Origin of the sequence: Ruegeria alba (genome assembly GCF_022321465.1) — a bacterium.
GTDB lineage: Bacteria > Pseudomonadota > Alphaproteobacteria > Rhodobacterales > Rhodobacteraceae > Ruegeria_B > Ruegeria_B alba.
In genome coordinates this window covers 111,610-167,234 of sequence record NZ_JAKOEM010000004.1, presented here as the reverse complement: position 1 = coordinate 167,234, position 55,625 = coordinate 111,610, and the positions used below count along the sequence as shown (strand labels likewise).

General features: G+C 64.2%; 57 protein-coding genes (2 of these 57 only partly in view). 33 read left to right on the top strand and 24 right to left on the bottom strand.

All coding sequences use genetic code 11. The features are described 5' to 3' along the window. Nucleotides 1–749, bottom strand: partial view of a TldD/PmbA family protein gene (locus tag MB818_RS07595; protein ID WP_234163171.1) — the 5' portion only. 598 nt of this gene lie to the left of the window's left edge; only the first 749 of its 1,347 coding nucleotides appear in the window; it begins with the start codon at nt 747–749; its stop codon lies off the left edge, out of view. Between the two features lie 129 nt (nt 750–878). Then, nucleotides 879–2,405 carry a DUF2125 domain-containing protein gene (locus tag MB818_RS07590; RefSeq protein ID WP_234216425.1) on the bottom strand — a complete coding sequence of 509 codons (1,527 nt, stop codon included), beginning with the start codon at nt 2,403–2,405 and terminating at the stop codon, nt 879–881. A 131-nt stretch (nt 2,406–2,536) separates the two neighbouring features. On the opposite strand from MB818_RS07590, the gene MB818_RS07585 reads away from it, so the two are divergent. Both MB818_RS07585 and MB818_RS07580 read left to right on the top strand, forming a co-directional pair. Beyond that, nucleotides 2,537–3,289, top strand: coding sequence for an SDR family oxidoreductase (locus tag MB818_RS07585; RefSeq protein WP_234176829.1), 753 nt, complete (start codon nt 2,537–2,539; stop codon nt 3,287–3,289). Next, on the top strand, nt 3,286–3,894 hold the full coding sequence (locus MB818_RS07580) for an enoyl-CoA hydratase/isomerase family protein (RefSeq protein ID WP_234176828.1): 609 nt from the start codon (nt 3,286–3,288) through the stop codon (nt 3,892–3,894). The genes MB818_RS07585 and MB818_RS07580 overlap by 4 nt, the downstream gene beginning before the upstream one ends. 95 nt (nt 3,895–3,989) lie before the next feature. Here MB818_RS07580 and MB818_RS07575 read toward each other — a convergent pair whose 3' ends face one another. Then, a complete protein-coding gene (locus MB818_RS07575) occupies nt 3,990–4,316 on the bottom strand; it encodes an HNH endonuclease (protein WP_238904657.1) in 327 nt (108 codons plus the stop codon). Between the two features lie 47 nt (nt 4,317–4,363). On the opposite strand from MB818_RS07575, the gene MB818_RS07570 reads away from it, so the two are divergent. Both MB818_RS07570 and MB818_RS07565 read left to right on the top strand, forming a co-directional pair. Then, the gene (locus MB818_RS07570) at nt 4,364–5,698 is read left to right on the top strand and encodes a mechanosensitive ion channel family protein (RefSeq protein WP_238904655.1); all 1,335 of its coding nucleotides are present in this window, start codon (nt 4,364–4,366) and stop codon (nt 5,696–5,698) included. Then, nucleotides 5,695–6,894 carry a TIGR03862 family flavoprotein gene (locus MB818_RS07565; RefSeq protein WP_234176826.1) on the top strand — a complete coding sequence of 400 codons (1,200 nt, stop codon included), beginning with the start codon at nt 5,695–5,697 and terminating at the stop codon, nt 6,892–6,894. The genes MB818_RS07570 and MB818_RS07565 overlap by 4 nt, the downstream gene beginning before the upstream one ends. On the opposite strand, the gene MB818_RS07560 is transcribed toward MB818_RS07565, so the two are convergent. The 5 genes from MB818_RS07560 to MB818_RS07540 all read right to left on the bottom strand — a co-directional run bounded on the left by MB818_RS07560 (nt 6,864) and on the right by MB818_RS07540 (nt 12,183). After that, nucleotides 6,864–7,457, bottom strand: coding sequence for a glutathione S-transferase family protein (locus tag MB818_RS07560; protein ID WP_234144425.1), 594 nt, complete (start codon nt 7,455–7,457; stop codon nt 6,864–6,866). The genes MB818_RS07565 and MB818_RS07560 overlap by 31 nt on opposite strands. 81 nt (nt 7,458–7,538) lie before the next feature. After that, nucleotides 7,539–8,567, bottom strand: a complete 1,029-nt coding sequence (gene holA / locus MB818_RS07555) for a DNA polymerase III subunit delta (RefSeq protein WP_234144424.1) — start codon at nt 8,565–8,567, stop codon at nt 7,539–7,541. Next, a complete protein-coding gene (gene lptE, locus MB818_RS07550; protein WP_234176824.1) occupies nt 8,564–9,055 on the bottom strand; it encodes an LPS assembly lipoprotein LptE in 492 nt (163 codons plus the stop codon). Before lptE ends, holA begins: the two co-directional genes overlap by 4 nt. Next, nucleotides 9,042–11,600 (bottom strand): leucine--tRNA ligase, encoded by a 2,559-nt coding sequence (gene leuS / locus MB818_RS07545; protein ID WP_238904653.1) that lies wholly within the window; start codon nt 11,598–11,600, stop codon nt 9,042–9,044. The genes lptE and leuS overlap by 14 nt, the downstream gene beginning before the upstream one ends. 76 nt (nt 11,601–11,676) lie before the next feature. Further along, nucleotides 11,677–12,183 (bottom strand): DUF3576 domain-containing protein, encoded by a 507-nt coding sequence (locus MB818_RS07540; RefSeq protein ID WP_234138395.1) that lies wholly within the window; start codon nt 12,181–12,183, stop codon nt 11,677–11,679. Between the two features lie 297 nt (nt 12,184–12,480). Between MB818_RS07540 and MB818_RS07535 the strand changes: the two genes are divergently transcribed. Continuing rightward, nucleotides 12,481–13,473, top strand: coding sequence for a porin (locus tag MB818_RS07535; RefSeq protein WP_234138397.1), 993 nt, complete (start codon nt 12,481–12,483; stop codon nt 13,471–13,473). A 106-nt stretch (nt 13,474–13,579) separates the two neighbouring features. Continuing rightward, complete coding sequence (locus tag MB818_RS07530) at nt 13,580–14,239, top strand: YggS family pyridoxal phosphate-dependent enzyme (RefSeq protein ID WP_234138400.1); 660 nt, start codon at nt 13,580–13,582, stop codon at nt 14,237–14,239. Here MB818_RS07530 and MB818_RS07525 read toward each other — a convergent pair. Further along, the gene (locus MB818_RS07525; protein ID WP_234138402.1) at nt 14,223–14,723 is read right to left on the bottom strand and encodes a L,D-transpeptidase family protein; all 501 of its coding nucleotides are present in this window, start codon (nt 14,721–14,723) and stop codon (nt 14,223–14,225) included. The genes MB818_RS07530 and MB818_RS07525 overlap by 17 nt on opposite strands. Next, nucleotides 14,720–15,811, bottom strand: a complete 1,092-nt coding sequence (ribA, locus tag MB818_RS07520; protein WP_234167555.1) for a GTP cyclohydrolase II — start codon at nt 15,809–15,811, stop codon at nt 14,720–14,722. The genes MB818_RS07525 and ribA overlap by 4 nt, the downstream gene beginning before the upstream one ends. A 166-nt stretch (nt 15,812–15,977) precedes the next feature. On the opposite strand from ribA, the gene MB818_RS07515 reads away from it, so the two are divergent. From MB818_RS07515 to MB818_RS07490, 6 genes are all read left to right on the top strand, one after another. Beyond that, a complete protein-coding gene (locus tag MB818_RS07515; RefSeq protein WP_234138406.1) occupies nt 15,978–16,664 on the top strand; it encodes a response regulator transcription factor in 687 nt (228 codons plus the stop codon). Between the two features lie 199 nt (nt 16,665–16,863). Continuing rightward, nucleotides 16,864–17,652 carry an exodeoxyribonuclease III gene (locus MB818_RS07510; protein WP_234163167.1) on the top strand — a complete coding sequence of 263 codons (789 nt, stop codon included), beginning with the start codon at nt 16,864–16,866 and terminating at the stop codon, nt 17,650–17,652. Nucleotides 17,653–17,748: 96 nt separating this feature from the next. Beyond that, nucleotides 17,749–18,666, top strand: coding sequence for a thioredoxin (gene trxA, locus MB818_RS07505; RefSeq protein ID WP_238904650.1), 918 nt, complete (start codon nt 17,749–17,751; stop codon nt 18,664–18,666). A gap of 27 nt (nt 18,667–18,693) precedes the next feature. After that, nucleotides 18,694–19,338 (top strand): LON peptidase substrate-binding domain-containing protein, encoded by a 645-nt coding sequence (locus tag MB818_RS07500; RefSeq protein ID WP_234138413.1) that lies wholly within the window; start codon nt 18,694–18,696, stop codon nt 19,336–19,338. After that, nucleotides 19,335–19,523 (top strand): Trm112 family protein, encoded by a 189-nt coding sequence (locus MB818_RS07495; protein WP_234138416.1) that lies wholly within the window; start codon nt 19,335–19,337, stop codon nt 19,521–19,523. Before MB818_RS07500 ends, MB818_RS07495 begins: the two co-directional genes overlap by 4 nt. Continuing rightward, nucleotides 19,516–20,283, top strand: a complete 768-nt coding sequence (locus tag MB818_RS07490; protein ID WP_238904648.1) for a Stf0 sulfotransferase family protein — start codon at nt 19,516–19,518, stop codon at nt 20,281–20,283. The genes MB818_RS07495 and MB818_RS07490 overlap by 8 nt, the downstream gene beginning before the upstream one ends. 33 nt (nt 20,284–20,316) lie before the next feature. Here MB818_RS07490 and MB818_RS07485 read toward each other — a convergent pair whose 3' ends face one another. Next, nucleotides 20,317–21,579 carry an FAD-dependent monooxygenase gene (locus MB818_RS07485; protein WP_439653278.1) on the bottom strand — a complete coding sequence of 421 codons (1,263 nt, stop codon included), beginning with the start codon at nt 21,577–21,579 and terminating at the stop codon, nt 20,317–20,319. A gap of 48 nt (nt 21,580–21,627) precedes the next feature. On the opposite strand from MB818_RS07485, the gene MB818_RS07480 reads away from it, so the two are divergent. The 4 genes from MB818_RS07480 (at nt 21,628) to MB818_RS07465 (ending at nt 27,868) form a co-directional block, all read left to right on the top strand. After that, nucleotides 21,628–22,956: an amidase gene (locus MB818_RS07480; protein ID WP_238904644.1), complete on the top strand. Its 1,329-nt coding sequence runs from the start codon at nt 21,628–21,630 to the stop codon at nt 22,954–22,956. A 108-nt stretch (nt 22,957–23,064) separates the two neighbouring features. Next, nucleotides 23,065–24,246, top strand: a complete 1,182-nt coding sequence (locus MB818_RS07475; RefSeq protein ID WP_238904642.1) for an aminotransferase class I/II-fold pyridoxal phosphate-dependent enzyme — start codon at nt 23,065–23,067, stop codon at nt 24,244–24,246. 14 nt (nt 24,247–24,260) lie between these two features. Next, nucleotides 24,261–27,233 carry a DNA translocase FtsK gene (locus MB818_RS07470; RefSeq protein WP_234138431.1) on the top strand — a complete coding sequence of 991 codons (2,973 nt, stop codon included), beginning with the start codon at nt 24,261–24,263 and terminating at the stop codon, nt 27,231–27,233. Nucleotides 27,234–27,271: 38 nt separating this feature from the next. Continuing rightward, the gene (locus MB818_RS07465; RefSeq protein ID WP_234144407.1) at nt 27,272–27,868 is read left to right on the top strand and encodes a LolA family protein; all 597 of its coding nucleotides are present in this window, start codon (nt 27,272–27,274) and stop codon (nt 27,866–27,868) included. Nucleotides 27,869–27,889: 21 nt separating this feature from the next. On the opposite strand, the gene MB818_RS07460 is transcribed toward MB818_RS07465, so the two are convergent. Then, nucleotides 27,890–28,480: a transglycosylase SLT domain-containing protein gene (locus tag MB818_RS07460; RefSeq protein WP_234138436.1), complete on the bottom strand. Its 591-nt coding sequence runs from the start codon at nt 28,478–28,480 to the stop codon at nt 27,890–27,892. A gap of 61 nt (nt 28,481–28,541) precedes the next feature. Then, nucleotides 28,542–29,423 (bottom strand): AEC family transporter, encoded by an 882-nt coding sequence (locus MB818_RS07455; RefSeq protein ID WP_238904640.1) that lies wholly within the window; start codon nt 29,421–29,423, stop codon nt 28,542–28,544. A gap of 84 nt (nt 29,424–29,507) precedes the next feature. Here MB818_RS07455 and hspQ point away from each other — a divergent pair, with 84 nt between their 5' ends. Continuing rightward, nucleotides 29,508–29,834 (top strand): heat shock protein HspQ, encoded by a 327-nt coding sequence (gene hspQ, locus MB818_RS07450; protein ID WP_234138440.1) that lies wholly within the window; start codon nt 29,508–29,510, stop codon nt 29,832–29,834. 21 nt (nt 29,835–29,855) lie between these two features. On the opposite strand, the gene MB818_RS07445 is transcribed toward hspQ, so the two are convergent. The 3 genes from MB818_RS07445 to MB818_RS07435 all read right to left on the bottom strand — a co-directional run bounded on the left by MB818_RS07445 (nt 29,856) and on the right by MB818_RS07435 (nt 32,496). Beyond that, nucleotides 29,856–31,439, bottom strand: a complete 1,584-nt coding sequence (locus MB818_RS07445) for a gamma-glutamyltransferase family protein (protein WP_234138443.1) — start codon at nt 31,437–31,439, stop codon at nt 29,856–29,858. Between the two features lie 247 nt (nt 31,440–31,686). Then, nucleotides 31,687–32,136: an ATP-binding protein gene (locus MB818_RS07440; RefSeq protein WP_234138444.1), complete on the bottom strand. Its 450-nt coding sequence runs from the start codon at nt 32,134–32,136 to the stop codon at nt 31,687–31,689. A 21-nt stretch (nt 32,137–32,157) separates the two neighbouring features. Continuing rightward, complete coding sequence (locus tag MB818_RS07435) at nt 32,158–32,496, bottom strand: STAS domain-containing protein (protein ID WP_234138446.1); 339 nt, start codon at nt 32,494–32,496, stop codon at nt 32,158–32,160. A 98-nt stretch (nt 32,497–32,594) separates the two neighbouring features. On the opposite strand from MB818_RS07435, the gene MB818_RS07430 reads away from it, so the two are divergent. After that, the gene (locus MB818_RS07430) at nt 32,595–33,767 is read left to right on the top strand and encodes an acetyl-CoA C-acyltransferase (RefSeq protein ID WP_234182630.1); all 1,173 of its coding nucleotides are present in this window, start codon (nt 32,595–32,597) and stop codon (nt 33,765–33,767) included. Between the two features lie 42 nt (nt 33,768–33,809). Here MB818_RS07430 and MB818_RS07425 read toward each other — a convergent pair whose 3' ends face one another. Further along, nucleotides 33,810–34,430 carry a LysE family translocator gene (locus tag MB818_RS07425; protein ID WP_234216408.1) on the bottom strand — a complete coding sequence of 207 codons (621 nt, stop codon included), beginning with the start codon at nt 34,428–34,430 and terminating at the stop codon, nt 33,810–33,812. Nucleotides 34,431–34,434: 4 nt separating this feature from the next. Next, nucleotides 34,435–34,800, bottom strand: a complete 366-nt coding sequence (locus MB818_RS07420; protein ID WP_234163161.1) for a hypothetical protein — start codon at nt 34,798–34,800, stop codon at nt 34,435–34,437. Between the two features lie 101 nt (nt 34,801–34,901). Between MB818_RS07420 and MB818_RS07415 the strand changes: the two genes are divergently transcribed. Both MB818_RS07415 and MB818_RS07410 read left to right on the top strand, forming a co-directional pair. Further along, complete coding sequence (locus MB818_RS07415) at nt 34,902–35,498, top strand: TetR/AcrR family transcriptional regulator (RefSeq protein ID WP_238904637.1); 597 nt, start codon at nt 34,902–34,904, stop codon at nt 35,496–35,498. Nucleotides 35,499–35,568: 70 nt separating this feature from the next. Further along, nucleotides 35,569–36,021, top strand: coding sequence for a free L-methionine (R)-S-oxide reductase MsrC (locus MB818_RS07410; RefSeq protein WP_234138456.1), 453 nt, complete (start codon nt 35,569–35,571; stop codon nt 36,019–36,021). On the opposite strand, the gene MB818_RS07405 is transcribed toward MB818_RS07410, so the two are convergent. Next, complete coding sequence (locus tag MB818_RS07405) at nt 35,998–36,270, bottom strand: DUF1294 domain-containing protein (protein ID WP_164130478.1); 273 nt, start codon at nt 36,268–36,270, stop codon at nt 35,998–36,000. The genes MB818_RS07410 and MB818_RS07405 overlap by 24 nt on opposite strands. Nucleotides 36,271–36,457: 187 nt before the next feature. Here MB818_RS07405 and MB818_RS07400 point away from each other — a divergent pair, with 187 nt between their 5' ends. The 8 genes from MB818_RS07400 to rarD all read left to right on the top strand — a co-directional run bounded on the left by MB818_RS07400 (nt 36,458) and on the right by rarD (nt 46,490). After that, nucleotides 36,458–37,057: a helix-turn-helix domain-containing protein gene (locus MB818_RS07400; RefSeq protein ID WP_255699984.1), complete on the top strand. Its 600-nt coding sequence runs from the start codon at nt 36,458–36,460 to the stop codon at nt 37,055–37,057. Between the two features lie 10 nt (nt 37,058–37,067). Next, a complete protein-coding gene (locus MB818_RS07395; RefSeq protein ID WP_234216406.1) occupies nt 37,068–37,439 on the top strand; it encodes a GFA family protein in 372 nt (123 codons plus the stop codon). A 9-nt stretch (nt 37,440–37,448) separates the two neighbouring features. Next, the gene (locus tag MB818_RS07390; RefSeq protein ID WP_238904635.1) at nt 37,449–39,896 is read left to right on the top strand and encodes a GcvT family protein; all 2,448 of its coding nucleotides are present in this window, start codon (nt 37,449–37,451) and stop codon (nt 39,894–39,896) included. Beyond that, nucleotides 39,893–40,960: an alcohol dehydrogenase family protein gene (locus tag MB818_RS07385; RefSeq protein ID WP_238904633.1), complete on the top strand. Its 1,068-nt coding sequence runs from the start codon at nt 39,893–39,895 to the stop codon at nt 40,958–40,960. Before MB818_RS07390 ends, MB818_RS07385 begins: the two co-directional genes overlap by 4 nt. Further along, entirely contained in the window at nt 40,957–41,853 is an 897-nt protein-coding gene (locus MB818_RS07380) for a homocysteine S-methyltransferase family protein (protein WP_238904631.1), read from the top strand. Before MB818_RS07385 ends, MB818_RS07380 begins: the two co-directional genes overlap by 4 nt. Before the next feature lie 12 nt (nt 41,854–41,865). Next, nucleotides 41,866–42,849 (top strand): GlxA family transcriptional regulator, encoded by a 984-nt coding sequence (locus MB818_RS07375; protein WP_234144391.1) that lies wholly within the window; start codon nt 41,866–41,868, stop codon nt 42,847–42,849. A gap of 87 nt (nt 42,850–42,936) precedes the next feature. Beyond that, nucleotides 42,937–45,387: a GcvT family protein gene (locus MB818_RS07370; RefSeq protein WP_238904629.1), complete on the top strand. Its 2,451-nt coding sequence runs from the start codon at nt 42,937–42,939 to the stop codon at nt 45,385–45,387. A gap of 203 nt (nt 45,388–45,590) precedes the next feature. After that, nucleotides 45,591–46,490: an EamA family transporter RarD gene (gene rarD, locus MB818_RS07365; protein ID WP_234138474.1), complete on the top strand. Its 900-nt coding sequence runs from the start codon at nt 45,591–45,593 to the stop codon at nt 46,488–46,490. Here the strand turns inward: rarD and MB818_RS07360 are convergent. Together MB818_RS07360 and MB818_RS07355 are read right to left on the bottom strand one after the other, a co-directional pair. After that, nucleotides 46,448–47,149 (bottom strand): SGNH/GDSL hydrolase family protein, encoded by a 702-nt coding sequence (locus MB818_RS07360; RefSeq protein ID WP_238904627.1) that lies wholly within the window; start codon nt 47,147–47,149, stop codon nt 46,448–46,450. The genes rarD and MB818_RS07360 overlap by 43 nt on opposite strands. 32 nt (nt 47,150–47,181) lie before the next feature. Continuing rightward, the gene (locus tag MB818_RS07355; protein WP_234138478.1) at nt 47,182–47,592 is read right to left on the bottom strand and encodes a nuclear transport factor 2 family protein; all 411 of its coding nucleotides are present in this window, start codon (nt 47,590–47,592) and stop codon (nt 47,182–47,184) included. Between the two features lie 103 nt (nt 47,593–47,695). On the opposite strand from MB818_RS07355, the gene MB818_RS07350 reads away from it, so the two are divergent. After that, nucleotides 47,696–48,343, top strand: a complete 648-nt coding sequence (locus MB818_RS07350; RefSeq protein ID WP_234138479.1) for an RluA family pseudouridine synthase — start codon at nt 47,696–47,698, stop codon at nt 48,341–48,343. 85 nt (nt 48,344–48,428) lie between these two features. Here MB818_RS07350 and MB818_RS07345 read toward each other — a convergent pair whose 3' ends face one another. After that, complete coding sequence (locus tag MB818_RS07345; RefSeq protein WP_238904625.1) at nt 48,429–49,274, bottom strand: alpha-1,2-fucosyltransferase; 846 nt, start codon at nt 49,272–49,274, stop codon at nt 48,429–48,431. Between the two features lie 253 nt (nt 49,275–49,527). On the opposite strand from MB818_RS07345, the gene MB818_RS07340 reads away from it, so the two are divergent. The 3 genes from MB818_RS07340 (at nt 49,528) to MB818_RS07330 (ending at nt 53,131) form a co-directional block, all read left to right on the top strand. Next, nucleotides 49,528–49,965, top strand: a complete 438-nt coding sequence (locus MB818_RS07340) for a glyoxalase superfamily protein (protein WP_238904623.1) — start codon at nt 49,528–49,530, stop codon at nt 49,963–49,965. Between the two features lie 213 nt (nt 49,966–50,178). Then, nucleotides 50,179–52,323, top strand: a complete 2,145-nt coding sequence (gene pnp / locus MB818_RS07335; protein ID WP_238904620.1) for a polyribonucleotide nucleotidyltransferase — start codon at nt 50,179–50,181, stop codon at nt 52,321–52,323. Nucleotides 52,324–52,420: 97 nt separating this feature from the next. Further along, on the top strand, nt 52,421–53,131 hold the full coding sequence (locus MB818_RS07330; RefSeq protein ID WP_238904618.1) for a glycosyltransferase family 25 protein: 711 nt from the start codon (nt 52,421–52,423) through the stop codon (nt 53,129–53,131). Between the two features lie 7 nt (nt 53,132–53,138). Here MB818_RS07330 and MB818_RS07325 read toward each other — a convergent pair whose 3' ends face one another. Beyond that, nucleotides 53,139–53,795 carry an FkbM family methyltransferase gene (locus MB818_RS07325; protein ID WP_238904616.1) on the bottom strand — a complete coding sequence of 219 codons (657 nt, stop codon included), beginning with the start codon at nt 53,793–53,795 and terminating at the stop codon, nt 53,139–53,141. Nucleotides 53,796–53,850: 55 nt separating this feature from the next. Next, complete coding sequence (locus tag MB818_RS07320; protein ID WP_234163152.1) at nt 53,851–54,504, bottom strand: peroxiredoxin; 654 nt, start codon at nt 54,502–54,504, stop codon at nt 53,851–53,853. Between the two features lie 222 nt (nt 54,505–54,726). Between MB818_RS07320 and MB818_RS07315 the strand changes: the two genes are divergently transcribed. Further along, nucleotides 54,727–55,625, top strand: partial view of an aldehyde dehydrogenase family protein gene (locus MB818_RS07315; RefSeq protein WP_234176792.1) — the 5' portion only. 541 nt of this gene lie beyond the right edge of the window; only the first 899 of its 1,440 coding nucleotides appear in the window; its start codon is at nt 54,727–54,729; its stop codon lies off the right edge, out of view.

The window sequence follows — 55,625 nt, the reverse complement described above, 5'->3', positions numbered from 1 at the left end:
AGATGCCCGATCAGCGAAGAGGAGATGCGTTCATCGAACAGTACCGGATAGCTGCCGGTTGCCGGTTTGCGCGCGCCTTGCAGGGCAACCGCCCGTTCGCCGGCGCTGCGGCCGATGTCTTCGGGGCTGCGCAGGTCGGATTGATATGTGCGGCTGTCGCCATCGGCGTCCCGCTCCATCCCTGTTCCGCTGCCCGATATGGCAACACAGGAAAGCGAGCGCACGCTGCGCCCGTATCCGCCGGAAAACCCGTTGCTGGCGGCCAGATGCACATGATGCTGTCCATAAGACGCGGCGGCGTCCGACACCTGGGTAACACCGGTTACCGCCGCGGCGGCGGCCTCGGTGGCCAGCGCGTCCTGCATCAGCGCCTCGGGCTCCGGTTCGGCGGCGGGGTCGCGCAGATCAAGCGCGGCAAGGTCCCAGTTCCGCGCCAGCTGATCGGGGTCGGCCAGCCCGGCGTAAGGGTCCTCGGGCGCTTCACGCGCCATCGCCACCGCGCGTTCGGCCATCGCGGCCATCGCCTCGGGGCGGCTGTCCGAACTGGACACGATCGCCTGCCGTTTGCCGACAAACACCCGCAGGCCCAGATCGGTCCCTTCGGAACGTTCGGCATGTTCCAGGGCACCGCCGCGCACCTCGACCGAGACCGAGGTACCCTCGACCACCAACGCATCGGCGGCTTCGGCGCCAGCCTGACGGGCGGCGTGCAAGAGAGCGTGGCTGAGGTCTTCGGCCTTGTGCGGCATGGGCTGTCCTTTGGCTGTTGTCAGGGAGGTAGCCCCCGCCGCCGCCCGCTGCAAGCCCCGCAGGGCGCGGTTCGGGTGACCAAGGTGTTAGCAGGGCGCGCAGCCGATGCGCGCACCCCGCTGGAGCCGTTACTTGATACGCTGACCGTTTGCGAGGATATGGCCCTGTTCGTTGATCTCGATCTTCGAGTTCAGCGTGTCGGGCGCATCGCCGGGTACGGCCAGCATGCCCATCATCATCCGTGCGCCCATGGCGTCATCCTCGGACACGAAACCCATGGCGATCAGCTTGTCGAGCAGCGCATTTGCCCCGGACAGGGTCAGGTTGGCCACGCCCGAAGGCGCCGGAATGCCGTCAAAGGATTCGTAGTCGGAATTGTCAAAGGTGAAGGCGCCAGTACCAGTCAGCTTGGCCCCCACCAGCGAGACCAGCAGCTGGTTGATGGTCAACTCGTTCAGCTCGCCCGGCGCACCGCCGGTCGCCTCGAGCGTTTCGGCCACGGTCGGATCGAGGAAATCGACCAGAACCGTCGCCAGGCCCGACAGGTCAAGCGCCACGGTCGCCGGATCGCGCGGCAGGGCACCGGCGGGGTCGAACATGCCCCAGATCATGTCCGACATGGTGAAATCGGTCAGGTTCATGCCAAAGCTGAAGGGTTGCGGATCGTCGCCCGCCTGGGTGGGGATATCCAGCTTGAACCCCGATTCCGCCATCGCCAGATCGATCGGAAAGGGCAGGTCCTGTGTCGTCATGGAAATCTGCGACTGGCGGCCCTTGAGGTCGTAGACCACATGGCTGGCATCCATGGCGATCCGGAAATCACCACCCTGTGACGAGGATGTCATGGCAAAATCGTCGCCATCACCCTTGGCCGCCATATTGCCGCTGCCAGCGCCATAGCTCATCAGCGCGTCAAAGGCGAAACCCGATTTCAGCATGTCCGAGAAGTTGGTCGCGTCAAAACTGGTCGGCAGGCTGCCGGTGCCGGAATAGTGTACATCCGAAAGCGTGCCCGAGAAGTTCCCCGCATCGTCCGAGTCGGGATCGTCGAAAGACAGCGCATATGTCAGGCCGGAGGCGGTGAAGCTTTGCACCAGATCGCGCATCTCGCCCAGTTTCATTTCCGAGGTGCCGGAGATGGCCGTCATCTCCAGCAGGAAACTCAGCGCATCGGCGGGCATCGTCTCGCCATCGGCCTCCAGCGAGGCGAGCCGCAGGCTGACCTGATCGGCGCTATAATCATAGGTCATGTCATCCGGGTCGCCGGTCGCGACCATGGACATGTTGCGGTTGGTATAGGTGAGAGTACCGGTTACCGGTGCCTCGTCCTCGACAGAGAAAACGAAGGTCAGCGGGAATTCTTCGGGCAGGCCGATCCGCACCGATCCGTCGCCCTGATCGGTCATGGTGATCTGTGGCATCGAGAACGACATCGCGCTGTCCTGCTCGGGAATGCCCATGGACATGCTGAAATCGGTGATCGTCAGCGTGTTGCCCGATCGGCTTTCCGTGCCTGCGACGTCATAGCCCATGCCGCCCAGATAGGCGCTCCAGTCGGCCCAGACCTGCTCGGCGGTCAGATCGGCCCAGGCGCCCTGGGTTGCAATGGCATAGGCGAGTACGGCGCCGGACGTGCGGCGGAGGAAAACGGGCATCACAAGAACCTCTCTGGATCAATTTCGTCCCTATCGTGTTTCGGTGGGCAACGGGCGTCAAGGGGGGTGGTACTGGACCCTTCCCGCGTCACGGCGTAGGACTTGGCAGAGCAGACACGGGAGGAAGGTGGATGACCGGAATGCAGGGAAAAACCGTTATGATCACTGGCGCAAGCCGGGGGATCGGGGCCGAGGCCGGGCGCGTCTTTGCCGCGGCCGGGGCCAATGTCGTCTTGTTGGCACGCAGCGCCGAGGCGCTGGCCGAGCAGGCATCCGAGATCGGCGAGACCGCGCTGGCACTGGCTTGCGACGTGGCCGACGCGGCGCAGGTGGCGGGTGCGGTGAACGCGGCGGTGTCGCGGTTCGGCGGGCTCGACGTGCTGATCAATAACGCAGGTGTGATCGAGCCGATCTCGCATCTGGCCAGCTCGGACCCGGCTGGATGGGGCCACGCCATCGATATCAACCTCAAGGGTGTCTATTACGGCATGCGCGCGGCACTGCCGGTGATGCGCAAGTCGGGCGGCGGAACCATCCTGACAGTCAGTTCAGGCGCCGCCCATAACCCGGTCGAGGCCTGGAGCCACTATTGCGCCTCCAAGGCCGGGGCAGCGATGCTGACCGCCTGCCTGCATCTGGAAGAGGGCCATCACGGCATCCGCGCCATGGGCCTGTCGCCGGGTACGGTTGCCACCCAGATGCAGCGCGAGATCAAGGGGTCGGGCATCAACCCGGTCAGCCAGCTCGATTGGTCGGCGCATATCCCGGCCGACTGGCCGGCGCGGGCGCTGTTGTGGATGTGCGGGCCCGAGTCAGACGCGTTTCTGGGCACCGAGATCTCGCTCAGGGACGAAGAAATTCGCAAGCGTGTGGGGCTGGCATGATCGAACTCGAAAAGGAGGGGGGTCTGTGGACCGTCACCCTGAACCGCCCCGACAAGGCCAATTCGCTGACGGTGGCCATGCTGGAACGGCTGGTCGAGATCGCCGAGACGGCGGGCGAGGCGCGGGCGTTGATCCTGACCGGGCGTGGCAAGGTGTTCAGCGCCGGCGCCGATCTCGAGGCCGCGCGGGCGGGGCTGGCGACCTCGGACCTGTGGGAGCGGCTGTCAGGCGCGATCGCGGCGCTGCCTTGCCTGACGGTCGCGGCCCTGAACGGCACACTGGCGGGTGGCGCCAACGGCATGGCACTGGCCTGCGACCTGCGTATCGCGGTGCCCGAGGCCAAGGTGTTCTATCCGGTGATGAAGCTTGGCTTTCTGCCGCAACCTTCCGATCCGGCCCGCATGGCGGCGCTGATCGGCCCGGCGCGGACCCGGCTGATCCTGATGGCGGGGCAAAAAATCTCCGCGCAGGAGGCCTATGACTTCGGCCTGATCGACCGGATCGTACCCGCCGAACAGCTGATGGAGACCGCCCGCGCGCTGGTGGCCGATTCCCTGGCCGCCGATCCGGCGGTTGCGGCAGGTATTTCCCGGCTCTGTTCCTGACCAGCCCTTCAGGACAGCGCCGGTTTCGTGCAACGAAACCGGGCCGGAAACCTTGCAGGTTTCCGGTCGCCGTCGCGCGTCAAGGCTCTGAGTCGCTAGCGTTTGCGCCGCCCGCCCGGCACTTTCGAGCGAAACCCGGGGGGTCGTTTGCGCACCCAGGCGAGGAACTTCGCCAACCGGGGATGGGCGCGCAGAGCCTCTACCGTGTGAAAGCTGCGCGCCAGTTCCGCCTCGGTCAGGGTGGCATGGATCTCCTTGTGGCAGATGACATGCAACAGGACCGTCGGTCCTCCCTTGCCACCCTTCAGCCGGGGGATCAGGTGGTGCTGGCTGCCGTCGCCTTCGGGTATCGGCCGTTCGCATAACGGGCAGACCCTTTCGGGTGGGGGGAGATCCGGGCACTTGTTTTCCTTGTCTGTCATGGGCAAGAGGATGCACCACCGTGCAAACGGCGCAAGTGGAGAGACCCATGGAATTCGGAACACAGGCCCAGACCGAGCTGCTGAACAGCCTGATCGAACAGGGCGAGCGTCTCTGGACAATTGCGCTGGGCTGGCTGTCGAGCCCGGCCGCCTGGTCGCAATTCGCCCTGTTGATGGTGGCCTATCTGGTGGCGCTCTATGCCGCGCGCCGGTTGCGTGAGCCACTGTCGCGCCTGCTGACCCCAGCCTCGGGACAGATGGATCCGCTGTCGCGGACCCGCCGTTTCGTGTTGATCTTCGTGCCGCTGCTGCTGCCGCTCCTGGCCTATGTCTTTACCGGCATCGGCGAGAGTGTCACCCGCTCGCTGTTCGGCTCGGGCGCGGTGATTGCCTTTGGCAAGCGGGTGTTCCTGTTCCTGGCCGCCCGCATTCTGGTGCGCGAAATCCTCGACGATCCGCTGATGAAGCTGCTGGGCCGTTACGTGTTGATCCCGGTGGCGGCGCTCTATGCGCTGGGCCTTCTGGAACCGGCCATGGCCAAGCTGGACCAGACCGTGGTGCCGCTGGGCAACCTGTCCTTTTCGCTGCTCTTCGCGTTGCGTTTCCTTGTCGTGGGCGGCGCCATTTTCTGGCTCGGGCGCTGGTCCAACGACCAGTCGGCGCAATTCATCAAGCAACAGCGTGAAATGCGCCCGGCGATGCGCGAACTGACCGTCAAGGCGGTCGAGATCGGTATCTTCGGCATCGCCTTCCTGCTGGTGATGAACATCATGGGGATCAGCCTGACCTCGCTGGCGGTTCTGGGCGGGGTCATCGGCGTCGGCCTCGGCTTTGGCCTGCAAAAGATCGCCTCGAACTTCATCTCGGGCGTCATCCTGCTGCTCGAAGGGCAGGCAACCGTCGGCGATTACGTTGAACTCGACGGGGGAGAGGCCGGCACCATCGTCAAGATGACCGCGCGCGCAACCATCCTCGAGACATTCGACGGGCGCTGGATCGTGGTCCCGAACGAGGATTTCATCACCACGCGGGTGGTGAACTTCTCGGATCAGGGAAGCGCCAACCGATACGAGGCACCGTTTTCGGTGAGCTATGACACCGATATCAACCGGGTGCCCGCGATCATCGAGGCGGCGGTGGCGGCACATCCCGGCGTGCTGGCAAACCCCTTCCCGCCCGATTGCGAGCTGCGCGGTTTCGGCGAGAGCGGGGTCGATTTCGCGGTCGAATTCTGGGTCGAGGGGATCGATGACGGCAAGAACAAGTTCATGTCAGATGTGCTTTTCCTGATCTGGAACGCGCTCAAGGAGAACGGCATCGAAATCCCCTATCCGCATCGGGTGGTGGAACTTTCCGGCAGTATCGAGACGCGGCAGGCATGAAACCGGCGGTCGTGATAGGGGCAGGACCGGCGGGTCTGATGGCCGCGGGCGAGTTGGCCCGCGCCGGCCTGCCGGTGCTGGTGGCCGAGGCCAAGCCCTCGGTTGCGCGCAAGTTCCTGATGGCGGGCAAGTCGGGTCTGAACCTGACCAAGGACGAGCCTCTTGAGCGGCTGCTTGCCGCCTATGGCGATGCGGCCGAGTGGCTGCGCCCGATGCTGGCGGCCTTTGATGCCCATGCGGTTCAGGATTGGGCGCGCGACCTGGGGCAGGACCTGTTTACCGGTTCGACGGGGCGGGTGTTTCCGACCGCGATGAAGGCCTCTCCGCTGTTGCGGTCCTGGTTGGCGGAACTGGCGGGGCTAGGGGTCGAGATTCGCACTCGCTGGCGTTGGACCGGTTGGCAGGCCGAAGCGCTCTGTTTCGACACGCCCGAGGGGGCGCAACGGATCGAACCTTTGGTCACCGTGCTTGCGCTGGGCGGGGCCAGCTGGGCCCGGCTCGGCTCGGACGGGGCCTGGGCCGCGTTGCTCGAGGCGCGCGGGGTGGAGTTGACACCCTTTGCGCCTGCCAATGCCGGGTTGCTGGTCGATTGGTCCGCGCATATGGCGCCGCTGGCCGGTCACCCGGTCAAGGGCGTGGCCTGGCAGGCGGGGGCGCTGAGCAGCCGGGGCGAGGCGGTGATTTCTGCCCGTGGGCTTGAGGGCGGCGGCATTTATGCGGTCTCGGCGGCGGTCCGGCAGGGCGTTCCCCTGTTTGTCGATCTGTTGCCCGACCTGCCGCTGGAAGAGGTGGCCGCTCGATTGGCGCGTCCGCGGGGTAAGGCCAGCCTGTCGTCGCATCTGCGCAAGATTTTGAAATTGAACCCTGAAAGCCGGTCACTGCTGATGGAATTCGGCCGCCCGTTGCCGCAGGCGCCCGAGGCATTGGCGGCGCTGCTCAAGCGATTGCCGGTGCACCATGCTGGCCTGCGCCCGATGGACGAGGCGATTTCGACCGCAGGCGGGGTGCCGCGCGCGACGCTGGATGAGGGACTGATGCTAAAGCAGATGCCCGGCACGTTCTGCGCGGGCGAGATGCTGGATTGGGAGGCGCCGACTGGCGGCTACCTCCTGACCGGATGCCTGGCGACCGGCCGCTGGGCCGGCCGCGCGGCGGCGGCTTGGGTTCAGGCCGGGGTCAATGCACCCATGCGCTGAAACGCGGGACGCGCGCGTACCGCCTTGCCATAGGCCTTGATCCGGTCCGAAGTGATCGGGAAACCGGCACCAAAGGCCCAGTTGAGGCAATGTACCAACAGGATATCGACGATCGTCATCTTGTCCCCCATTGCGAACGGGTCGCCCAGACGGGATTCCAGACGCGCCAGATTGCGCTCGAACTCCCATTTGGCACAGTCGATGACGGCGGGCACGCGCTTGTCCTCGGGCAGGATGAACCCGTGGCGGGCGGCGACCCACAGCACCCCGTCGATCTCGTCAAGGATCGTGTGGAACAAGGCGTCCTGCTTGGCGCGTTCGGGCGTGCCAGCGGGATAGGTCAGGTCGCCATGCTTGTCGGTAAGATAGGTCATGATGGCAGAGCTGTCGGTGATCACGTGCTCTCCATCGACCAGCACCGGGATCTTGCCGCTGCCGTTCAGGGCCTTGACCTGTGGGTCATGCGGGCCGACATCGACGAATTCGTAGGGTTGCCCCAACTCTTCGAGCAGCCACAAAACACGCGAAGCACGGCTTTTGACCCGCCCATAGACCTTGTACATGATCCTCTCCCATTCTGATGATCCCGTTGCAGGATGGTGTCGGCGCGCGCGGGGTCAAGCCCTGCGTGCGAGGCCGTAACGTCACCGTGACCGGGACAGCCACGCCAGCCGGATCATCGCCCGCTCGACCAGCGCCATCTGGGGCGCCGATTGCCCGGCCGAGCGCAAGGCGAGGTCGGTATCAGTCAGCACCGTCAGGGCCGCTTCCAGTCGCCTTGCGCCCCAACGCTTGGCCTGGCTCAGGATGCGGTCGCGGCGTGGGCCAAAGACCGGCGGGCGCAATGTGCCGATGCCCTGCGCCGGGCCACCGGGGGCCGAGGCACAGGCATAGAGCGTGCGGAAATGTCGGGTTGCCCCGATACACAGGCTGACCGGCGTCGTGCCCTGGGCTTGCAGACGACGGATCAATGGTCCGATCTCGCCCTCCTTGCCCTCGGCCACCACGTTCAGAACATCGTCCAGCGCCGCCTCGGTCGAGCGGGGGGCACAGGCCGCAATGTCCTCGAGCCCCAAAGGTGCCGCGTCTCCCAGCTTGTAAAGCGCCAGCTTTTCCATCGTCTGCGCGAAATCGCCCGGCCCCAGATCGCGCGCCAGATCGGACAGGACCGTCATCGGCTCGGGCGGGACGTCACGGATGCCGGCGGCGGTCAGCATCCGCTCGATTTCGGCCCGCGAGGGCGGATCGTCATAGATGCCGGCGGCATAGGCGTTGGGATGGGTTTCGAAGGCCTTGCGGATCTTGGAACTCGGCTTCAACTGACCGGCGGTCACCACGATCTGCGCATCGCCCGGCTGCCAGTCCTCAAGCGCCGCCAGAACTGCGGGGGCCGAGGTTTCGGGGCAATCCTCGACAAAGACAACGCGCGGGCCGGGAAAGAACCCAACCGCCTTGACCGCGTCCAAAAGCTGGGCCGCGTCCTTGCGCAATTCAGCCCCCGGCATTCGGGTCAGGCGCATCTCTTCCTCACCCCCCGGACCAATCAGTGCCGCGATGATCTGCTGGCGTTTCAGCGCGATGCGCATGGCATCGGCCCCGTGGATCAGGATGCCCGTCTTGCCCGCGTCGGGTCGGGCGAAATAGCCATCCGCCTCGCGCGGGGACAGCTTCATGCCGGTTGGTCCAGCGTTGCGTAAAGCTGGGTGACCAGTTGATCCGAGAGAATCACCATCAGGCGCTGGCGCGCGTCCCGTTCCCCCGCCAGCGTGTCGACGGTCGATCCGGTGGCGGAATAGCCGGTGAAATTGCGGACCTCGCCCGAGGCCATCACTGCGCCGCTTTCCTTGTTGGTCAAGGTATAGGCGGCGGTGCCGACGATGGAATAGCGGGTGGTGTCGTTCGAGGCGGTGATTGCCTGCCCCTGCGAGGCGGTGCGCACCTTGACGTCCAGCAGATAGTCGGTGCCGGCGGCAGCGGTCCGGCCCAGGCTCTGTTCCAGATTCTGCACCAGCCAATAGCTTTCGACATCATCGGGGGCCGAAACCTCGACCCGGCCGCGCAGCGCATCGCCCGCTCCGCCAGGGCCATAAACCGGCTGAAAGCCGCAGGCGGCCAGCGCCAGCGGCACCATCAGCAGGGTTCTGCGATTAAACGACCACATTGACGATCCGGCCCGGCACGACGATCACCTTTTTCGGTGCGGCGCCATCCAGCGCCTTTTGCACAGCATCGGTGGAGAGTGCCAGTTTTTCAACCTCGGTCTTGTCCATATCGGCGGGCACGCTGATTTCCGCGCGGCGCTTGCCGTTGATCTGCACCGGCAGGGTAACCAGCGCATCGACCAGCATTGCCTCGTCCGCGACTGGCCAAGGGGCTGCCGCGATCAGGCCTTTGCCGCCCTGATGGGCCCAGATGTCCTCGGCCAGGTGCGGGGTCATCGGCGACATCAGCTGTGCCAGCGTCATGATCGCCTGTTTCTGTGCCGCCGCCCCGGCCTTGGATTTCGCCAGGGTGTTGGTAAAGGCATAGAGCTTGGCGATCGAGGCGTTGAAGCCAAAGCTTTCGATCCCGTTGGTCACGTCGCGGATGCATTTGTGCATCTCGCGCAACAGGTCGTCGTCACCTTCGCCGGGGGTGGCGGGGTCCATCGCGGCGATCCTGTCGCACAGGTTCCAGACCCGGTTCAGGTGCTTGTGCGCGGCCTCGGCGCCGGCATCGGTCCATTCCACGTCGCGTTCCGGCGGGCTGTCGGACAGTACGAACCAGCGCGCGGTGTCGGCGCCGAAGCGGTCGATGATGGCCACCGGGTCCACCACGTTGTTCTTGGATTTCGACATCTTGGCCGAGGGGATGATCTCGACCTCGGTACCATCCTCCAGATAGCCCTTGCCGCCTTCGAGACGCACAGCCTCGGGGTAGTGATAGACAGGGCGGCCATCGGCGCCGGTGGTCTTGTAGATCGCATGGGTCACCATGCCCTGGGTAAAGAGCGCGTTGAACGGCTCTTTCGATTTCTCGGGCAGGTGGCCGCAGATATGCATCGCGCGGGCGAAGAAGCGCGAATAGAGCAGGTGCAGGATCGCGTGTTCGATGCCGCCGATATACTGGTCGACATTCATCCAGTATTCGGCCTCGGCCATATCGGTGGGCGTTTCGGCGCGCGGGGCGGTGAAGCGCGCGAAATACCAAGACGAATCGACAAACGTGTCCATCGTGTCGGTTTCACGCCGGGCGGGCTGACCGCAGGACGGGCAGGCGCAGTTGCGCCAGGTCGGGTGCCGGTCCAGCGGGTTGCCGGGCACGTCAAAGGTGACATCGTCGGGCAGCCGGATGGGCAGGTTTTCCTTTTTCTCGGGCACCACGCCGCAGCTATCGCAGTGGACCACGGGAATCGGGCAGCCCCAATAGCGCTGTCGCGACAGGCCCCAGTCGCGCAGGCGGAACTTGGTCACGCCAGTGCCCAGGCCCTTTGCCTCCATCCAGTCGATGGTGGCGTCGATCGCCTCTTGTCCGGTGGCCACATCCAGCCCGGCGAAATGGTCGATCCATTTCACCTTTTCGGTCTTCAGGGGCACAAAGGCCTCGGTCTCGACCGGCTTTGGATCGTCGAGCGCCACAAAGGTGTCGATCACCGGCAGGTCGTATTTGCGGCAGAAATCAAGGTCGCGCTGGTCATGCGCAGGGCAGGCAAAGATCGCGCCGGTGCCGTAATCCATCAGGATGAAGTTGGCGACCCAGACCGGCAGCTCCCAGTCGGGGTTCAGCGGATGGCGCACGCGCAACCCGGTATCGGCCCCCAGCTTCTCGGCCTTTTCGATGGCTTCCTCGGTGGTGCCGCCCTTGCGCATCTCGGCCACCTTGGCGGCGAGATCCGGGTTCTCGGCCTCCAATGCCTTGGTCAGCGGGTGATCGGGCGAGATGCCGAGGAAGCTGGCGCCCATCAGCGTGTCGGGGCGGGTGGTATACACATCGAGCGAGTCGAGGCCATGGGCGGGTGCGGTCAGCGCCCACGAGAATTGCAGCCCGCGCGACTTGCCGATCCAGTTGGCCTGCATCAGCTTCACCTTGGCGGGCCAGTCATCCAGCGTGTCGAGCGCATCCAGCAACTCGCCCGACATGTCCGAGATCTTGAAGAACCATTGCGTCAGTTCGCGTCGCTCGACCAGCGCGCCAGACCGCCAGCCGCGCCCGTCCTCGACCTGTTCATTGGCCAGAACGGTCATGTCGACGGGGTCCCAGTTCACCACCGCGTTCTTGCGATAAACCAGCCCCTTTTCGAGGAAATCAAGGAACAGTGCCTGTTGCTGACCGTAATATTCCGGGTCACAGGTGGCGAACATCCGCGACCAGTCGAGGCCAAAGCCCAACGGCTTCATCTGCGCGACCATCGTGTCGATGTTGGTGTAGGTCCAGTCCTTGGGGTGGCCGCCGCTGGCCATGGCGGCGTTTTCGGCTGGCATGCCAAAGGCGTCGAACCCCATCGGGTGCAGCACATTGAACCCGTTCGACAGTTTGTAACGCGCGATCACGTCACCCATCGTGTAGTTGCGCACATGGCCGATATGGATGCGCCCCGAGGGATAGGGGAACATCTCGAGCACATAGTATTTCGGCTTGTCCGCCGTGCGCGCGGCCCTGAAGATACCTGCCTTGTCCCAGGCCTCTTGCCATTTGGCTTCGATTTCGGTGGCGGAATAGCGCGACATGGCGGTTCTGGTCCTTGATGAATGCAAACGCCGGGCGTGAACCCGGCGTGGTGATAAAGCGAATTGGCGCGAGGTTCTAGAGTTTGTCGTCGCCGATGCGCAGCTGGCGCGCGCGCGATAGAATCGCATCCTCGACCGCGCGGGCGGTGGCGGCATTGACCGGAGCGCCGCCGCTGGTTTGCAGCGACACTTTCAGCGCGCGGGCTTCAAGCGCCGGATCCTTGATGTGCACGGTGGCCCGGTACGAGCGACCGCCACCCGGCGGAGTGCCGTAGCCGGTGACGATCACCCCGGTAAAGGGATCGACCGACTGGATCGGCAGGAAGCTGAGCACATCCAGCGATGCCGCCCAGAGATAGCGGTTTACCTGAACGGTTTGTTCGGCCTTGGACGGACCGAACACATCCCAGATCGAGGATTTCTCGTAGTTGGTGGGCGCGCTCTCGCGGTTGTTGGTGATATAGGAATCGTCCGCCGGAGGCGCATCGGCGATACGCACACCGCCGCCCCGATTGCCGCAAGCGGCCAAGCCCAGGCACAGGGCAAGGACGAGGGTGGGTTTGAACGCGTTCTGCAAGGTCATTGGACGGTCCTGCTTCTTTCTGTTGGCAAATGTCCTACCCAAGCCGCGTGGGGTCGGCAAGCCTCTATAGGGGGAACGCACGCGTGCGAGGCGGTTTTGTCTGCTTTGTGACGGGTGCGAGGGGGAAATTCCCTCGGCAGGTCACCGGACTGTGGCAAAGCTGCACCATCCGTGACGACTTTGCGCCGGGCTTGCCGCCAAGACTTGCAAACAGGGGGGCGAAAGAGCGAAACCCCTGTCCATACCCACGCCGGATTCACTGGTTTGGGCGTATGAATGAAAACCGAGGGAAACACGATGAAAAAAGTTCTCTTCGCAACGACTGCGCTGATCGCTACCGCAAGCGTCGCAGCAGCAGACGTTCGTCTCAGCGGTTACGGCCGCTTCGGTCTGGACTACAACGACGCCAACGACCGCGCCGTGAACGGTATCTCGAAGACCACCATCACCAGCCGTCTGCGTCTGCAGTTCGACATGTCGGCAGAAACCGACGCCGGTGTTGCGTTCGACGCTCGCTTCCGTGCACAGGCCGAAAGCCGTGACAACACCCCGGGTGGCGCAGCATTCAACGGCGCTCGCTTTGGTGTGTCGTACCAGGGCTTCCGCGTGAACGTCGGCAACATCATCGGCGCAGTTGAAAACATGCCCGGCACCTACCTCGAGACCCGTACCGCAGGTATCGGTATCGACGGCGCCAGCTTCTACTCGCACGTTGGTAACGTGAACAACGAGTTCTTCAACTGGGATGCATACTCGTCGGCTGGCGTTGGCGTGAACGGCATCGAAGCTCTGTACTCGGCTGGTGGCTTCACCGGTCACCTGTCGTACTCGACCCGTAACGGCGCCGTTGCTTCGGACCGTATCGGCGTGATGGTTGCCTACAACTTCGGTGACTGGACTGTCGCAGCTGCTCACCAGGCGTCGGACGCCCTGTGGGAAGACAAGACCCTGGTGTCGGTCGCATGGGACGGTGGCCAGTTCGGCGCACGCGTTGCATATGCTGACAACGACGGCATCTCGAAGTTCGGCATCTATGGCAACATGGATATCGGCTCGGCTTCGAATCTGCTGGTCTTCTACACCGACGAAGACGCAGTTGATGCAGCTGACGTTCTCGCCGGCCGTGGCGACAACCGCGATGCAATCGCCGGTTCGAACATGAACGAAGGTGGTTCCTACGGTATCCACTACTCGTACGACCTGGGCGGCGGCGCTTCCTTCGAAGCAGGCTACCGTCGTGCGTCGAACGACAACGACACCTTCCAGGCCGGTGTGTACTTCAGCTTCTAAGCTGTACACCGCTTGACGGTATCGAATGGGGGCAGGTCTTCGGACCTGCCCTTTTCTTTTGCACCGACATGGTGTTTTTCTGCGGCAAGCCAGATCGGGGGACGACATGTCGCTGCAAGAGATTACGAACCGCATCGCTAGGGCCGAACGGGCTGCGAACCGCCCGGATGGGTCGGTCAAGCTGATCGCGGTGTCCAAGGTACAACCCAACGAACGCGTCGAGGCGGTGCTGGAGCAGGGGCATCGCATCTTTGGTGAGAATCGCGTGCAGGAGGCGGCAGGAAAATGGCCTGCCTTCATGGAGCGGTACGAGGGTGTGGAACTGCATTTGATCGGCCCGCTCCAGACCAACAAGGCGCGTCAGGCGATGGAGTTGGTGCACGCCATCCACTCGGTCGATCGCCCCAAGCTGGCCACGACACTTGCCCGGCTGGCGCAGGAAATGGGCAAGTGTCCCGACCTGTTCATTCAGGTCAACACCGGCGAAGAGGATCAGAAGGCGGGTGTTCTGCCAATGGAAGCGGACAGGTTCATCGCCGAATGCCGCGCGCTTGACCTGCCGGTGCGCGGGCTGATGTGCATCCCCCCGGTCGAAGAGGAGCCCGCGCTGCATTTCGCGTTGCTGGCCAAGATCGCCGCGCGCAACGGGCTAGAGGGCCTGAGCATGGGCATGAGCGGCGATTTCGAAAGCGCCATCGCGCTGGGAGCCACCCATGTCAGGGTCGGCTCTGCCATTTTCGGCGACCGGGTCAAAGCGGCGGGATGATCAACCGCGTTCCGGGCCGCACCCGACGCGCGAGCCAGTGCAGATCGGGGCGGCTGAAGGCCACGCAGCCCTCGGTCGGATAGCCGGGCCTTCGCCATTGATGGACAAAAATGGCCGAGCCGCGCCCCGGTTCCGCCTCGGGCCAGTTCCAGTCGGTCACCAATACCAGATCGTAAAGAGGATCGCCGCGGCGCAGGCGTTCGTGGCTATGCCCGTATGGCGCGTGCACGAGATGATTATAGGCCGCGTCGCCCATATCGTCCGACCACAGATCGCCCGGACCGATGGGCCGTGCCCATGGGGCAGGCGGTGCGATCCGGTCAGCGCGATACAGCATGCCGACGATGCGATGGATGCCGACGGGGGTCGCCCCGTCACCCTCGCGCTTGTCGGCCCGGATGCCGCCCTTGCCGATGGAGCAGGGAAGATAGCGGCCCCAGAACCGCACCCCGCGCGGAGTCAGGACCAAATCCTGCGGGCTCACAACATATGGCCCGATTTGGCCGCCTTGGTCGCCAGATAGCCCCGGTTATGCGCGGTCTCGCCTACCTTGAGCGGCACCCGTTCCGTCACCGCGATGCCGGTGCGTTCCATCATGGCGATCTTGGCGGGGTTGTTGGTGAGCAGCCGCACCGATTTGAAGCCCAGCGATTTCAGGATGTCCGAGCCCAGCCGGAAATCGCGCTCGTCATCCTCGAACCCCAGCCTGTGGTTGGCCTCGACCGTGTCAAACCCTTGATCTTGCAGGAAATAGGCGCGCATCTTGTTGGCCAGCCCAATGCCGCGACCCTCTTGGTTGAGATACAGCAGAACCCCGGCACCCTCGGCGCCCATCTGCGCCAGCGCGCCGCGCAACTGCGGGCCGCAATCGCATTTCAGGCTGCCCATCAGGTCGCCGGTGAAACAGGCCGAATGCAGCCGGGCAAGAACCGGCTTGTCCCGATCAGGGCGGCCGATCTCGACCGCGTAATGCTCTTCGCCGCCATCCTCGGGACGGAACACATGCAGGCGCCCGGCCTCGGAAACTTCCATCGGCAAGCGCGCGGCCGAGACCACGTGCAGCGGGCTGCGCTCGGACAGATGCGGCGCGGCCGAAGCGTGGTCAATCGTGGTCAGCGCGTGCGCGGCGGCGAAATCGCGTCCTTCGGGCAGCGACACCAGCACCGCCGCTGGCAGCAGACGGGCGGATTTGGTCAGGTTGATCGCCAGGCGGTGCAAGCCGGCCTTGCCTTGTCGCAATGTCGTCAGCGGCCCCTTCATCGGCGTATTCAAATCGTCCGATGGATCGGCCACCGCCTGGACCCAGCGCAGATCGGCCCCGGCAGGCAGGCTTACCCGCGCCAGATCGCCATCATAGGCCCGCGCCTTGAGCGTTTCCGCCCTGCGCCCGGTGATAGCGATGACCGGATCGCCCAACTGCCGCATATCCGCCAGCCGCTCCGCTGTCAGCGTCTCGGCCGCAAGCGCCAGAGTGCAATCCCCGTCCTCGTCCCGCAACACGACCGGCACCCCCATGCGCAGGTCGGCACGGGCGCGGGCCAAAAGCTCGGTGATATCCGGGATCAGACTCATCGGGTGTTATCCTATAACGTTCACGGCTTTTACCTAGTCGCTGTCGGCGGAAATGTGAAATAAATCTCGCAAGTAAAACACGACCGCGTGAGAGATATGCAGCAAAACTTGCCGAATTCGTGCCGCGCCCTCACCTGTTGGGAAACGAAATCTGGAGGATGCGGGTATGGCGCAGCTGAAAAAAATCCTGCTGGTAGATGATGACGACGACCTGCGCGAGGCGCTGAGCGAACAGCTGGTCATGACCGAGGATTTCGATGTCTTCGAGGCCGAGACCGGTCATGCGGCATCGGAGCGGACCAAAGAGGCGATCTATGATCTGGTGATTCTGGATGTGGGCCTGCCCGATACCGATGGGCGTGAGTTGTGCCGCCTGATGCGCAAGCAGGGCGTCAAAAGCCCGATCATCATGCTGACAGGACATGACAGCGACGCCGACACCATTCTGGGTCTCGATGCCGGCGCCAACGATTATGTGACCAAACCGTTCAAGTTCCCGGTTCTTCTGGCCCGCATCCGCTCGCAACTGCGCCAGCACGAACAATCCGAGGACGCTGTGTTCCAGTTGGGGCCCTATACGTTCAAGCCGGCGATGAAGATGCTGATCACCGAGGATGATCGCAAGATCCGCCTGACCGAAAAGGAAACCAACATTCTCAAATATCTCTATCGCTCGACCGACGGCGTGGTGCCGCGCGACGTGCTGCTGCACGAGGTCTGGGGTTACAATGCCGGGGTCACCACCCACACGCTGGAAACCCATATCTATCGCCTGCGCCAGAAGATCGAGCCAGACCCGTCAAACGCGCGCCTGCTGGTCACCGAATCCGGCGGATACAGGCTCGTGGCGTAATTTGTGATATTGATTCAGGTCAAAGTGGAATCTTTGTGGTACCTTTAGCCTGACCCCAACCCGCGCATGTCCGGGTCATGACATGCACCTCCCTGTTGGACTGGCCGGGCCTAGTGCCCGGCCCTTTTTTTGTACAGGCCATGGACATCGACGGACAAGGCGATAGGTTTCGCCGGACCCGACGAAAGCGAGACGCGCCATGCCCTTTACCCTTGCCACCTGGAACATCAACTCGGTCCGCCTGCGCGAACCCATCGTGTGCAAGCTTTTGGCCGAAGAGGGGCCTGACATCCTGTGCCTGCAAGAGATCAAGTCGCCGGTCGACAAGATGCCGGTCGAAAGCTTTGCCGAGCTGGGATACCGGCATGTCGTGGCGCATGGTCAAAAGGGCTATAACGGAGTCGCCATCCTGTCGCGCCTGCCGATCGAGGAAGTCGCGCGCGAGGACTTCGCCACCCTCGGCCATGCCCGCCATGTCGCGGCGCGGCTGGAAAACGGGGTGACGATCCACAACTTCTATGTCCCCGCCGGGGGCGATGTGCCCGACCGCGAGGTGAACGAGAAGTTCGGCCAGAAGCTCGACTACCTGACCGAGATGCGCGACTGGTTCCACGCCAACAGTCCCGAGAAATCCATTCTGGTGGGTGATCTCAACATCGCCCCGCGCGAGGACGATGTCTGGAGCCACAAGCAGCTCCTCAAGATCGTGTCGCACACGCCGATCGAGGTCGACCACCTGGGCCAGGTGATGGACGCGGGCAAATGGGTCGACATCACCCGTCAGGATATCCCCGAGGGGCTCTTGTATTCCTGGTGGTCCTACCGGGCCAAGGATTGGGATGCCGCCGACAAGGGTCGCAGGCTCGACCATGTCTGGGCCACGCCCGACATCTCGAACGCGGGCCATTCCAGCCGCATCCTGCGCGACGCGCGCGGGTGGGAGAAACCCAGCGACCACGCCCCGGTCTTTGCCAGTTTCGACCTTTGATCGAATAGAATCCGGCCCCAGGAGAGAACTGAGGCCTTGGTTTCCCTGCATGTCAGGCGCATATAGGGGCCAAATCCGAACCGGAGAAAAGAGACGATGGAACTTCTGAATGGCGCGGGTGCGACCCCCGCAGGCGATCTGATCAAGGACACAAGCGAAGCCACCTTCATGGCCGACGTGGTCGAGGCCAGCCAGACGGTTCCGGTGATCGTCGATTTCTGGGCGCCGTGGTGCGGCCCGTGCAAGACGCTTGGCCCCGCGCTCGAGGCCGCCGTGACCGCCGCCAAGGGCGCAGTGAAGATGGTCAAGATCAATGTCGACGAAAACCAGATGATCGCGGGCCAGATGCGGATCCAGTCGATCCCGACCGTCTATGCCTTTTACCAAGGCCAGCCGGTCGACGGGTTCCAGGGGGCGTTGCCCGCGTCCGAAATCAAGGGCTTCATCGACCGGGTGGTCGCCGCCGCCGGTGGCGAGGCGCCCGGCGCCCAGCTCGACGAGGCGGTTGCCGCCGCCGAGGAGATGCTGGAGCAGGGCGCCGCTGCCGATGCGGCAGAAACCTTTGCCGCGATCCTCGGCGAAGAGCCCGACCATGCCGCCGCCTATGGCGGGCTGGTGCGTGCCCATATCGCGCTGGGCGATCTGGACCAGGCCGAAGCCATTTTGAACGGTGCACCCGCCGCGATCTCGACCAAGCCCGAGCTGGAAGCCGCCCATGCCCAGCTGGAACTGGCGCGTCAGGCGTCGAATGCCGGTCCGGTCGCCGAACTTGCCGCCGCGGTCGAGGCCGATCCGAACAACCATCAGGCCCGGTTTGATCTGGCCCAGGCTTTGCATGCCGCTGGCCGGACCGAAGAGGCGGTTACCGAACTGCTCGACCTGTTCCGCCGTGACCGCGAGTGGAACGAGGGCGCCGCCAAGGCGCAGCTTTTCACCATCTTCGATGCGCTCAAGCCCAACGATCCGATCGTGCTCAATGGCCGTCGCAAACTCAGCTCGATGATATTTGCCTAATCGCGCGATAGAGCTACAGTTGAAGGCATGATGCAATCCGCTGACCTTCCCGACACGTTGGCGGTTTTTCCGCTGCCCGGAGCGCTGCTGCTGCCCCGGTCTCGGCTACCGCTGCATGTGTTCGAACCGCGTTACCTTCAGATGCTGGATGATGCGCTGCGCACGCCGCAGCGGCTGATCGGTATGGTACAGCCCAATCCCTGCCGGCAGGATGGCGGCAAGCTGCATCAGATCGGTTGTGCCGGGCGGGTCACCCAGTTCTCCGAGACCGAGGACGGACGCTACATGATCACCCTGACCGGTGTGTCGCGCTTTCGGATAAAGTCCGAGGTCGACGGGTTTGCACCCTATCGCCGTTGTACCGTCTGCTGGAAAAGCTTCGATCACGATCTGGCCGCCGCTTGCGCGCCCGATCCCCGGTTCGATCGCGATGCCTTCCTGCGACTGCTGCAACGGTTCTTCGAGGCGCGCGACATGTGCACCGACTGGGACAGCCTGACCCAGGCCGATGATGAGCTGCTGGTCAATTCGCTGTCGATGCTGCTGGATTTCACACCCGAGGACAAACAGGCCCTGCTCGAAGCACCCTGCCTCAAGACCCGGCGCGAAACGTTGGTCACCCTGATCGAATTCGCCCTCTGCGGCAACAGCGGCAAGGACCCCCTGCAATGAGTGAAACCCCCGCAGCCTTTGACCGCCGCATGCTCGAGGCGCTGGTCTGCCCGCTCACCCATGCCACGCTGGAATACGATGCCGAGGCGCAGGAACTGATCTCGAAGGGGGCCAAGCTGGCCTTTCCGATCCGTAACGGGATCCCGGTGATGCTGGTGGACGAGGCGCGCCCGCTGGATGACTGAACGGCCTGCGGCCTATATCCTTTGCGGGACGCCGCGCAGCGGCAGCACCCTCCTTTGCGGCTATCTGGCGGCCACCGGCGTGGCCGGGGCCCCTGATTCCTTCTTTCGCACACAATCCGTTGATTTCTGGGCCCAGGATTGGGGCCTGCCCGAGACGCTGCGCCCGGGCGCGGCCGGATTTGACCGTGCGTATCTCGATGCGGCGCTGGTCGAGGGGCGAGGCGGGACGCCTGTGTTCGGGCTGCGCCTGATGCGCGAGAATCTGGGCGACATGCTGGGCATGCTCGACCATCTCTATCCCGGATCGCCCGGCGATACGGCCTTGATCGAGGCGGCATTTGGACCAACCCGCTATCTGCATCTGCGCCGCCGGGACAAGGTGGCGCAAGCGGTGTCGCGGGTACGGGCCGAGCAATCGGGCCTCTGGCATATCGCGCCCGACGGGCGCGAGATCGAACGGCTCGCTCCCCATCGCGACCCGGTCTACGATTTCGCCGCGATAGACACCCAAGTGCGCGCGCTTGAAGCTTATGAAGCGGGCTGGACCAAATGGTTCGCTGCTCAGGGCATCACGCCGCTCGTCATCGACTACGAAGACCTCGCGGACACGCCGATAGAGGTGGTCTCGGACATTCTTGCGCATCTGGAGCAAGATCCGGACCGGGCGCAAGGCCTGACCCCGGCGGTTGCCAAACTCTCTGGCGCAGAAAGCCGGGACTGGGTGCAGCGCTTTCGGGCACAGCGCGAAGGCAGCGCCTGAGGCGCGGACGCCTGACAGGCCGGAAGACCGCACTCAGATCGCGCGGCCCTGCATCAGTTTCGGCAGGTCACCGGTCAGCCCGGCCGCCTCGCGCACGAAGCCGCGCCGCAATCCGGGGAAGGCGCCGATCACGCCCATGCCGACATCGCGACCCAGCCGCAGGATCGGGTTGTCGTTGGAAAACAGCCGGTTGAAGGCATCGGTCGCCAGTGCCAGCGTCGCCGTGTCGAACCGGCGCCATTGCTGATAACGGTCCAATACGGATACCGAGCCGATATCCTCGCCCCGGCGGGTGGCCAAAATCAGAACCTCGGCCAGCGCGCCCACGTCGCGCAGGCCCGCGTTCAGCCCCTGACCGGCAATAGGATGCATGCCATGCGCGGCATCTCCCACCAGCGCCAACCGTTCGCCGACAAAGGCATTGGCCACGGTCAGGTTCAGCGGATAGGTGAAGCGGGCACCCTCCAGCCGGATCTCGCCCAGGAAATCGCCGAACCGGGGGCGCAGGATTTCCAGATATTCCGCCTCGGGCAGGGCATTGATGCGGGCGGCGGCCTCGGTCCGCTCGCTCCAGACGATCGAGCTGCGATTGCCGGGCAGCGGCAGGATCGCCAGCGGCCCCGGCGGCATGAAGAACTGATGCGCGATACCATGATGGGGCAATTCGTGTGCAATGGCGCAGACCAGCGCGGTCTGGCCATAGTCCCAGCCGGTCCGCTTGATGCCCGCGCGCGCGGCGGTGCCGCTCTTGCGTCCGTCACAGCCCACCACCAACCCGGCACGCAACTGCGAGCCATCCGCCAAGGTCAGCGTAACGCCGGTGGCATCGGTTTGTTGCGCGGTAACGGCGGTGCCGTTCAGCCGGGTGATGCCCGGCGCCGCCTCCATCGCGGCCAGCAGCGCGCGCCGGAGATAGCGGTCCTCGACCATGTAGCCCATTGGCCCTTCTTCGATCTCGGCATGGTCGAAGTGCAGGAAGAAGGGGGAGGGGCCTGCGCCGGCATGGCCGTCGCTGACCTTGATTTCCAGCATCGGTTGGGCGGCACCCGCTACATGATCCCAGACGCCCACAGCGGCCAGCAGCCGTTGCGAGGCCAGCGCCAGCGCATAGGCGCGGCCATCGAATGCGGCGTCGGTGCGCAGCGGCTCGGGCAGGGCATCCACCAGGGTGACGCTTTGCCCGCTCTGGGCCAGCGCCAGGGCCAGCACCGGACCGTTCAGCCCGCCACCCACGATTGCGATATCGGCTCTATGTTCCATGAGTCGCAATATGCGCGCCGGTTCGGGATTGTCCATGCGCGGTCCTGTCGCTACCGTCGCGGCAAAAGCAAGCGGGAGGGTAAGATGAGCGATTGGCTGACGATGACGGCAAGCGATCTGGGGCGCGGCATCGCGGCGGGGAAGATCGACCCTGTCGAACTGACCGAATGCTATCTGAACGCTATCGATGCCCATCCAGACCGCGACCGCATCTATGCCCGCGTCACCGCCGACCGTGCGCGGGCCGAGGCGCGCGCCGCCGCCGAACGCGCCAGGCTGGGCCTGCGCCGGTCGCTGTTCGATGGTGTACCGCTCAGCTGGAAGGACCTGTTCGACAGCGCGGGCGTGGCCACCGAATCCGGCTCGGCCCTGCTCGCGGGACGCGTGCCCGAGGCGGACGCTCTGGTGCTGCGCAATGCCACCGCTGCGGGCGCCGTCTGCCTGGGCAAGACCCATATGAGCGAGCTGGCCTTTTCCGGTCTTGGCCTCAACCCGGTGACCGCAACCCCGCCCAACCCGCATGATCCGGCCTGGGTGCCGGGCGGGTCCTCTTCGGGGGCGGCGGCCTCGGTCTCGTTCGGCCTTGCCGCCTGTGGCATCGGCTCGGATACCGGTGGGTCTGTCCGCATCCCCTCGGCATGGCACGATCTGGTCGGGCTCAAGACCACGTCGGGGCGGCTCAGCCTCGAAGGGGTGGTGCCGCTCTGCCTGAAGTTCGACACGGTCGGCCCGCTGGCCCGCTCGGTCGAGGATGCGGCCGAGGCGCTGGCCCTGCTGGAGGGGGGACGCGCCGCTGACCTGCGGGGCGTATCGCTCAAAGGGTGCCGTCTGGCCGTGTTGCAAACCGTGGCGCTGGATGATCTGCGTGAGGCGCCGGGCGCGGGGTTCGAGTCCGCGCTGACGCGCCTGTCCGCCGCAGGGGCCGAGATCGTGCCGCTTGATGTGCCGGAACTGGTCGATGCGATGGCCCTGTCGGGTGTTCTCTATACCGCCGAGGCCTATGGCCTGTGGCGTGACGTGATCGAGGCCAATCCCAGTGCCATGTATGACCAGATCCTGGAACGGTTCCGCGCCGGTGCTGGTTTCTCGGGTCCCGATTACGTAGCCGCCTGGGCGCGGCTGGAAACCTGCCGCGCGGCCTGGGATGGCGCGGTTGCCGGGTTCGATGCGGTGCTGATGCCCACCGCACCAATCCTGCCGCCCGACCGTGACCGGCTGCTCAGCGACCACGACTATTACGTGTCCGAAAACCTGCTGGCGCTGCGCAATACCCGCATCGGCAACCTGATGGGCCTCAGCGGGCTGAGCCTGCCCACGGGCATGCCGGCCTGCGGTCTGATGATGCTGGGGCGCCCGGACGGCGAAGAGGCGCTGTTGCGCGTGGGCGCGGCGGCAGAGCGGGCGCTGACCTGAATGCCACAATTCCCTGCGCAGGCAACGCTTTGTCTGGACGCACGCGGGGATCGTCTGTACTTTGGTTTGCAAACGGGGCGTTGACGATCCCGACACGAGGCAGACCAGATGAACTTCCCCGAGCGGTTTTCGAACCTACCGGCCTATGCATTCCCGCGCCTGCGTGCGTTGCTCGACCACCATCCGGCGGGCGGCGAAGTCGTGCATATGACCATCGGAGAGCCCAAGCACGATTTCCCGGCCTGGGTTACCGAAGTGATCGTCGAGAATGCCCATCTGTTCCAAAGTTATCCGCCGAACGAGGGCTCACCCGAACTGCGCGGCGCGATCACGGACTGGATCGCGCGTCGCTATGGCGTGACGCTCGACCCCGAGAAAAACGTGATGGCGCTGAATGGCACGCGCGAGGGTCTCTATAACGCCGCCATGGCGCTCTGCCCCGAGCAGAAGAACGGACAGCGACCAATCGTGCTGTGTCCGAACCCGTTCTATCAGGTCTATATGGTTGCCGCGATTTCAGTGGGCGCCGAGCCGCATTTCGTGCCCGCGACCGCCGCCACCGGACATCTGCCCGACTACGCCAGCCTGCCCACCGAGGTTCTGAACCGCACCGCCGTGGCCTATATCTGTTCGCCCGCCAACCCGCAGGGCGCAGTCGCCAGCCGTGCATATTGGATGGAACTGATCGGTCTGGCCGAACAATACGATTTCCGCATTTTCGCCGACGAGTGTTACTCCGAGATCTACCGTGACACAGCGCCCACGGGCGCGCTGACCGTCGCCCAAGAGATGGGCGCCGATCCCGAGCGGGTGGTGCTGTTCAACTCTCTGTCGAAACGCTCGAACCTGGCGGGCCTGCGCTCGGGCTTGATCGCGGGTGGGCCGGAAACGCTGAAACATGTCAAGCAGTTGCGCAACTATTCCGGAGCGCCGCTGCCCGGTCCGTTGCAGGCCGCCGCCGCGCGGGTCTGGGCGGACGAGGCGCATGTCGCCGAAAATCGCGCGCTTTATCAGGAGAAATACGCGCTGGCCGATCAGGTCTTTGCCGGGGTGCAGGGCTATCAGCCGCCCGAGGCTGGCTTCTTTCTCTGGTTGCCCGTCGATGATGGCGAGACAGCATCGCTCAAGGCATGGCGCGAAACCGGCGTCCGGGTGCTGCCCGGCGCCTATCTGGCACAGGGAAAACCGGGGCTGAACCCTGGAGAGACATATATCAGGGTCGCGATGGTGGCCCCAAAACAAGACTTGCAGCGCGGGCTGATCGCCCTTCGCGACTGCATCTATCGCTGAGGTTCGAGGGTAGCATGGCATCATATCACGCACGCAGTCGCGATCCACTTCTGGACAGCAACATGCAGGCCGCGATCGAGCGGCGCGGGAAGGAATTGCTGGGACTGGCGCTGATCGTGCTGGGCCTGCTCGCAGCGGCGATGGTGGGCACCTATACGCCCGACGATCCCAACTGGATGGTGTCGACCGATGCACCGGTGCAGAACTGGACCGGGCGGATTGGTGCGTCGATCGCGGCGCCGCTGTTCATGATCGTCGGTGGCGGCGCCTGGGGCATCCCGTTGGTGCTGATCGCCTGGGGTCTGCGCTTTGCCCTGCATTCAGGTGAGGACCGAGCCATTGGCCGGCTGGTCTTCATGCCGATCTGGATCGCGGTCGTGTCGGTCTATGCCGCCACTCTTGTTCCCGGCGAGGCCTGGCGCGCAACCCACAGCTTCGGTCTGGGCGGTCTGTTTGGCGATACCGTGATGGGGGCGCTGCTGACGCTGGTTCCGCTGGGGTCGCATCTGATGGTCAAGCTGACCTCGCTGGCCATGGCCGTGATCATGCTGACGATGGCGGCCTTTGTACTGGGCTTTACCTCGTCCGAGATCCGGCGCGGTCTGCGCCATGCGATGGTAGGCGCGATCCTGGTCTATGGCGGGGTGATGACCCTGCTGGGCCGTGGCGCATCGGCCGGGGTTGCGGCGGCTCGGGCGCGACAGGCGCTGCGCGCCGAGCGGCGCGAAGCGGCCAGGCTTGCCGCCGAAGAGGCCAGAATGGCCGAAGAGGCGGCCAATGCCGAGGCTCTGCTCGAGGACGACGATCTCCCCAGATCGGCACCGCAACCGAAATCCGGCCTGCTGGCACGGATGCCGGCGCTGATCCGTCGACCCGAACCCATGCCCCAGCTGGAACTTGTCGAACCCGAACCGGTTCAGGGCTATGACAAGATGCCGGGAGCCGATCATATCGCCTCAAAGATCGCCGCCGTCGTGCGCAGTCGCAAAGAGGCGGCGGGCGTAGTTGCACCAACGCCCGAACCGCAACGCCCGCTGACCAAGGGGCGCGGACGCGGTCCCGATCCGTTGGTGCTGGATACTCGCCGCCGGGGCGATCTGCCCGCCGAACCACCGGTGACCGCCGCGCAGCGAGCGCCGCAGCAGGCCGCGGCGGTTTCTGAGACAGTTACCGCCGTATCCTCGGTCTTCCCGGACATGACCCAGGCTTCGGGTTTCCAGCCGATGCCGACTGAGGAGCATTATGAGGACTGGAAGACGGAAGACCGGTTCGAATCCGGCACGCTGCCGTCAGACGACGCCTCGCCGTATCAGGCCGTCCCGACGCCACAACCGCAACCGATGTCCAACATCCCGGCCGCTCAACCGCGCAAGCCGGTGGTCGAGCAGCCGGTGCGGCGCAACCCTGTGCCCTCGCGCCGCGCGCAAGCGGAGGCGCAGCCCGCGCTTGCCTTCGAAGAACCCGCTGTCGCCTTCGAACTGCCGCCGCTGAACCTGCTTTCCAACCCCACCAACATCCAGCGTCACCATCTCAGCGACGAGGCGCTCGAGGAAAATGCGCGCATGCTGGAGAACGTGCTGGACGACTATGGCGTCAAGGGTGAGATCGTCTCGGTTCGCCCCGGTCCGGTCGTCACCATGTACGAGCTGGAACCGGCACCGGGCCTCAAGGCCAGCCGCGTCATCGGTCTGGCCGACGATATCGCGCGCTCGATGTCGGCCCTGTCGGCGCGTGTCTCGACCGTGCCGGGTCGCTCGGTAATCGGAATCGAACTGCCAAACGAGAATCGTGAAAAGGTAGTGTTGCGCGAAATCTTGGCCAGTCGTGATTTTGGCGACAGCAACATGAGTCTGCCGCTGGCGCTGGGCAAGGATATTGGTGGTGACTCGGTGGTGGCCAACCTTGCCAAGATGCCCCACCTGCTGATCGCGGGCACCACCGGTTCGGGTAAATCGGTGGCGATCAACACCATGATCCTGTCGCTGCTTTACAAGCTGACGCCCGCCGAATGCCGGCTGATCATGATCGATCCCAAGATGCTGGAACTCTCGGTTTATGACGGCATTCCGCATCTGCTCTCTCCGGTGGTGACCGACCCGAAAAAGGCCGTCGTTGCCCTGAAATGGGTGGTGGGCGAGATGGAGGACCGCTATCGCAAGATGTCCAAGATGGGCGTCCGCAACATCGAGGGCTTCAACGGTCGCGTCCGCGAGGCACTGGCCAAGGGCGAGATGTTCAGCCGCACGGTGCAGACCGGCTTTGACGACGAGACCGGCGAACCCGTGTTCGAGACCGAGGAATTCCAGCCCATCCCGCTGCCCTATATCGTCGTCATCGTCGACGAGATGGCCGACCTGATGATGGTCGCGGGCAAGGAGATCGAGGCCTGTATCCAGCGTCTGGCCCAAATGGCGCGCGCCTCGGGTATTCACCTGATCATGGCGACCCAGCGCCCCTCGGTCGATGTGATCACCGGTACCATCAAGGCCAACTTCCCCACGCGGATCAGCTTCCAGGTGACGTCAAAGATCGACAGCCGCACCATCCTGGGCGAGATGGGCGCCGAACAGCTCTTGGGCCAGGGCGACATGCTTTACATGGCGGGCGGGGCCAAGATCACGCGCTGCCATGGCCCCTTTGTCAGCGACGAAGAGGTCGAGGAGATCGTCAACCACCTGAAACAGTTCGGCCCGCCCGATTATATCGGTGGCGTGGTCGAAGGCCCGGACGATGACAAGGCAGATAATATCGACGCGGTGCTCGGGCTGAACACCGGCGGCAACACCGATGGCGAGGATGCGCTGTATGATCAGGCGGTGGCCATCGTCATCAAGGACCGCAAATGTTCGACCTCTTACATTCAGCGGAAACTCGCCATCGGCTATAACAAGGCCGCCCGGCTGGTCGAGCAGATGGAGGACGAAGGCGTTGTTTCTTCGGCAAATCACGTCGGCAAACGCGAAATCCTGGTGCCGGAGCAGGGGTGATCTTTTCCGGTGCCGGGCGAATGCTTATCTGGGGTGACATGAAACGGATTGCACTCGCACTTGCGCTGACCCTGGTCGCGCCTGTGGCCTGGGCGGCGGACAAGCTGCCTTTGGCTGAAATATCGACCTATCTGAACGGTCTGAAAACCGTTCAGACCACGTTCACCCAGATCAACGATGACGGCTCGCTGAGTACCGGCAAACTGTGGCTGCAACGGCCTGGCCGGATGCGGTTCGAATACGACCCGCCCGACCGCTCGGTGGTGCTGGCCAAGGGCGGCACCGTGATCATCCACGATCCCAAATCGAACCAGCCGCCCGAGCAGTATCCGCTGAACCGGACGCCCTTGTCGATCGTTCTGGCGCGAACGGTGGACCTGGACCGGGCCAATATGGTGGTGGGGCATGCCTTTGACGGTACCGCCACCGTGGTCACCGCGCAGGACCCAGAGAACCCCGACTACGGGCGTATCGACCTCAGCTTTACCGATGATCCGGTCGAATTGCGCAAATGGGTGGTCCATGATGGCGCCGGGTCGCGCACCACGGTGATCCTCGGGCAACTGACCAAGGGTAACAGCCTGAATCAGAACCTGTTCATCGACGGTCAACCGGGCGTCTCGGTCAACCGCTGAGCAGGCCCCCGGAATCCAGAGTCAATTCCGATATCGGCGGCAGCTTGAAAGCTGCCGCTGATACATGTTTGCCCGTGCCGCTACATCATCGGCAGTACGCAGCAACCAGGACTTTCCGTTATGGCTGCCACGGGCATATCCTGCATGCCCCTCGTGATAAGCCAAATACTGGTTGCGCGCATCGCCAAGCGAAATGCCGTTTTTCTCGCGCGTCTTGTTCATGTACCAGCCGATGAAATCCGAGGCGTCCTTGATCCGGTCGCGTTTGGCGCCGCGCCGCCCGGTTTCCTTGCGATACTGGTCCCAGGTTCCGTCCAGCGCCTGACTATAGCCGAAAGCGCTGCTTTGCCGACCCACCGGAATCACGCCCAGCACGAACTGGTGAGGCGTACGCGCGTCGGAACGATAACGGCTTTCGTAATAAATGGTCGACATCTGGACATGCACGGGCACGCCCCATTTGCGTTCCGTCTGCTTGAACGCCTTGATGTATTCGGGGCGCTCGCCCGCAATACTGCAAGCATCATCAAGATTGCGCGGCGGGTTTTTCGACCCACCGCTGCACGATACCATCAACAGCACCGCAACCAGCGCGCAAAGAGATCTGCTCATCTGCCTCTTGCCTTTTTTTGGGCAGTTTAACGCATTCTGCGAAATGATGGAATCACATTCGCTAGAGAACTGCGGCCAGAACCAGAGGCAAGGCGCCGACCGCCAGCAGGGTCGAGACCATCACCATCCCGGCCACCGCCTCGGCATCGGCGCCGAATCGTTCGGCCAGCAGATAGGCCGAAACCGCTGCGGGGACCGACATCTGAACCACCAGTACCCCAAGTGCCGGGCCGCTTAGGCCAAAGCCTTGCGCGACAAGCCAGCCGATCGGGAAACAGACCGCCAGTTTCAGTATCGACAGTCCCACCGCCTGTCCGATCCGTCGGATCGACAAGCGGGCAATCGCCACACCCAGCGTAATCAGCATCAGCGGCACCGCCATCTGTCCGATCAGTTCCAGCGCGTTGGTCAGAAAACGCGGGGTCTGCCAGTCCTGGGTAAGGAACAGCGCCCCCAGCAGCGTTGCCCAGACCATCGGCTCGCGAACGACCTTGGTCAGCGACCCCTGTCCAGCAACCACGTGGATGCCATAAGAAAACGACCACAGGGCGCTGAGCGAAAAGAACACCACCGCATAGCTCAGCCCCTCGACCCCGAAGGCGAACATGCACAGCGGCAGGCCCAGATTGCCGGTGTTTCCGAACAACAGCGGCGGCAGATAGGTTCGCCGGTCCAGCCCGCTGACCCGCACGATCAGTCCGAACACCATGGTCAGCGCCAGAATCGCCAGCGCCGAGGCGAGGCTGAAGCGGCTGAGATCGCCGCCCGGAATCTCGGTCTTCATCAGCGCGACAAAGATCAGGCAGGGTACGGCCAACATGGTTCCCAGCCGGGTGACGAATTGCAGCCTGTACTCGAATCCCATCCGCACCCAGCCGAACCCGATAGCTGCCAGCAGAAAAACAGGTGCGACAATTTCAAGCACTGTTACGGCAAGGTTCACAGACTGTTTCCCTTAATTATCGATCAATTGTTGGACACCGGGCGGCGGTTGACGGTACTAATTGCATTAGGGGCTGAAATGACAATGATGAAATCACACGCCAAATATCATTTGGGGCAAGTGGTCCGTCATCGCAAACACCCGTTCCGAGGTGTCGTGTTCGATGTGGATCCACAATTTGCCAATACCGAGGAGTGGTACCAGGCTATCCCCGAGGATAGCCGGCCACTGAAGAATCAACCCTTCTACCACCTGCTAGCCGAGAACGACCAGAGCTACTACGTGGCCTATGTGTCCGAACAGAACCTGATTGCCGACTATTCCGGCGAGCCGGTGGAGCACCCGGATATTCCCGACATGTTCGGGCCGTTCCAAGATGGGACATATCCCCTGCACTTCCAGTTAAACTAATCGGCGCAGCGCGCGCAGGGCTCAATAACCCAGCGCGCAACCGTCCTTACGTGCGTCGCTGGCGGCTTCCAGCACACCATCGGTGCGGATGCGGATCGCCTGCGCGCCGCCCAGCGGGACCTCCGGTGTGACCACCTTGTGACCCATATCGGCAAGTGCCCGGCGCACAGCGTCCGGGTAACCGCGTTCCAGCTTCAACACGCCCGCATCGGCAAAGGCGCGTGGGGCGTCGATGGCGGTCTGCAAATCCATCCCGAAATCGACCAGGTTCGAGGTGAAGCGTGCATGGCCCACCGGCTGATACGCACCGCCCATTACGCCAAATGGGGTCAACGTACCGGGCCCCTCGCGCAGCATGCCCGGGATGATGGTGTGCATTGGCCGTTTACCACCCGCCATCTCGTTCGGGTGGCCCGCTTGCAGGGTGAAGCCGGCGCCGCGGTTTTGCAGCAGTATGCCGAATTTCTCCGAGGCGATGCCCGACCCGAAGCCATGGAAGATCGAATAGATCAGCGAAACCGTCATGCGGTCGCGGTCAACGACGGTGATATAGATTGTGTCCTTGTGCACCGCCTCGGTCAGCAGTGCGGCAGCGGCCATGGCGCGTTTCGGGTCGATCAATGCCGCCAGCCGCGCTGCCGTTTTCGGGGCCAGCATGTGATTCAGCCGGTCGGTATGGTCGGGATCGGCTAGGAACCGGTTGCGCGCGTCATAGGCCAGCTTGGCCGCCTCGGCCTCGATATGGATGCGCTCGGCGCCCAGCGGATCCATCGTAGCGATGTTGAAATGCGACAGGATGTTGAGCAGCAGGATCGCCGTGGCACCCTGTCCGTTGGGCGGATGTTCTACTAGATCGGCGGATTTGTAGGGTCCTGAGATAGGTTCGGTCGGGGTGCAGGCGGTGGCGTCGAAATCCTCGGCGCGGTGCGGGCCGCCCAGAGCGTTCAGCGCTTCCAGCATGTCCTCGGCCACTTCTCCGGTATAGAACCCGTCGCGCCCGAGGTGGGCGATGCGGCGCAGAACCTCGGCCTGTCCGGGGGCGGCGAAGACCTGGCCGGTCTTCGGCACGCGCCCTTCCAGTAGATAGTGGCGCCGCGCCGCGCCCTTGAGTGTGCCCGCCTCTCGCGCCCAGTCGAAAGCCACGCGTGGGGCCACCGGAACTCCGTGCTCGGCATAATGGATCGCGGGTTGCAGTAGCGTGTCGAGACCCAATCGCCCCTCGGCTTCGGCCAGATGGCAAAAGGCGTCGATGGCGCCGGGCATGGTGACCGCATGGGGGCTGCCAAGCGGAACGCGCTCCAGCCCTTGCGCGCGCAGGGCAGCAGCAGAGGCAGAGGCGCCAGCGGCGGCACGGCCCGAGCCGTTCAGGGCGCGGATGTGGTCTTCACCGGGTCTGGTATAAAGCACGAAACAGTCTCCACCGATCCCGGTCATCTGCGGCTCGCAGATGCCCAGAACCAGACCGGCGGCCAATGCCGCATCCATCGCGTTGCCGCCACGTTTGAGCAGATCGATCGCAACCTGCGCCGCAAGCGGGTGCGAGGTGGCGCACATCCCCTCGGTGGCATAGGCCGGCGAACGTCCGGGCAGGTGAAAATCGCGCATATCGATGTCTCCCTCGTGGTACCGCGACACTAGGGGGCGGGCGCGGGAAATCAATCCAGCGATCTCGCGAACACGAGGTTTTCAGGAGGGAATGTCAGGGAGGTAGTCCTCGGCGCCGCGCACTGGGTGGGGGCTGTAACGCGCAACGCCGAGGGAAGCCATATGCAGCTACAGGTTCGTTTCTGACCGTTCATTGCGGCATGAGTTCGGAGCGATTGTGGCGAGATTGTGGCGCACTCGATTTTGATCACGATACCTTTGGCAGATCGAACCGCAGCGACAGCAAATTGCTGTTCTGTCGCCGTTCATAGCGGATTTCGCTGACCAGTTGCCGGATCAGGAACCAGCCGAACCCCCCTTCGGGCAGGTCAGCCAGATTGGTATCGACACTGGCCGGTTCGCCCTTGGGCAATTGCCCATCGGGCAGCGGGCGTCCCTGGTCAGAGATTCGGATCAGCAGCTTATTGCTACGCATCTGGCACCGGATGCGGACCTGACCCGGTTCGATGTCGGCATAGGCATGTTCGACCACATTGTTGATCGCTTCGGCCAAAGCGATTTCGACATCGCCGGCCCGGTCCTCGGACAGGCCGCGCTGGCGCAACTGGGTCGCAACCGCGCGAATCCCCTCTCGCGCCTCCATCTCTGTGGCTCGGAAATTCAGGGTAAAGCCTTGCCGATCCGCGTTGAACTGCACCGTGCCAGCCTCCCCGGTGGGTTAATTCGGGTGTACCGCAAGCGCGTCGTCGAGCGTTGCGAACAGATTGAACACGGTATCCATGCGGGTTAGGCGAAACACCTTGTCCACGATCGGGGTAAGTCCGGCGAGGTCCAGCCGTCGGTTGCCGCCGAGTTGCTTCATCGAAGCGACAATCGCGCCCAGCCCGCTCGAATCGATGAACGTGACCTGCGACAGGTCGAGAATCACGCGATCGGGTCCCGCTTCGGTTTCACTGCGCATGTCTTCCTTGAACTGGATCGCCATGGCGGCGTCTATTCGTTCTACATTCACGGTGATCACCCTTGTGTCACCGGCCATGGTGCTGGTCAGACTCATACTCCCACTCCTCGGGTGGCTACTTTTCGCCGCACGAGGGTAGACGGCAATTCTTACCATTCGGTATTCAGGCGCAGAGCTTTCCTCAGGAGGACAGGATGAAAGAAGTTGTCATCGCCGGTGCCGCGCGCACACCGATGGGCGGGTTCCAGGGCATGTATGACGGCGTCAGCGCCGCCGAACTGGGCGGCGCCGCGATTCGCGCCGCGCTGGCCGGGGCAGGGGCCGCCACCGTGGACGAGGTGCTGATGGGTTGCGTCCTGCCCGCCGGTCAGGGTCAGGCCCCCGCGCGCCAGGCGGGCTTCGCCGGCGGTCTGGGCGAAGAGGTGCCCGCCACCACGCTCAACAAGATGTGCGGCTCGGGCATGAAGGCGGCGATGATCGCCTTTGATCAGATCGCGCTGGGCCATACCGACACCATGATCGCGGGCGGGATGGAGAGCATGACCAACGCCCCCTACCTCTTGCCCAAGATGCGCGGCGGCGCCCGTATCGGCCATGGCCAGGTGATCGACCACATGTTCCTCGACGGGTTGGAGGACGCCTATGACAAGGGCCGCCTGATGGGCACCTTTGCCGAGGATTGCGCCGAGCATTACCAGTTCACCCGCGAGGCGCAGGACGACTATGCGCTGCGCTCGCTGCAAAACGCGCTCGATGCGCAGGCCTCGGGCGCCTTTGACGGCGAGATTGCCGCCGTCACCGTCAAGACCCGCAAGGGCGAGGTGGTGACCGATGCTGACGAACAACCCAAAAGCGCCCGGCCCGACAAGATCCCGACGCTGAAACCCGCCTTCCGCAAGGATGGCACCGTGACCGCGGCCAATGCCTCGTCGATCTCGGACGGTGCCGCAGCCTTGGTGCTGGCCTCGGCCGAGGCCGCAGCTGCCCAGGGCCTGACCGTGCGCGCCCGCATCCTAGGCCACGCCAGCCATGCCCAGGCGCCGGGCTGGTTCACTACCGCCCCGGTTCCGGCCGCTAAAAAGCTGCTCGCCAATATCGGTTGGAGCGTCGAGGATGTGGACCTTTGGGAGGTCAACGAGGCCTTTGCCGTGGTGCCGATGGCCTTCATGCATGAAATGGGCCTGTCCCGCGACAAGGTGAACGTCAATGGCGGCGCCTGCGCGCTGGGCCACCCGATTGGCGCTTCGGGCGCGCGGATCATGGTGACGCTGCTCAATGCGCTTGAAAAGCGCGGGCTGAAACGCGGCGTTGCCGCGATCTGCATCGGCGGTGGCGAAGGCACTGCCATCGCCATCGAGCGGGTCTGATCCGTTCGACAGGACACGCGCCGGAGCGATCCGGCGCGTTTCTCAGGCCCCGGCGCGGCGCATCAGGGCCAGCGACCCGGCAACCCCGATCATCGCCAGGCCGCAGAACCGGCCCAGCGACTGCCCTGCCACGCGCCCGCCCTGGTGCCGCGAACAGGCGCCGACAGCGGCATAAAGGCTCATCACCAGCAGATCGGTCGCCACGAAGAGGGCGGCCAGCACCAGATATTGCCGAGCTGCGGGCTGGGTGGGGTCGATGAACTGCGGCAAGAGGGCGGCAAAGAACAGATAACCCTTGGGGTTGGTGACTGCGACCAGAAAGCTGCGGCGAAAGACCGTCGTTGCGCGCACCTGCGGGGCGCTCTCTATCGTACCGGGATGCGTCGCCCCTCGTATCAGCCGGAACCCGAGATAGGCGAGATAGGCCACGCCCGCCCATTTCACCAACCCGAACAGCAGGGCCGAGGCACTCAGCACCGCCCCCAGGCCCAGCGCCGCCGCCGTGATCAGCAGGATGTCCGACAGGGCGGCGCCCATGATCCCCGGCACCGCGCCGCGCATGCCGCCCCGCGCTCCGTTGCCCAGCGCCAGCAAGACGGTCGGCCCGGGGGTGGCGATGGCGGCCAAGGCGGTCAGGACGAAACCGACAAGCATCAGCTCCATCAGTTCAGGCCCCTTGCCGCGACAGTGCAGGGAACAGGCGCACCAGCACCGTGATTGCGGCCAGTTGTGCCGCGATAACGGCGGGCCAGATCAGCGGAAACTGCGGGTCGAGGTATTTCTGCGGCCCGAACGAGACTAGCGCGCCCAAAACGGCGAGCACGGCCAGCACCCGCCCGGCGCGGCTCTCTCCCAGCACAATCGCCGCGATTGCCGCCGAGACCGAAGCACCTATGAACGGCCCGATGCCGAAAAGCGGCGTCGCGATGGGTGGGTGCGGGGGCACTCCGGCGTAGAGTGCGGACAGCATGATCAGCTGCAACAGGATCAGCACCACAAGTGCGGCAAGGCTGGGGCGGTCGGTCTGGGTCATGTCATTCTCCTGAAACGGTGTCATCGAAAAGCGTAATTATGATTACGGTTGCTTGTATCCGTAATGATGATTACGGTTGACGTCAAGCGAAAGGAAACCCGATGAAGGATGACAGCCGCGCCGACCGCCAACAGCAGATCGAGGAAGCCGCCTATGCGCTGCTCGAACAAAAGGGTTATGCGGGCACCTCGATGCAGGGGATCGCGCGGCTCGCGCGCGCCTCGAACGAGACGCTCTACAGCTGGTATGGTGACAAACAGGGCCTGTTCCGGGCGCTGGTCATCCGCAACGCTGCCGAGGTGCGCGCGCAACTGGAGGCCGATCTGGCCGCCGCGCGCCCGCCCCGCGACACCCTGACCGCCCTGGGGCCGCGCCTGCTGTCTCTCTTGCTGGGCGACCGGGCGGTGGCGCTGAACCGGGCCGCCGCCGCCGACCCCAGCGGCGAATTGGGCGCGCTGATCGCCCAATCGGGCCGTGACAGCGTGATGCCGCTGATCGTGCAGGTGCTAAAGGCCGCGCGGGCCGAGGGCCTGTTACGTTTCGACGATGCCGGGGCGGCGGCGGGCCTTTACCTCGATCTGCTGGTGGGCGACCAGCAGATCCGCCGGGTGATCGGGCGCCTGCCCGCACCATCAGAGGCTGCGTGCCAGGCCCGCGGGGCGGCAGCGGTCACGCATCTTTGCCGCCTTCTGGGCTGACCCGTCTCTTGTCTTTGCTCTCTGTCCGCGCGATAGGCTTGTTTCACGCCAGACCCAGCGGAGAGCCGCCATGACCGTTGACTACAACACCCTCGCCAAGACCATCGCCGCCCTGACCGAGGGCGAGACCGATCCGGTGGCGCTGATGGCGACGGTCACCTGCGAGGTGCATCATGCGGACGACCGCTTCAACTGGACCGGTTTCTACCGGGTGACCGAGCCCGGTGTGCTCAAGATCGGCCCCTATCAGGGCGGTCACGGCTGTTTGCGAATCCCGTTTGACAAGGGCGTCTGCGGTGCCGCGGCGCGGACCGGTGAGGTACAATTGGTGCCGGATGTGGATGCCTTTCCCGGCCATATCGCCTGCGCCTCTTCCACCCGGTCGGAACTGGTGTTGCCGGTGTTTGATGGCACCGGCGCGCTGATTGCGGTGTTCGATATCGACAGCGACCTGCCGGATGCCTTTACGGTCGCGGATGCCGAAGCGCTGGGGGCAATTCTAGAGCAGGTCTTTGCCCAATAGGATCACCAGGGCGGTGATCTGAAACAGCACGATGGACCAGAGCCAGCGGCCAAAGGGCTGTTTGCGGGTCTTGTGCCGGAACAGCCACCGCGACAACAGCGCCGCCGGGCTGCCGCCAAGGGCGGACAGCCAGAGCAGCAGATGCTCGGGCACCCGGCCACGGTTCCAGCGCGCCGAGAGCTTGTCCCAGGCGAACAGAGCCACCGTCAGCCCGTTGAGGACCCAGAGATAGAGGATCGCGTTCCACATGGGCGGGTCTTAGCGTTTGCCCGGTTAGATATGCAAGAACCGGCGATGGAAAAGGGGGGCGCTGCCCCCGCCGCCGCAAAGCGGCGACGCGCCCGGAGTATTTGCTGCGAAGTGAAGCGGTGTTCTGTTGGTTCGTGAAATTTGTGTTGAGAATTTCACGAGAATCGCGTCATCATGAAATTCGAGGATGATTTTTCACGAAGCTTGGGAGGCGCCGGTGAATACGCAAGCCCCGTCCAGCGCGACGCTTGGCGCCGATCTGCGCGCCCTGCGCAAGGCGCGCGGCCTGACGCTGAGCGAGATCGCGGCCCGGCTGGGGCGGTCTGTCGGCTGGCTCAGTCAGGTAGAGCGCGACATGTCCGAACCCTCGATCTCGGACCTGCGCCAGATTGCGGGTTGCCTGGGCGTGCCGATGTCGATGCTGTTTGCCCATGCCGCCGCCCCGGCCGAGGAACAGGGATACGTGGTGCGGGCGGGCGCGCGGCGGCCCATGGGCTCGGGCGAAGAAGGCCTGATCGAAGAACTGCTGTCGCCGGATTTGACCGACGATTTCGAGATGGTGCATTCCACCTTTGCCCCGCATTCGCGGATGCAGACCCCGGCCAACCGACCCACGCAAGAGGTTGGATACATGCTGTCGGGGCGGCTGGAGCTGACCATTGGCGGGCGCATCTTCTCGGTCGGGCCGGGCGACAGTTTCCGTATCCGCCATGAACCCTATCAATGGGCCAATCCTTATGACGAACCCGCCGTTGCTGTCTGGGTGATCGCGCCACCGGTATATTGAGGAGAATGCCATGATCAAAGGTTCCTGCCTGTGCGGCGATATCCGCTACGCGACCGAAGCCGAGCCCCAGGGCGCCTCGATGTGCCATTGCGGTCAGTGCCGGCGGCAATCGGGCGGCATCTGGTCCTCGGCCTTTGTGCCCGAGGCCGACCTGACCATCACCGGCACGGTCAGCTGGTTTGCCGCCAGCGACAGCGCCAAGCGGGGGTTCTGCGCTCGTTGCGGCTCTTTCCTGTTCTGGAAGGCCAATGACGAAGACACGATCAGCTTTTCGCTTGGATCCATTGATGGCCCCACCGGCCAGCGCCTGACCAAGCACATCTTTGTCGCCGACAAGGGCGACTATTACGACATCGCGGACGATGCGCCGCAAAAGGACTAGGGAGTGAACATGTCCGATTTTCCCAACAAGGCCCGCGTGGTCATCATCGGCGGCGGTGTGGTGGGGGTGTCCTCGCTCTATCACCTGGCGAAAAAGGGCTGGACCGACTGCGTTCTGCTGGAAAAGAACGAGCTGACCGCGGGCTCTACCTGGCATGCGGCTGGCAACGTGCCGACCTTTTCGACCTCGTGGTCGATCATGAACATGCAGCGGTACTCGACCGAGCTTTATGCCCGTCTGGGCGAGGAAGTCGACTACCCGATGAACTATCATCAGACTGGTTCGATCCGTCTGGCGCATACCAAGGAGCGGATGCAGGAGTTCGAGCGCGCCTGCGCCATGGGCCGCTATCAGGGCATCAAGATGGAGATGCTGACGCCCGACGAGGCCAAGGCGCGTTATCCCTTCCTGGAAACTCATGACATGGCCGGGGCGCTTTACGATCCGACAGATGGCGATATCGACCCGGCGCAGTTGACCCAGGCACTGGCCAAGGGCGCGCGCGACATGGGGGCCAAGATCATCCGCTTCTGCCCCGCGACCGGTGTCGCCCAGCAGCCCGATGGCAGCTGGATCGTTCATACCGACAAGGGCGACGTTGCCTGTGACTATGTGGTCAACGCCGCAGGCTATTATGCCCAGCGGGTTGGCGAGTGGTTCAAACCCTATGGCGGGCGCACCGTGCCGATGATGGTGATGAGCCACCAGTATCTGCTGACCGAACAGATCCCCGAGCTTGAGGCTTGGTCCAAGGAGAACGGTCGCAAGCTGCCGCTCTTGCGCGATGTGGACGTGTCCTATTACCTGCGGCAGGAAAAGAACGGCATCAATATCGGCCCCTACGAGCCCAACTGCCGCGCCCATTGGGATGTGGACAGCGATCCGATGCCCGACGATTTCAGCTTCCAGCTCTGGTCGGACGATCTCGACCGGATCGCGGATATCGTCGCCGACGCAATGGAACGCGTGCCCGTTACCGCCACCGCCGGTGTCAGCCGCATCATCAACGGGCCGATCCCCTATGCCCCCGATGGATTGCCGCTGATCGGCCCGATGCCAGGCGTGAAAAACGCCTTCGAGGCCTGCGTGTTCACCTTCGGCATCGCCCAAGGGGGCGGCGCGGGCAAGGTGCTGGCGGAATGGATCGTCGATGGCCAGACCGAATGGGACATGTGGTCCTGCGATCCGCGCCGCTATACCGATTACACCGATCACGACTACTGCGTGCAAAAGGGGATGGAGGTCTATGGCAACGAATATGCCATGCACTTCCCCTGGCATCGCTGGCCTGCCGCACCCGACAAGAAGGTGTCGCCGGTGCATGACCGGGTCAAGGCGCAGGGCGGCGTCATGGGTGTCTATAACGGCTGGGAACGCGCCAACTGGTTCGCGCAGCCGGGTGATGACACCTCCGAGGGCAGCACCCACACCTGGGGCCGCTCCGGCCCGTGGGAGCAGCGGATCAAGGAGGAATGCGAGGCCGTGCGCGACCATTGCGGCGTGCTCGACCTGCCCGGTTTCTCGCGCTTTCTGGTCAAGGGCGCAGGTGCCGCCGAGGCGCTGCGCGGCCTGATCACCGGCGGTCTGCCCAAGGTGGGGCGGATGAACCTGGTCTACATCTCCGAGAAGCGCGGCCGCATCCTGACCGAAATGTCCTGTATCCGCCTGGGTGAGGACGAGTTCGTGATGATCACGGCGGCCACCGCGCAATGGCATGACCGCGATATCCTGCTGGCCGCCATGCCCGCCGGTGTCACGGTCGAGGATGTGACCACCACCCGCGACACGCTGATCGTCACCGGCCCGAAATCGCGCGAGATCCTCGCCGGGCTGTCGGACGCCGACCTGTCGCAAGGCTGGCTGACGCATCAGGCCGCCACCGTCGCGGGCCAACCCGCCTTTCTGATCCGCGTTTCTTTTGCCGGGGAACTGGGTTGGGAGGTGCACGCGCTCAACGAACATATGCCCGCGATCTATGACGCGATCCTTGGTGCCGGGGCCAAGCCCTTTGGCATGTGGGCGCTGAATTCGCTGCGCCTCGAAAAAGGCTATCGCGCATGGAAGGGCGATCTGTCGACGGATTACTCGATGCTCGAAGGCGGGTTGGAACGCTTCGTCAAGCTCGACAAGCCACAGGATTTCCCGGGCAAGGCTGCGATCCTGGCCGAGAAACAGCGCGGGGTGAAGAAAAGCTTTGTCACCCTGCTGGTCGAGGCCGGAGATTGCGACGCGCCCTATATGTCCTGCCTCTGGCATGACGGGCAGATCGTGGGCGAGACCACCTCGGGCGCCTGGGGCTATCGCATCAACGCCAGCGTGGCGCTGGGCATGGTGCGCGCCGATCTGGCGGTGCCGGGCACCGAGTTGGAGGTCGAGATCTACGGAGAGAAATGCCGCGCCGTGGTGCAGCCCGATCAACCGCTCTGGGATCCCGAAAACAAGCGGTTGCGCGCATGACCATCCCCGCCACCATGTCCGGCGTCCAACTGACCCGCCACGGCGGGCCAGAGGCACTGGCGTGGTGTGATGACATCCCCGTCCCGGCCCCCGGGCCGGGGCAGGTTCTGGTCCGGGTGCTAGCCGCCGGGGTCAACAATACCGACATCAACACCCGGATCGGCTGGTATTCCTCGGAAGTAACCGGCGCCACCGACAGCGGCGAGACGGGCGAGGCGGGCGGCTGGGCCGGGGCGCTCAACTTCCCCCGCATCCAGGGCGGCGACCTCTGCGGGCGCATCATCGCTCTGGGCGCGGGCGTGACCGGCTGGACCATCGGCCAGCGCGTCACCTGCCAGATCAACCTGCCGCGTCCGACACCCGACAACCCCTTCGGCTTCGTGGCCCTTGGCTCGGAACTGGACGGCGCCTTTGCCGAATATTGCCTGCTCGAGGCAGGTGACCTCTTCGACGTCACCGCCTCGCCGCTCTCGGACATCGAAATCGCCGCCATGCCCTGCGCCTATGGCACCGCGTGGAACCTGCTGGCGCGCTGCGGAGTGGGGCAGGGCGATATGGTGCTGATCACCGGCGCCTCGGGCGGCGTGGGGCTCGCCGCCGTACAACTGGCTGCGCATCTGGGGGCCACAGTCACCGCGATGACCGCGCCGGCCAAGGCCGAGGCCGTCACCGCCGCCGGGGCAAGAACCATCCTGAACCGCGACGACACGCCGACACCAGGCCATTTCGACCGGGTGATCGACGTTGTGGGCGGCCCGATCTGGCCCGACCTGATCCGCGCCCTGAAACCCGGTGGGCACTATGCCGTCTCGGGCGCCATCGCCGGGCCCATGGTCAGTGCCGATCTGCGCCAGATCTACCTGCCCGACATCACCCTCCACGGCGCCACCTACCAACCGCGCGCGGTCTTTGCCCGCCTCATCGACCTGATCAACACGGGCGCCATTCGCCCGCTGGTCTCGGCCACCTATCCCCTCCACCAGATCGCCGAGGCGCAGGCCGAATTCATGACCAAACGCCTGCCCGGCAAGATCGTCCTCATCCCCCCACAGGAGCACCCATGACCGACATTACCCTGCTTGATGGCTCCATCGGCCAGGAACTGGTCAAACGCGCGGGCAAGCGCCCGACGCCGCTCTGGTCCACCTCGGTCATGCTCGAGGCGCCCGATCACGTCGGCGCCGTCCATCGCGACTATTTCGAGGCGGGCGCCACTGTCGCCACCACCAACACCTATGCGGTGCTGCGCGACCGGCTTGAACCGGCCGGGATCGGTGACCAGTTCGAGGCGCTGATCGACACCGCGCTGGCCCAGGCCGAAACCGCCCGTAGCGCGCATGGTTCGGGCCGCATCGCGGGCGCGCTGGGGCCGCTCGGCGCCTCTTACCGCCCCGACATCTGCCCGCCACCAGAAGAGGCCGAGGCGCTTTATGCCGACAGCGTCCGGGCGATGAACGACCGGGTCGATCTGTTTTTGATCGAAACCGCCGCCTCGGTCGCTCAGGCCGAGGGCGCGCTCCGGGGTGCGTCCCTTGGCAGCAAACCCGTCTGGCTTTCGGTCACCGTGATGGATGACGACGGCAGCCGCCTGCGCTCGGGCGAAGGGGTGGGTGAGCTGGCCGCCATCGTCGCGCAATACCAGCCCCAGGCGGTGCTGGTGAACTGCTCCCGCCCCGAGGCCATGGCCGCCGCGCTCGACATCATCGCGGGCTTTGGCCTGCCCTTCGGCGCCTATGCCAACGGCTTCACCCGCATCACCGAAGGGTTCCTCAAGGACCGCCCCACGGTCGAGGCGCTCTCCGCCCGCGTCGACCTGACGCCCGAGGCCTATGCCGATTTTGCCATGGGCTGGGTCGGTCAGGGCGCCACCATCGTCGGCGGCTGTTGCGAGGTCGGCCCCGAGCATATCGCGCATCTTGCCCGTCGCCTGCGCGCGGCGGGGCATCGTATCGTCTGAGGAGTGCGGCACATGGGGGCCGAAACAACGCTGAAACTGGTTAAGGCCGAAACCCGGCAAACGCAGTTCGATATCATCGTCGCGCCTGGTTTCGTGCTGACCGAACTGGCCGCTTTGGTCGACGTATTGCGGATCGCCAATCGGGTCTGCCCGCACCCCCCCTTTGCCTATACTTACCGTTCCCTGCGTGGCGGTCTGATCGAAAGCAGCAGCGGCGCCGTGGTCGCGACCGAGCGGGTGCCGGCCCAACCAAGGGCGGACTACCTGTTCGTCATCGGCAATTCCGATCCCGACCAGCCCGAATTGTCGCTGGGACGCGTCGTCAAGGATTACACCTTTCGCGGGGCGCAGGTATTTTTGCTGGCCGAGGCCGCGAGCCGATATATCAACGAACGCGGCACCGCCGATCTGGCCACTCATTGGGAAAACGCCGCGTTTCTGCGCGAACGCGGCGCGCGCTTTGATGCGACCTTCTCGCTGGCGACAGAGCAGGGGCCGGTGGTGACCTGCGCGGGCATGGGGGCGACGGTCGACGTGGTTTTGTCAGTGATCGGGCGACATGTTTCGGGCCCGGCCAAGATGACGGTTGCCGATATCATGCTTCACGAACATATCCGCGACTTTGCCACGATGCAGCCGTTCTCGGGGATCAAGACCACCTCGACCGGGGACGAGGCGCTGGATCAGTGCATCAAGATGATGCAGGCCAATATCGAGGACCCTCTGCCCATTGGTGAGATCGTTGCGGCGCTCGGTCTGTCCAATCGCTCGTTGGAGCGCAAGTTCCGAACCTATATGGGGACAACGCCCAACAACTTCTATCGCGAGATGCGGCTGGCCAAGGCCAATTCTCTGCTGCTGAACACCGCGATGAGCGTACGCGAAATCGGGCTGGCCTGCGGCTTTCCGAACGGATTCTCGGCGGTCTACAAAAGCTTCTACGGGGTTACCCCCTTTGTGCTGAGGCGGCAGAAACGTGCGGCTGTGCAGCGGTGATTTTCACCGCTGCCGTGACGTTTTTGATGGATTTCCTGTCGCCCACCCGTGGCATTGTCGGGCAAATCGCAAGTTGTGGAGACATATATGGCTGATCTTCCCACCCAGGCCCGCGTGGTCATCATCGGCGGCGGCGTCGTCGGCTGCTCGGTCGCCTATCACCTGACCAAGCTCGGCTGGAAAGACATCGTTCTGCTCGAACGCAAGCAGTTGACCTCGGGCACCACCTGGCATGCCGCGGGCCTTATCGGCCAGCTGCGTGCCAGCTCGAACATGACCAAGCTCGCCCGGTACTCGGCCGAGCTCTATATGGGGCTCGAGGCCGAGACCGGCGTTGCCACCGGCATGCGGCAGGTGGGCTCCGTCTCGGTCGCGCTCACGGGCGAACGGCTGGAAGAGCTCTATCGCAACGCCGCCATGGCCCGCGCCTTTGGCGTCCCGGTCGAGGAACTGTCGCCTGCCGAGGTCAAGGAGCGCTATCAGCATATCAACCTCGATGGCGTCACCGGCGGTGTCTGGCTGCCGACCGATGGTCAGGCCGATCCGGCCAATATCGCGCTGGCGCTGGCCAAGGGCGCCCGCCAGCGCGGCGCCGTGGTCAAGGAACGGATCAAGGTGACCGGCATCGCCAAAGCGGGCCGCCGGGTCACCGGCGTCGACTGGATCAGCGACGATGGCTCTGAGCAGGGCCATATCGCCTGCGAGATGATCGTGAACTGTGCCGGTATGTGGGGCCACCAGGTGGGCCGCATGGCGGGCATCAACGTGCCTCTGCAGGCCTGCGAACATTTCTACATCGTCTCGGAACCCATCCAGGGCCTGACCCAGATGCCGGTTCTGCGAGTCCCCGACGAATGCGCCTATTACAAGGAAGACGCCGGCAAGATGATGCTGGGTGCGTTCGAGCCGAAATCGAAACCCTGGGGCATGGACGGCATTCCCGACACATTCGAATTCGACCAGCTGCCCGAGGATTTCGACCATTTCGAACCCATCCTCGAGGCCGCCGTGAACCGCATGCCGATGCTGGGCAGCGCGGGCATTCACACCTTCTTCAACGGACCCGAAAGCTTTACCCCCGACGACGCCTATCACCTTGGCCTTGCGCCCGAGATGGACAATGTCTGGGTCGCCGCCGGGTTCAACTCGATCGGCATCCAGTCGGCGGGCGGCGCGGGCCATGCGCTAAGCCAGTGGATGGACAGCGGCGAGAAACCCTTTGACCTGGGCGATGTCGACATCGCCCGCATGCAGCCCTTTCAGGGCAACAAGCGCTATCTGGTCGAACGCTCGACCGAAACGCTGGGCCTGCTCTATGCCGATCACTTTCCCTACCGGCAGAAAGCCACCTCGCGCGGGGTGCGCCGCACCCCGTTCCACGAACATCTCAAGGCGCAAGGGGCCGTGTTCGGCGAACTGGCGGGCTGGGAGCGCGCCAACTGGTACGCGCGCCCGGATCAGGAGCGCGAATATCGCTACAGCTGGCGGCGGCAGAACTTCTTCGACAACGTGGCCGAGGAGCACAAGGCGATCCGCACCGGGCTGGGCATGTATGACATGTCCTCCTTCGGCAAGATCCGGGTCGAGGGGCCGGACGCCACCGCCTATCTGAACCATATCGCGGGCGGTCAGTTCGACGTGCCCGTGGGCCGCATCGTCTATACCCAGTTTTTGAACGTGAATGGCGGGATCGAGGCCGACGTCACCGTTACCCGCCTGAGCGAGACCGCTTATCTGGTCGTCACCCCCGCCGCCACCCGCTATGCCGACCAGACCCGGATGATGCGCCTTGTGGGAGATTTCCGCGTGGTCATCACCGATGTGACCGCGGGCGAAGGCGTGCTGGCGGTGATGGGCCCCAAGGCGCGCGAGTTGATGGCGCGGGTCAGCCCGAACGACTTCTCCAACGATGTGAATCCCTTTGGCACCGCGCAGGAAATCGAACTGGGCATGGGCCTCGCCCGCGTCCACCGGGTGACCTACGTCGGTGAACTCGGGTGGGAGATCTACGTCTCCTCCGACATGGCGGGGCATGCGTTTGAAACCCTGTTCGAGGCGGGCCAGGATCTGGGCCTGAAACTCTGCGGCATGCACGTGATGGATTGCTGCCGGATCGAAAAGGCGTTCCGCCATTTCGGCCATGACATCACGCCCGAGGATCACGTGCTGGAGGCCGGGCTTGGCTTTGCGGTCAAGACCGACAAGCCCGATTTCATCGGCCGCGACGCGGTGCTGCGCAAGAAAGACGAAGGGCTTAAAACCCGCATGGTCCAGTTCCGCCTGACCGACCCCGAACCGCTGCTCTATCATAACGAGCCTCTGCTCAGGGACGGCCAGATCGTCGGCTATCTCAGCTCGGGCGCCTATGGCCACCATCTCGGCGGTGCCATCGGCATGGGCTATGTCCCCTGCGCAGGCGAAAGCGCGGCGGATGTTCTGGCTTCGACCTACGAGATCGACGTGATGGGCTCACGTGTCCGTGCAGAGGCCGCGCTTGCCCCGATGTACGACCCCAAATCCGAACGGGTGAAGGTCTAGCGTTCTGCCAAAAGGAGCGCCTGCGGCGCGCTCTGTTGGTGCCGCGCGTTCCGCGCGGGGTGCGAGGCGCTGCCTCGCGCTCCGGGATATTTCGGGCAAGAGGAAGGGGCGATATCACGGGTGTTGATGGGCCAGTTCACGGATTTGGTGCTTTTCTTTCCTGGCGTGCCTGTTCACAACGGGCGGGCAGAGGAGAATGCGAGATGAGCGATCACCGGCCCGAGAATGTGGATACGCCCAAAGGGCTGGTGCTGGCGATCACCGCCTATCTGTTGTGGGGGTTTCTGCCTCTGTACATGAAGGCGCTGGCCCATGTTCCGTCGGTCGAAGTGGTGGCGCACCGGGTGATCTGGTCGGTACCTGTCGCCGGAGCGCTGCTGGTGGCGCTGGGACGCACCCGCGATCTGCGCGCGGCATTGCGCAATCCGCGCATGCTGGGCATGGCCTGCCTGACGGCGGCGCTGATCTCGGTCAACTGGGCGATCTATGTCTGGTCGATCGCCAATGGTCGCGCACTGGACGCGGCGCTGGGCTATTACATCAATCCGCTGTTCAGCATCGCGCTGGCGGGGCTGTTCCTGGGAGAGCGGCTGAGCCGGGCGCAGATGGGTGCCATTCTGCTGGCCGCGGCAGGGGTGGCTGTTTTGATCGCTCAAGCGGGAGAATTGCCCTGGGTGGCGCTGGGCCTGACCTTCAGTTGGGGGTTTTATGCCTTGTTCAAGCGGTCGCTGCCGATCGGTCCCAATCAGGGGTTCCTGCTCGAAGTGTTGATCCTGTCGCCCTTTGCGCTGGCTTATGTGGTCTGGATCAAGGCGCAGGGGCAGGGGCATTTCGGGGACTTCGGGGCCGACAGCCTGTTGTTGGCCGGGGCCGGTGTGGTGACGGCGGTGCCGCTTCTGTTTTATGCCAACGGGGCCAAACTGGTGCGTCTGTCGACCATGGGTATCCTGCAATACATCGCGCCCACGATGATCTTTGTCACCGCCGTGGCGCTCTTTGGCGAGGAGATCGACCGCGCGCGCATGATTGCCTTTCCGATGATCTGGGCCGCGCTGGTGATCTATTCCGTCCCGATGCTGCGGCAGATGCGGCGCGCGGCCTGATCGCGGATCAGACCGGCCAGCCCCTCGGCCCACCGATCATAGGCCAGCGGGCTGGGATGATAGCCGTCGCGGGCGGCCATTGCCGGATCGGGTGGAATGACGGGATGGTGATACACCGCCTGGGGGTGATGCGCCGCGACCTGTTGCAAGGCGCGGTCGAGCCGCCGGGCCTGCGCACCCAGTATCCAGGCAAGCGGTTGCGGCAGGGCCGGAAACAAGGCCATGTCCGGTACCGCAGTGACAATGACCACCTTCGCCCCGAGCGGGCCCGTCAGATGATCCAGCAGTGCCGCCTGACGCCGGGCGAAGCTGCGCGCACTCGACCCGCGTGTGGTGTCGTTCACTCCCAGCGCCGTGACTGCGATGTCGAACGGTCCGGTCAGCCGGACCAACCGGTCCAGCGTGTCGCGGGTGGTGTGGCCTGTTGTTGCCTCGAGCCGCCAGTCGAGCGTATGTTCCAGGGCGAGCCGCGCCACCAGCCGGCCGCTCAGTGCCTCGGCCTGGGTCGTGGCGCCGACCCCGGCGGCCGAACTGTCGCCCGCGATCAGCAGCCGCAACTGGGGGCCACTGCCCGCCGTGCCGGCGCGCAAACCTGCGGGTTCGGGCAAGAGCTGCGCCTTGCGCCGTACCGCCAATCCCTGTGCGGCCAGAACCGGCAACAGGGGCAGGCGCAGAATCTGGTCGATCCCGATCAGCTGAGCGCCTCGCGATACTTGAGGAAACGTGCATCGGTCATCACCCGCGCGTTCATTGCGTCGCGCAGGGCGCCGATGGTCTTGTACGGGCGCATGACCACTTCGAATTCCTGGATCAGTCCGGCGTCGTTGAGGGTAATCAGGTCGACGCCGACCGCGTCCAGATCACCAACCTTGCACTGAAACTCCAGCGCCCAATCCTTGCCCTCACCCATGACGCGGCGATAGCGGAACTCGGAAAACACCTGTCCGACATGGCCCAGAACCGCGGCGACCGGGTCGCGACCGGTCCAGGTCTTGTAGTAGGTCGGCGGCAAGAAGCGAACATCCTCGGCCAGCAGGGCGTGGATCAGGCTCTCGTCGCCCTTGGCCACCACCTCTTGCATCCGTGCGATCGTGGGGTGCATCTGCGTTCTCCTCTCGATGGTTTGGCCGCAGCCTTGCGCCACCTGACCGGCGGCGCAAGCACGACGTTGCGAGAGGCCGTCGTCTGCGCTAGGGCATGCGGTCATGGACGACAACTACACTCCCCCACAAGACCCGCTGGACGTTATCCACGAGGATGCCGAACTGATCGTGGTGAACAAGCCCGCCGGGCTGTTGTCGGTGCCGGGGCGGGGTGCGCATCTGGCCGATTGCCTGCTGTCGCGGGTGCAGGCGGGATTTCCCGGTGCGCTGCTGGTGCACAGGCTCGACCGGGATACATCGGGGGTTATGGTCTTTGCCCAGACGCCGCATGCCCAGCGCAACCTCGGTCGTCAGTTCGAAGAACGCAAGACCCGCAAGACCTATGTGGCGCGGCTTTGGGGCAAGCTTGAACCCAAGACAGGCACCGTCGATCTGCCGCTGATCGTAGATTGGCCCAATCGCCCGCGCCAGATGGTGTGTCACGAGACAGGTAAACCCGCCGTGACCGATTGGCGGGTCCTGCGATACGAAGGCGATACCACCCGCGTGCGCCTGTTTCCGCGCACCGGGCGGTCGCATCAGCTGCGGGTGCATTGCCAGGCGCTGGGTCACCCGATCCTGGGCGATCCGTTCTATGCCACGGGCGCCGCGCAGGCGTTTCCGCGACTGATGCTGCATTCCGAGGAGTTGCGCCTCAAGCACCCGGAAAGCGGCCGTTCGATGACGTTTCGCGCACCCGCGCCCTTCTGAACGACCGTAATTCCCTTCACTTTGCCGCAAATACTCCGGGGGGTGCAGGGGGGCAGCGCCCCCCGCTGCGGCGTTTGCTATATGCTCAAACCTCGGTCTTCAGCCAGTTGGGCGGCAGGATGTCGGGATTATGCAGGTTCGGATCGCCGAACCAGCGGGCGGGGCCGGCTACCCGCTTGTCCGGGTTTGCGTTCAGCCATGCCGCCCACCACGAGAACGAGGAGTTGCCGATGATATTGTGGCGGCACAGACTCATCAGGCGCATGTCCTCGAAATCGGTCTCGGGCCCGTTGAAATCCACCACCACCTTTTGCACCGGCAGCGGCAGGTTGTCCCGCGCCCAGCCGGGATCGTCCGAAAAGACAAAGACAACCGGATTGCCCACGACCCCCTCAAGGATCCGGGTCAGCGCGGTCTCGTAGTAGCGCTGGTCGCACAGCGCATGGGCGGCCAGCGCCACGTAGTCCCCCCGCCGCACATGCAGCGAGATTGCTGGGCATTCGCCGATCCGCGCGGCCATTTCCGCGTTTTGGCTGTTGGAAAGAGCGGGAAAGGTGAAATCGGCGCGGATGCGGTCGGCGATATGAGCGAAATAACGTTCCGACTGCCAATACCCGTGCAGATAGCTGCCGTCGCCCCACCCCTCGATCGCCGGGTTGTAGCCCAGCCCGCGCTCGCGCCGAAAGCGCGGTGGCAGGCCCAGTACCCGCCAGGCGCTATAACGAAGGAAGCCGTCGCCTTTCAGCGGTGGCAGGCGGTCGGGCGTAGCGAGGTCCAGATCGAAGACGCGGGTCAGCACCCCTTCACCACGCGCCTCGGCCAACCGGGTGTCCAGCGCGACCTGCGTGCCCAGACGCAAGGCCAGACCGCGCGCGGCGGCATATTGGAACATCTGGTTGCCAAGGCGGCCGTGCAGGCGGGTGGTGATCATGATGCAAACTTCTTGGTTTCGGCACTTAGTAAAGAAACCGTGATGGATTGTGTAGGATCAAACGCTGTCCCATGGGGGCTTGTTGACAGCTCGGGGTCCCTTACCTATCTAACCGCCAGGTTCGGGTTCCCTGCCGCTCGCGGCCCTTGGCCATGGTGAAACCCGCTTGATCACGATCCTTGCCCTTTTCCGGCGCTTGGATGGCAATGCGAGCCCCGTCCGTTTTGATGCGCCCGTTTTGGAAAACGAGGCAATGATGACACATAGAATACCCACCGCGCCCATCGAGGCGTACAAGGCGCAGGCCCGTCGCCTGCGCGACGATCTGCACGCTGCGGGAACCCCGATCAGCCATTCGCGCGCGCTTGAACTCGTGGCACACCAACACGGTGTCCGCGACTGGAACACGCTGGTGGCCGAGGCTGGCAACCGGCTGCATTTCAGCGTCGGTGACCGGGTGTCCGGCGAGTATCTGGGCCAGCCCTTCACCGCCGAAGTCCGGGGCCTGTCCGTGCTGGGCGATGGTGGCCACCGCCGCATCACGCTGCATTTCGACCAACCGGTCGATGTGGTCCGGTTCGACAGTTTCTCGGCCCTGCGCCAACGGGTCAGTGGCGAGATCGGATGGGATGGCCGCTCCAGCCGGCGTACCTCGGACGGCCAGCCGCAACTGATCGTGCGCCCAATCTGATTTGGGAAACCATCTGGTCGCGCGCCGCGCTCCCGGCGCGCGCCATTCCTCTTTCAATCCGTCGCAAACTCCTGTATGGGCGCAAAATCTGAGACGTGGTGCCCGGACCCCGGCACCGTGAAGGAAATGATAACGGGGTCGGCGGCAATGGGGCCGCCATTGAAACGGGAGACCCGGGATACGCCTGGGAGTGCTCCCATCTAGGATACGCACATGTTTGATGTAACGACGAAATCGATGCAGTGGGGCGAGGAAACGCTGACACTGGAATCGGGCAAGATTGCCCGTCAGGCCGACGGTTCGGTGGTTGCCACCCTGGGCGAGACCCGCGTGATGGCCAACGTGACCTTTGCCCGTGAGCAAAAACCGGGTCAGGACTTCTTTCCCCTGACGGTCCATTATCAGGAAAAATACTATGCCGCGGGCAAGGTGCCGGGCGGTTTCTTCAAGCGCGAGGCGCGCCCGACCGAAAAGGAAACGCTGACCGCGCGCCTGATCGACCGGCCGATCCGCCCGCTGTTCGTGCCGGGCTTCAAGAACGAAGTGCTGGTGATGTGCACCGTGCTGAGCCACGATCTCGTCAACGATCCCGATATCGTTGCGATGATCGCCGCTTCGGCCGCGCTCACCATCTCGGGCGTGCCGTTCATGGGCCCGATCGCAGGCTGCCGCGTCGGCTATGTCGATGGCGAATATGTCCTGAACCCGACGGTCGACGACATGCAGGACCTGCGCCTGAACCCCGAACAGCGTCTGGACCTGGTTGTTGCCGGGACCAAGGACGCCGTGATGATGGTGGAATCCGAGGCCTATGAGCTGACCGAGGCCGAGATGCTGGGCGCCGTGACCTTTGCGCATGAGCAGATCCAGCCGGTCGTGGACCTGATCATCGGCTTTGCCGAACAGTGCGCCAAGGAACCGTTCGACTTTACCCCGCCGGATTACTCAGACCTCTACGCCGCCGTCAAAGCCGCTGGTGAAGAGCAGATGCGCGCCGCTTTCGCGATCACCGACAAACAGGAGCGCACCGCAGCCGTAGCCGCAGCGCGTGAGGCCATCAAGGCCGCTCTGACCGAGGAACAGCTGGCAGACGGCAATCTCGGCTCGGCCCTGAAGAAACTCGAAGCCGGCATTCTGCGCGGCGACGTGGTCAAGGGTGGCAAGCGGATCGACGGCCGTGACACCACCACCGTGCGCCCGATCGTGGCCGAAACCGGCCTGCTGCCGCGGACCCACGGGTCTGCCCTGTTTACCCGGGGCGAGACCCAGGGTCTGGTCGTGACCACGCTGGGCACCGGCGACGATGAACAGTTCATCGACGCGCTGCACGGCAATTTCAAATCGAACTTCCTGCTGCATTACAACTTCCCCCCCTACTCGGTGGGCGAGGTTGGCCGCGTGGGTTCGCCCGGCCGTCGTGAGATCGGTCATGGCAAACTGGCCTGGCGTGCGCTTCAGGCGGTGCTGCCGGCGCCGACCGACTTCCCCTATACCATCCGCGTGGTGTCCGAGATCACCGAGTCCAACGGCTCGTCCTCGATGGCATCGGTCTGCGGCGGGTCGCTGTCGATGATGGATGCGGGCGTGCCGCTGAAATCCGCCGTTGCCGGTGTGGCCATGGGCCTGATCCTGGAAGACGATGGATCTTATGCGGTTCTGACCGACATCCTGGGTGACGAAGACCACTTGGGCGACATGGACTTCAAGGTGGCGGGTACCGAAAACGGCATCACCTCGCTGCAGATGGACATCAAGGTTGCGGGCATCACGCCTGAGATCATGGAGAAAGCCCTGTCGCAAGCCAAGGATGGGCGGATGCACATCCTGGGCGAGATGAACAAGGCGCTGTCGGGCGCTGCCGACTTCTCGGTCCACGCACCGCGCATCGAGACCATGCAGATCCCCACCGACAAGATCCGCGAAGTGATCGGTTCGGGCGGCAAGGTGATCCGCGAGATCGTCGAAGTGTCGGGCGCCAAGGTCGATATCAACGACGATGGCATCATCAAGATCGCTTCGCCCAACGGCGACTCGATCAAGAAAGCCTATGACATGATCTGGTCCATCGTGGCCGAGCCCGAAGAGGGTCAGATCTATACCGGGAAAGTCGTGAAGATCGTCGATTTCGGCGCCTTCGTGAACTTCTTTGGCAAGCGCGACGGCCTGGTGCACGTGTCCCAGATCGAAAACCGCCGCCTGAACCATCCCTCGGACGTTCTGAAGGAAGGCCAGGAAGTGAAGGTCAAGCTCTTGGGCTTTGACGATCGCGGCAAGGTGCGCCTGTCGATGAAGGTTGTCGATCAGGAAACCGGCGAAGAGATCGTGCCGGAAAAGAAAGAGGCCTCTGAGGCGGAATAAGCCTCTGGTCTTGCACAGACGGAAAGGCCCGGACATGCTGTCTGGGCCTTTTCCATTCGGGCCGCGCGTTGGACAGGCGGCGACAGGGAGGTCCGGCATGGATCCGATCGGTTTCGTCATTCATCTGGAACGCGCCAAGGACCGGCGCGCGCAGGCCGAGGCGCTGGTGGCGGAGCTGCCCTATGCCGTGCTTCTGCCTGCGGTCGATGGTGCGGCACTGGCACCGGAGGCGCGGGACCGGGCCTTTCGACCGGGGCTGTTGAAACCCGCCTATCCCTTTGATCTGCGCCCGGGCGAGATCGGCTGTTTCCTCAGCCATCGTGCCGCCTGGGCCCGGTTGGTCGAGAGCGAAGCAGAGGCTGCACTGATCATCGAGGATGACATGGCGTTGGAGGCAGGCTTTGCTGATGCGCTGGCGCTGGCGCAGCGCCATGTGGCGCAGATGGGCTATATCCAGTTTCAAACCCGTCCGGTGACCGCGCCCGCGATAGATCAGCAAGGGCAGGCAGTGCTGATGCAGCCCGATCTGACACCGCTGCGCACCTCGGGCCAGCTGGTAGCGCGCTGGGCGGCGGAACGGCTGCTGGCCCTGACCGAACCGTTTGACCGGCCGGTCGACACGTTCCTGCAGATGCACTGGCATACCGGGTTGCGACTGGGGGTGATCAGCCCGTCGGGCCTGCGCGACCGGACCGGGGCCATCGGCGGCAGCACCATCGGTGCGAAAAAGAGCCTGACCGAGCGGCTGACCCGCGAATGGTATCGCGCACGCTATCGTGCGGCGGTGCGGCGGCTGTCACGCGGCTAAAGGCGCCTTAGCGCAGGCGCCATTCCTCCCAGATGAACGGATAGCACCAGGCGCAGTCATGGGTTTCCTCCAGCCGCGCGCAGATCGCCGCGCGGGCGTCGATCTGCGCCGGTTCGAACAGGTGAAACTGCACCTGAAGCCGCGCGATGCGGGGCATCAGCCCGCTCTCCAGCAGGGCGGGCAGCAGATCGTATTCTCCGCCTTCGATATTGACCTTCATCAGATCGACCCGGTCCAGCCCCAGCTCGGCAAAGACTGCGCCGACAGGACGCACCGGCGCCGTGAGCGCGCCACCCTGACAGCCAAAGGCCGAGGAGGCATCGCCATCGTCGCTGAGCGTCAGGGTGCCCTCGGCCCCGCCCATGGCAAAATCATGAACCGATACATTCGGCCGGTCGGCGTACTTCGCCCTCAGCGTATCGGCAAATCGGGGGTGAGGTTCGAACACATGTACCCGCGCCTTGGGCTGAACGGACAGGATCAGATCGGCCCAGCCACCCTCGAACCCGCCGACATCCAGAACCACCGCTTCGGAGGCAAGATCGTCATATGTGTGAAACCGCGTCTTCAGCGCATTGTCGGCGCGCCAGGCCTTGAGCCCGGCATAATGCTCGGCCTTCCAGGGGTTGCGGCGCAGGTCGAGCCAGCGTTTCAAAGAGGCCATGGCAAAGGTCTTTCTATCGTTGACGGGCGCGGGTCGCCCCGCGCCCGCGATGGGCTTAGCCCGGGTTCTTTGCAAACCGCAGATAAGGCAGTTTGATGTCCAGCGCACCGTATTTTTCTTCGGCAGCGGCATTGTCCAGCGCCAGCGCGACGATCACGTCCTGCCCGGTTTCCCAGTTGGCGGGGGTGGCCAGCGGCTGCTGATAGGTGCGCTGAAGCCCGTCAAGCGCGCGCAGCACCTCGGCAAAGTTGCGCCCGACCGACATCGGGTAAGTCATCGACAGTTGCAGCTTCTTGTCGGGGCTGATGATGAAGACCGAGCGCACCGTGGCGCTGTCGGCGGGGGTGCGGCCATCGGGCAGATAGGCGTCGGCGGGCAGCATGTCAAAGGCCTTGGAGACCGCCAGACCTTCGTCGGCGATGATCGGAAAGCCGGCGGTGGCGCCGGCAAAGCTCTCGATATCACCCTTCCACTTCTTGTGATCCTCGACCCCGTCGACCGAAACGCCGATCACCTTGGTGTTGCGCTTGGCCCATTCATCAGCCAGTTGCGCCACGGCGCCGAATTCGGTGGTGCAGACCGGGGTAAAATCCTTGGGATGCGAGAACAGGATGGCCCAGCTGTCGCCGATCCAGTCATGGAACGCGATGCGCCCCTTGTCGGTATCGGCCTCGAAATTGGGAACGATATCGTTGATGCGCAAACCCATGGGGGATCTCCTTTGCTGTGAGTGCGAGTCAGTCGCGCCCAATCTAGCGATTGGTCCGCCCGGATACACCACCCGCGACAAGGTGCCGCCACAAGAAATCTGCGGGACGGCAAAATTTGATCAAATTTTGCGACCACCCCTTGCCGCGCGCTGTCTTGGGTGACACAGTGACCCCGATTCCCGACCGCCCGGTCGAAAACCGTCTGATCAGGAGAGGCAGACATGATCGAAAAGCGTGATTTCTACATCAACGGCGCCTGGGTTGCGCCTGCCGTCAGCAATGATTTCCAGGTCATCAACCCGTCGACCGAAGAGCCCTGTGCCGTCATCTCCCTCGGCTCCGAGGCCGATACCAATGCCGCCGTCGCCGCCGCCAAGGCGGCGCTGCCGGGATGGATGGCAACCCCCGTCGCCAAGCGGATCGCCCTGGTTGAAAAGCTGATCGAGATCTACCAGTCCCGTGGCGAGGATCTGGCGCAGGCGATGTCGCTGGAAATGGGCGCGCCCATCGACATGTCGCGCAGCCAGCAGGTGGGCGCGGGCACGTGGCACCTGAAGAACTTCATCCGTGCCGCCAAGGCGTTTCAGTTCGAGCGCCCGTTGGGCGATCATGCTCCCAATGACCGTATCATCTACGAGGCGGTGGGCGTCGCGGCGCTGATCACGCCCTGGAACTGGCCGATGAACCAGGTCACGCTCAAGGTCGGCGCCGCCGCCATCGCGGGCTGCACCATGGTTCTGAAACCCTCCGAGCAAAGCCCGCTCAACGCGATGATCTTTGCCGAGATGATGGACGAGGCCGGTTTCCCGCCGGGTGTGTTCAACCTCGTGAACGGCGATGGCGTGGGTGTCGGCTCGCAGCTTTCGTCGCATCCCGATATCGACATGGTCAGCTTCACCGGCTCGACGCGCGCGGGCACCGCGATTTCCAAGGCGGCAGCCGATACGCTCAAGAAAGTGCATCTGGAACTGGGCGGCAAGGGCGCCAACGTGATCTTTGCCGATGCCGATGACAAGGCGGTCAAGCGCGGCGTGCTGCACATGATGAACAATACCGGCCAGAGCTGTAACGCGCCCAGCCGCATGCTGGTGCAACGCCCGATCTACGACCAGGCGGTCGA

Coding starts and splice junctions, on each gene's coding strand:
- MB818_RS07490 (WP_238904648.1), top strand. CDS start 19,516: ATGACTGAACGGCCTGCGGCCTATATCCTTTGCGGGACGCCGCGCAGC.
- MB818_RS07430 (WP_234182630.1), top strand. CDS start 32,595: ATGAAAGAAGTTGTCATCGCCGGTGCCGCGCGCACACCGATGGGCGGG.
- MB818_RS07445 (WP_234138443.1), bottom strand. CDS start 31,439: ATGCGCGATTTTCACCTGCCCGGACGTTCGCCGGCCTATGCCACCGAG.
- holA (WP_234144424.1), bottom strand. CDS start 8,567: ATGAAGCTGTCCCCGCGCGAGGCGGATGGCTATTTCGCCCGACCCGAC.
- MB818_RS07355 (WP_234138478.1), bottom strand. CDS start 47,592: ATGCACCCCACGATCGCACGGATGCAAGAGGTGGTGGCCAAGGGCGAC.
- MB818_RS07570 (WP_238904655.1), top strand. CDS start 4,364: ATGGAATTCGGAACACAGGCCCAGACCGAGCTGCTGAACAGCCTGATC.
- MB818_RS07460 (WP_234138436.1), bottom strand. CDS start 28,480: ATGAGCAGATCTCTTTGCGCGCTGGTTGCGGTGCTGTTGATGGTATCG.
- MB818_RS07565 (WP_234176826.1), top strand. CDS start 5,695: ATGAAACCGGCGGTCGTGATAGGGGCAGGACCGGCGGGTCTGATGGCC.
- lptE (WP_234176824.1), bottom strand. CDS start 9,055: ATGTGGTCGTTTAATCGCAGAACCCTGCTGATGGTGCCGCTGGCGCTG.
- trxA (WP_238904650.1), top strand. CDS start 17,749: ATGGAACTTCTGAATGGCGCGGGTGCGACCCCCGCAGGCGATCTGATC.
- leuS (WP_238904653.1), bottom strand. CDS start 11,600: ATGTCGCGCTATTCCGCCACCGAAATCGAAGCCAAATGGCAAGAGGCC.
- MB818_RS07380 (WP_238904631.1), top strand. CDS start 40,957: ATGACCGACATTACCCTGCTTGATGGCTCCATCGGCCAGGAACTGGTC.
- MB818_RS07410 (WP_234138456.1), top strand. CDS start 35,569: ATGACCGTTGACTACAACACCCTCGCCAAGACCATCGCCGCCCTGACC.
- MB818_RS07530 (WP_234138400.1), top strand. CDS start 13,580: ATGTCGCTGCAAGAGATTACGAACCGCATCGCTAGGGCCGAACGGGCT.
- MB818_RS07485 (WP_439653278.1), bottom strand. CDS start 21,579: ATGGACAATCCCGAACCGGCGCGCATATTGCGACTCATGGAACATAGA.
- MB818_RS07385 (WP_238904633.1), top strand. CDS start 39,893: ATGACCATCCCCGCCACCATGTCCGGCGTCCAACTGACCCGCCACGGC.
- hspQ (WP_234138440.1), top strand. CDS start 29,508: ATGATGAAATCACACGCCAAATATCATTTGGGGCAAGTGGTCCGTCAT.
- MB818_RS07540 (WP_234138395.1), bottom strand. CDS start 12,183: ATGACCTTGCAGAACGCGTTCAAACCCACCCTCGTCCTTGCCCTGTGC.
- MB818_RS07470 (WP_234138431.1), top strand. CDS start 24,261: ATGGCATCATATCACGCACGCAGTCGCGATCCACTTCTGGACAGCAAC.
- MB818_RS07320 (WP_234163152.1), bottom strand. CDS start 54,504: ATGGGTTTGCGCATCAACGATATCGTTCCCAATTTCGAGGCCGATACC.
- MB818_RS07330 (WP_238904618.1), top strand. CDS start 52,421: ATGGATCCGATCGGTTTCGTCATTCATCTGGAACGCGCCAAGGACCGG.
- MB818_RS07395 (WP_234216406.1), top strand. CDS start 37,068: ATGATCAAAGGTTCCTGCCTGTGCGGCGATATCCGCTACGCGACCGAA.
- MB818_RS07375 (WP_234144391.1), top strand. CDS start 41,866: ATGGGGGCCGAAACAACGCTGAAACTGGTTAAGGCCGAAACCCGGCAA.
- MB818_RS07480 (WP_238904644.1), top strand. CDS start 21,628: ATGAGCGATTGGCTGACGATGACGGCAAGCGATCTGGGGCGCGGCATC.
- MB818_RS07400 (WP_255699984.1), top strand. CDS start 36,458: ATGATTTTTCACGAAGCTTGGGAGGCGCCGGTGAATACGCAAGCCCCG.
- MB818_RS07340 (WP_238904623.1), top strand. CDS start 49,528: ATGATGACACATAGAATACCCACCGCGCCCATCGAGGCGTACAAGGCG.
- MB818_RS07535 (WP_234138397.1), top strand. CDS start 12,481: ATGAAAAAAGTTCTCTTCGCAACGACTGCGCTGATCGCTACCGCAAGC.
- MB818_RS07425 (WP_234216408.1), bottom strand. CDS start 34,430: ATGGAGCTGATGCTTGTCGGTTTCGTCCTGACCGCCTTGGCCGCCATC.
- MB818_RS07585 (WP_234176829.1), top strand. CDS start 2,537: ATGACCGGAATGCAGGGAAAAACCGTTATGATCACTGGCGCAAGCCGG.
- ribA (WP_234167555.1), bottom strand. CDS start 15,811: ATGAGTCTGATCCCGGATATCACCGAGCTTTTGGCCCGCGCCCGTGCC.
- MB818_RS07435 (WP_234138446.1), bottom strand. CDS start 32,496: ATGAGTCTGACCAGCACCATGGCCGGTGACACAAGGGTGATCACCGTG.
- MB818_RS07500 (WP_234138413.1), top strand. CDS start 18,694: ATGATGCAATCCGCTGACCTTCCCGACACGTTGGCGGTTTTTCCGCTG.
- MB818_RS07590 (WP_234216425.1), bottom strand. CDS start 2,405: ATGCCCGTTTTCCTCCGCCGCACGTCCGGCGCCGTACTCGCCTATGCC.
- MB818_RS07415 (WP_238904637.1), top strand. CDS start 34,902: ATGAAGGATGACAGCCGCGCCGACCGCCAACAGCAGATCGAGGAAGCC.
- pnp (WP_238904620.1), top strand. CDS start 50,179: ATGTTTGATGTAACGACGAAATCGATGCAGTGGGGCGAGGAAACGCTG.
- rarD (WP_234138474.1), top strand. CDS start 45,591: ATGAGCGATCACCGGCCCGAGAATGTGGATACGCCCAAAGGGCTGGTG.
- MB818_RS07580 (WP_234176828.1), top strand. CDS start 3,286: ATGATCGAACTCGAAAAGGAGGGGGGTCTGTGGACCGTCACCCTGAAC.
- MB818_RS07560 (WP_234144425.1), bottom strand. CDS start 7,457: ATGTACAAGGTCTATGGGCGGGTCAAAAGCCGTGCTTCGCGTGTTTTG.
- MB818_RS07350 (WP_234138479.1), top strand. CDS start 47,696: ATGGACGACAACTACACTCCCCCACAAGACCCGCTGGACGTTATCCAC.
- MB818_RS07325 (WP_238904616.1), bottom strand. CDS start 53,795: ATGGCCTCTTTGAAACGCTGGCTCGACCTGCGCCGCAACCCCTGGAAG.
- MB818_RS07405 (WP_164130478.1), bottom strand. CDS start 36,270: ATGTGGAACGCGATCCTCTATCTCTGGGTCCTCAACGGGCTGACGGTG.
- MB818_RS07510 (WP_234163167.1), top strand. CDS start 16,864: ATGCCCTTTACCCTTGCCACCTGGAACATCAACTCGGTCCGCCTGCGC.
- MB818_RS07515 (WP_234138406.1), top strand. CDS start 15,978: ATGGCGCAGCTGAAAAAAATCCTGCTGGTAGATGATGACGACGACCTG.
- MB818_RS07345 (WP_238904625.1), bottom strand. CDS start 49,274: ATGATCACCACCCGCCTGCACGGCCGCCTTGGCAACCAGATGTTCCAA.
- MB818_RS07390 (WP_238904635.1), top strand. CDS start 37,449: ATGTCCGATTTTCCCAACAAGGCCCGCGTGGTCATCATCGGCGGCGGT.
- MB818_RS07465 (WP_234144407.1), top strand. CDS start 27,272: ATGAAACGGATTGCACTCGCACTTGCGCTGACCCTGGTCGCGCCTGTG.
- MB818_RS07495 (WP_234138416.1), top strand. CDS start 19,335: ATGAGTGAAACCCCCGCAGCCTTTGACCGCCGCATGCTCGAGGCGCTG.
- MB818_RS07370 (WP_238904629.1), top strand. CDS start 42,937: ATGGCTGATCTTCCCACCCAGGCCCGCGTGGTCATCATCGGCGGCGGC.
- MB818_RS07420 (WP_234163161.1), bottom strand. CDS start 34,800: ATGACCCAGACCGACCGCCCCAGCCTTGCCGCACTTGTGGTGCTGATC.
- MB818_RS07475 (WP_238904642.1), top strand. CDS start 23,065: ATGAACTTCCCCGAGCGGTTTTCGAACCTACCGGCCTATGCATTCCCG.
- MB818_RS07575 (WP_238904657.1), bottom strand. CDS start 4,316: ATGACAGACAAGGAAAACAAGTGCCCGGATCTCCCCCCACCCGAAAGG.